This window comes from Acetobacter sp. P5B1 (genome assembly GCF_018811985.1).
GTDB lineage: Bacteria > Pseudomonadota > Alphaproteobacteria > Acetobacterales > Acetobacteraceae > Acetobacter > Acetobacter cerevisiae.
Map to the genome: position 1 here is coordinate 1 of NZ_JACRVS010000014.1, position 57,500 is coordinate 57,500.

A 57,500-nucleotide genomic window follows, 5' to 3' on the forward strand; every position below is an offset into this window, starting at 1 on the left:
TTCATCCGAACTGTCGGTATCACCCGGGCCACCATGAGGATCGGGCTGGCCAATATCGTCTACAACATGCGCCGCTTCCTCTTCCTCGAAAGGTTGAACGCGAGCGCGTAGTCATCCAGCGGGAGGGCAGTCCCCGATCTGCTCAAAACGCAGATCAAAAGCTACCCCAAAAACCGTCAATCAAATCGCCAAAACCCTGAAATCACGAGCCAGGCGCATCAACCAACGGTTCTTCGATCCCTCCAGGTGCATTTTTCCTTCTGCTATCGGTCAATAATCAGGCTCGTCTCTTTATGGAAAGGTGGCAGCAAACGCAGCGTGATATTGAGGTTGGTAATGGTATTCTGAACGACATACAGCGGGTTGCTGGTCTTTATGATGGTGAAAAAGTCGCCGTCATCAGCTCTTGGCGGAATGTGGCGCAATTACATACGATCGCAGTCATGGATTATGCGTCTTCCGCATTTTCAACAGGATGGAGCCCGGTACCTCTTTTGCGGAAGTTAAGCGGAGCCGATCTGCAGTATGCTTCTATGCAGAGTTCTGTGTGTCACCGTGTTCCTGTGCGGTGGGATGTCTTTAAGGTCGGAGACGTCGTCGTGGTATGTATGCAGTAGCCAACTGTATGCATTTTGCACGGCAGGAAAGGCCTGCCGTGTTCACGATCCGGATAAAATCTGAAGGTCTCTTGGAGCAGCAGCTTTTGAGAGCGAAAATTGCTGTGCAGGCAGCCTTGGTGTGCTCTGGCTGTAAATAAAATTTTTAAGGAAAACCGAAAGTGGTGCCCGCTGGAGGATTCGAACCACCGGCCCCATCATTACGAATGACGTGCTCTACCAACTGAGCTAAGCGGGCATACTCACTTTCGAGGGGCTGAGTATCATAGCACTTCAGGAAACGCAACGGGGGAAGGTGCGGAAATCAGAAGATATTTTGCAGCCAGCATGGCCTGTGATGGCCTCGCATGGCTGCAATCTTGTGACATGACTATTACGCTCAGGTTTTTTTCGTTCTAAGGTCACCACTATGAGCGTGTCGCAATTTACCGCCCTGATGCGTGAAGCCGTGATGCCTGTTCAGGATACATCGGTGGATAACACCCGGCACGTTCAGGTTCTTGAAGGTGTTATGGAGTGTCCGTGTTGCGGGCTTGTCCAGAAACTCCCCGAGCTGAAGCCCGGTACGCAGGCGCGTTGTCCGCGCTGTAACCAGTCGCTCGACCGGCGGAACAAGACTGCGCCGATCGCAACACCTCTGGCGTTCTGCATCACCTCGGCGGCCCTGTATGTGGCCATGCTGTTTTCCACCCTCATGATGCTGGATCTGTATGGGCGGCAGCGCACGGTGGATATTCTCACCGGTCCGATTGAACTCCTGCATGAAGGCTGGGGTGAGGTGGGCGTACTGGTGGCCATCGCCACCATTCTGGCCCCCGGTATCGTCATTGCCATGATGGGCATGATCCTGACCGCAGCCCTCCGGCCCAGCCTGCCCGCCTGGGTGCCACATCTGATGAAGTGGTATGAGGCGCTACGCCCCTGGTCCATGGTGGAAGTGTATATTCTGGGCGTGTTTGTGGCCTACACCAAGCTGGTGGATCTGGCGTTTGTGCAGGTGGGAGCCGCCGTTTATCTGGTGGCCGGGCTGATGGTCTCCATGGCTGCCACGGATGCCACACTGGATACGGAGATTATCTGGCGGCACCGCAAGATTGATTCCTTCATGCGCCCTATGAGGGGACCGCGTGTGCCCCTCACCTTTGTGGCCGTTGGTGAGGATGACCCGCTGCTCCCGTCTGCCAATCGTGCTTCCTGCCTCTCCTGCGGGCTGGTGCTGGAGTTTGACCATCCGGTCCACCCCACGGAGCCTTCCGGCTATTGCCCGCGCTGTGGACATGTGGTGCGGCATCGCAAGGCCAACAGCATGAGCCGCACCGTGGCTCTGCTGGTTTCGGCCATTGTGTTTTATCTGCCGGCCAATATTTACCCGGTCATGACCGTGATCCGCATGGGGGCCGGGACTGGCCATACCATTGTGGAAGGCGCAATAGAGCTGTGGGAGGACGGGATGATCCCGCTTTCCCTGCTTGTCATTTTTGCCAGCGTGACGGTGCCGGTGCTTAAAGTGATTGGCCTGTCTTACATGGTAGAAACCACGCGGCGGAAGTCGCACAGGCATCTGCCATTCAGGTCCAAAGTATATCGTATTATTGATATTATTGGCCGCTGGTCGATGATTGACGTATTTATGGTCTCTATTCTTGTCGCAATGGTGCGTTTCAACCATATGGCAAGTATTACAGCTAATGGCGGCATGGTTTGCTTTGCCGCTGTTGTGGTGCTGACAATTTTTGCGGTCCACACATTTGACCCGCGTCTGATGTGGGATGCCGCAGGTAAAAATGGTGATGCGGCTTATGCCCGCACCGCAGGTAAAGGCCGGCGGCGTGGTCACACAGCCGTACAGGCCAGTGCGTATCAGGATAACATGGAGCCGGACAGGGCGTGAACGGACAGAATCATTATCAGTCACCCGACGAAAATGACAGCACAATGCCAGATGCTGTCGTGCGTCGTATCCGGTTTTCCATCATCTGGATTATTCCCGTCCTCTCAGTGCTGATTGCGGGCTTTCTGATCTGGAAGAGCTTTGCCAATAACGGGCCGGAAATCACTGTTGTGTTTGACACTGCCGATGGCCTGACAAGTGGGCAGACGCAGGTGAAGAACAAGGCCGTGGTGCTGGGCACGGTGGAAGGTATCTCTCTGACGGAGGACCTGCGGCATGTGAATGTGCGCATCCGCATGAATGCGGGGTCCGGCCCCATGCTGACGGACAAGGCGCGCTTCTGGGTGGTGCGTCCGCGCATCAACGGCGCCAGCATCACGGGGCTCGAAACCCTGATGTCCGGCGCATATATTGCGTTTGACCCCGGTCTGGAAGGGAATAACGCGGATACAGCCCAGCGTAAGACTGAGTTCCGTGGTCTGGAAGCCCCTCCGGGTGTGCGGTCTGACCAGCCGGGACGGACCTATACGCTTATTACGCCGTCCATCGGCTCCATCGGGCAGGGCGCGCCTGTCTTCTTCCGCGATGTGGATGTGGGGGAAGTGCTGGGCTACACCATGCCGCCGGGTGGCCGCGGGCCGATCCTCATCCAGCTTTTTGTGCGTGAGCCGTATGACCATTACCTGTATCCGGATACCCGCTTCTGGAACGTCTCCGGCGTGCAGGTTGGCTTTGGAGCTGGCGGACTGAAGGTGCAGATGCAGTCTCTTCAGGCCCTGTTCTCCGGTGGCGTGGCCTTTGGCCTGCCGCGTGACAAGAACAGAACGGCGCATGATGAAGCTCCGGCCGATACCGTCTTCAAACTGTATGACAGTCAGGCCGACGCCGAGAGCGCGGGCTATCATGAGCGCGTGCCTCTGGCGACTTACGTGACCTCTTCCGTCAAGGGGCTGGCTCCGGGCAGTCAGGTCACCATGTTCGGTATTCAGATTGGTAGTGTGACCAGCGTGAAGCTGGATCTGGACCAGAAGGCCGGCCATCCGCGCGTGCGCATTGGCATGCAGATCCAGCCGGAACGTGTGCTGGCTGCTAACGAAATTCATCACGGCGCGCTGACAGACATGTTCAAGACGCTGGTGGCCAACGGTCTTCGGGCCTCGACCGACAGCGCCAGCCTGCTGACGGGCGAGACCATGATCTCGCTGAACTTTGTGAAGAACCCGCCTCCGGCTACCACCACCATGGAAGGGCCGACGCTGGTTATCCCCAGTCAGGCGGGTGGCATGAGCGGGATCATGGATTCCCTCTCCACCGTGGCATCTCGTCTGGCCGATATGCCGTTTGAGCAGATTGGGGTGAACGCCAACAATCTGCTGGCCAATGCGGACAAGACGCTGACCAGCCCGGATGTGAAGCAGTCTCTCTCCAGCCTGAAAGAGTCTCTGAAGAACCTTCAGGCCATGAGTACCCAGCTGCGGAGTGGGATGGGCCCGCTGATGCAGCGTCTGCCGGAAATGACCAATCAGCTTGATCAGACCCTGCAGAATGCCAACCATCTGCTGGCGGGCTATGGCGGGAATAGTGATTTCCATCGCAATCTTCAGGCCATGGTCATCCAGCTTGGGCAGGCCGCGCGGTCTCTGCGGTTCCTGTCTGAATTCCTGACCAACCACCCCACTGCGCTGATATCGGGACGGTAAAGCATGACGCACTCTTCTTCCTCACGCCGCCTTCAGGCTTCTCTTCCTCGTCGTAGCCTGCTTCTGGGGGCTGCCGGACTGGGTGTGATGGCAACAACGCTCACGGCCTGCTCCAGCGGGGCTGGGCCGACGCTCTACACGCTCTCTGTCGTGCCGGGGCAGCCTGCGCCGGGCGGCCCGCGTTTTGTGGAGGTGCGTCAGCCCACCATTGCCTCCGGGCTGGACCGCGACCGTATTGTGACGGCAGACACCGGCTACAAGCTGACGGTTGCTGCCAATGATGCGTGGGGAGATTCGCTGGCCGGGCAGATTAGCCGCGCACTCGCGGGGGATCTGGCCCAGCGTCTGCCGGGCACCAGCGTGTTCGCGGAAAATGATGCTGTCTCCACTGAGCCGCAGGCCTACGTCGAACTCTCTGTGACGCGCTTCTCCACCGGCCCGTCCGGTGCGGTGCAGATTGAGGCCGCGCTGTCCGTAAAGGGCGCGCAGGCAGGTGCCCCGGATACCAGCGGGCAGTTCTATATGCAGCGCGTGCTGGTGCAGGCGCCTGCGGTCTCTTCCGGGACGATGGCGATGGTGCAGGCCCTCAGCCAGCTTCTCGGCCAGCTTGCGGATCAGGCCGCAGCGCAACTGCGGATGATGCCGCCGGTGCCGGAAAGCGCGACGACGGACTCCGGGACCGCCGGCTCTGCGCCTCATCATTGGAAGTAAAATCCGGGGTTTCCCCGTCGCGCTCGTCCCATCAGAGGCGGCGCGCGCTGCGTCTGCTCGGTGTAAGGCCTGATGATCAGGCGGAGCACCCAAACCCTGGACAATAAAAAAGGCGGCCCGGAATGGGGCCGCCTTTTTTGGCTTTCGGCTCAGCCTCAGGCTGAATCGGGGCCGAATTCCCGATCGTGGTCGATCAGGGGAATGGGGTAGTCCCCGGTAAAGCAGGCATCGCAATAGCGTTCACGGTAGGCGTCGCGGCTTTCATGGCCCATGGCGCGGTAGAGACCGTCCAGTGAGATAAAGGCCAGACTATCCACACCAATCAGTTCCGCCATGGTGGCAAGGTCATGCTGGGCGGCCAGCAGATGGCTGCGTTCTGGCGTGTCGATGCCATAGAAGCAGGAATGTTTGGTGGGCGGGGAGGAGATGCGCATATGCACTTCCTTCGCCCCGGCGGCACGCACCATGTCCACAATCTTGCGGGAGGTTGTGCCACGTACAATGGAGTCGTCCACCAGAATAACCCGCTTGCCATCCAGCGCCGGGCGGTTGGTGGAGTGCTTCATCTTCACGCCCAGATTACGGATCTGGTCCGTGGGTTCAATGAAGGTGCGGCCCACATAATGGTTGCGGATAATGCCTAGCTCAAACGGAATACCGCTGGCTTCTGCATATCCCATGGCGGACGGCACGCCGGAATCCGGCACTGGCACCACTACATCGGCGTCTACGCCGCTTTCCTGCGCCAGTTCCTTACCGATCTGCTTACGCACGGCATAAACGGGCAGGCCTTCCAGCACGGAGTCCGGACGGGCGAAGTAGATATATTCAAACACGCAGAAATGCGGCTTGGTATCGCCAAACGGACGCAGGGAACGGATGCCATTATCGTCGATAATGACCAGCTCGCCCGCTTCCACATCACGCACGAATTCGGCACCGATGATGTCGAGGCCGCAGGTTTCCGACGCCAGAACCCAGCTGCCTTCCTTACCATCTTCACCCGGCAGGCGGCCCAGCACCAGCGGACGCACACCCATGGGGTCACGCACGCCCATGAGGGCATCCTGAGAGAGCACGACCAGAGAATAGGCACCCGTCACGCGCTTGAGCGCGTCAATCAGGCGGTCTTCCACAGTCGCGTAAAGAGAAATGGCAATCAGGTGGACAAACACTTCCGTGTCCATAGTGGACTGGAAGAGGCAGCCACGGCGGATGAGTTCCTGACGCAGGGAATCAGAATTGGTCAGGTTACCGTTATGGGCCACGGCCAGACCGCCAAAGGCGAATTCGGCAAACAGCGGCTGCACGTTGCGCAGCAGGGTCGCGCCGGTTGTAGCGTAACGGTTATGGCCAATGGCGCGGTCCCCTTTCAGGGTCGCCATCACGCGGGGGTCATTGAACACGTCGCCAACCAGTCCCAGTCCGCGGTGGGAGTGGAAGCGGCCATCGTAGGAGACAATGCCGGCGGCTTCCTGCCCCCGGTGTTGGAGGGCGTGCAGACCAAGGGCTGTCAGGGCGGCAGCGTCTTTGGCATTCCAGACACCAAAGACGGCGCATTCTTCATGCGGATGGTCGTCATCATGGCACGAGGCACCAGCAGGTGCTTCAGGAAGGGTCGGGTGGGAGAGCATCGGTGCGCAGGGCCTCCGCAAATAGCCGGCATAGGGCCGCAAGAGATCACAAGGTGGCGTCATGACCCGTGGAGAGATTCGGTGCAACCCCTTTCGCACTGAAAACCGGCAGGAATGGTTGGATATAGGCTGCGCCGAGACGAATATAAGGGGTTAGTCGCCCATTTGCCTCAAGGCTGGCCATATCTTCCGGCATCATGAACCACTGGGCTGCCATAAACAGCACGATCACAAGTAAGCCGCCGCGTATGACCCCAAAGCCACACCCCAGCGTTCGGTCCAGACTGCTCAGCGCCGTCAGATGCACCAGCCGGACGATAAAGGCTGAGAACAGGGCTGCGGCAATCAGCAGCCCAAGGAGCAGGATGATGAACGCTGCGGCATGAGCGGCCAGAGGGTTGGACAGGTAAGGGGTCGTCCACGGAATAAGCAGTGGATAGAACCGGCAGGCCAGCAGAATGGCCAGAATCCAGCCGCCAAGGCCCAGCGCCTGCCGCGTAAAGCCGCGCCACAGACCATGCAGGGCAGAAATCCCCACAATCACAAGAGAAATAATGTCGATGGCTGCCATGGGGGCAAACGTCTCTCAGGGGAGCTTGCTGGTGGAAATCCGCCAGGGGCGGACGGCTTTGCCGTTCAGTTTCTTGCGGTGCGGCGGCTGGTTGAGGCGCAGGAAGAGGTCGCCCACCTCAATCCGGCGGAGGAGTTCGGTCCAGACGTCTGTCGGGTCCACGCCTTCTTCTGTCCATACGGCTTCCAGACTGCGCATGAACGCAGCGCTTTCCCGGATAATGTCGGCGTGCTTGCGGGCAATAAAGGCCGCCGTGCAGGCCGTGGCATGTTGCCCCATTGTCTGACTGAGCCGCTTGATCATGGCCTGCTGCTCGGGTGAGGGCGTAGGCTGTGCTGTGGCCGTGCGGGTCCCTGCCGGCGCAGGCGTTTGCCCGGAAGTCAGGGAGGGACGAGCTTTAGGATCGGACACATGCGGCATTCTGCAATGATGGGCGGGAGAGGGGAGGCTGGTCAACCTTCCTGCGGGGGATTGGTGGCTGGATGGTGCGGCAGAGCCGTCTGCGGTGCAGGCTGCTCGGGAGGTCCCTGTACAAACAGCTCATCCTCGCCGGGCGTCATGGGGTAGGTGGAAGCCGCGACAATATGGGTGTTCACGCGCCGCAGGTCGCGCAGCAGAGTGAGCTGATACGTCACTTCTTCATCCTGCAGGGAGACATCGCTGCCTTCTGCGGTGGATGAGACGTCAGAAGTCTGTTTGCGCAGGCGCTCGAAATAGGCCGTGGTGGCTTCAATTTCCAGATCGCGGAAAAAGTCTTTCTGGCCGTTCAGCGGGTTGGGCATACCGCGTTCCGTGCCCAGCAGCACGGTGGCGCAGACATTCAGGTTGGTGGCCAGCTGGGTGGCCATGGTCAGTACCGGAGCCAGCAGGTCCTGCGGGAGCTGTAAGCGCTGGCGGGCCATTTTCTGCACCATGGGCACAACGCTGCGCTCCACAATGTCCTCGGCGTGCAGGAGTTGGGTTGTGAAGGCCAGAATATCTTCAGCCCGGTCCATTTCCCGCTGGTTGGCAGTCTCCGGATCCAGCCCGGCCAGATAGGAGCGGATGGCGTTGCCCAGATCTTCCATGGCGTTACCGAGCGGGCGGGCCGCTCCGGCGCGGGCCGGGTCGGAAGAGGTCAGACCATCCCGCATGGCATGGAGCATGGCGGCCAGCAGGTCGCACAGCCGCATGGCCTCTCGCGTAGCGCTGCCTACCGCCAGCTGAGGGGCTTTATCCAGCAACAGCCGATCCAGATAGAGCGGGGTGCCCGGCGTTTGCTGGGCTGTTTGCGGTGGGGTCGGGATCAGTCGCATCATCAGGCGGGCGTAGCTGTTGAGCAGCGGGATCATCAGCAGGGCCAGCAGGATGTTGAACAGCGTGTGGAAGTCCGCCACCTGACGCGCAGCATCCGGCTCCATCCGGGCCACAAGCGCACTCAGCCAGGGCAGAACGGGCAAGATGACGCCCGCCCCCAGCACGCGCACCAGCAGATTGCCCATGGAAATGCGGCGGGCGGTCAGATCCGTCCGACTGCCTTCCACGACCGGGTTGATGGACGTGCCGATATTGGCCCCCAGCACCAGCGCCAGTGCGGTTTCCACCGGAATAGTGCCGCTGGTAGCAAAGGTGGTGATGAGCATCACTGTCGCCACGGAAGAGTGGCTGATCCACGTAATCACTGCGCCCAGCAGCACGGCTGCCAGATCGTGAGAACTCATGGCACCGAGCACGGCGGTCAGTTCCGGCCGGTGCGTGTAAGGGCCAAGCAGCACGAGGAACTGCCGCAGGGAGATAAGGATTAGCCCCAGACCGATAAAGACGCGCCCGGAATCCCGCCATGTGCCTTGCCCGCGCCGGAACAGCATGACGCCGGTCAGCACAAAGACGGGGGCAATAGCGGCGACATCAAAAGAGAGCAGCTGAACAATCAGCGTGGTACCGACATTGGCCCCCAGCATGACGGCCAGCGCCGGCGCCAGTTCCAGCTGCCCGCGGGCGGCCAGACCGGTGATCATCAACCCGGTTGCGGTGGAGGACTGGAGGACGGCGGTAATGCCAAGGCCGGTCAGGAAGGCCTGAAACCGGTTGCCCAGCATACGGGAGAGCAGGCTGTTCAGCCGTGCGCCACAGGCCCGCTGCACGCCGGTCTGCACCATATGGACGCCCCACAGCAGCAGGGCGACGCTGCCGGCAAGATCAACAAGGGTCAGCAGTTCCAAGGTAGCAGTTCCCTTCTGGTTCAAAGGTCAGGACCGGGGCGCCCGGCTTACCCCTGACCAGAGGGGCGTTACAGACCCGGGCAGGTCTCAGATGGTGAAGTATTTCGCATGTTTGTTAAGGATAACAAGTGCGGAGGTCGATTGTTCCGGGTGGAGCTGATCCCCATCCGTAAGCGACACCCCAATCCGTTCTGCATCCAGTAACTTCAGGATGGGGTGCTGGTCTTCCAGCCGCGGGCAGGCCGGATAGCCGAAGGAATAGCGAGACCCCCGATAGCCCTGCTGGAGCAGCGTATCCATGTCGCGCGCATCATCCGCAGCAAAACCCAGTTCCGAGCGAATGCGTTTGTGGGTGTATTCCGCCATGGCTTCTGCCATCTCGACCGAGAGGCCGTGCAGGTAGAGATAATCCTGATAGCGGTTTTCTTCAAACCAGTCGCGCGCAATGTCGGACGCCTTCTGGCCTACTGTAACCACCTGCAACCCGACAACATCGCGCTCGGCATCGTTGATATCGCGCACGAAGTCGGCAATGCACTCACCATCCTCGCGCGGCTGGCGGGGCAGGGTGAAGCGGGCGGCTTCCGTTGTGCCATCTTCTTCAAACAGCACAAGGTCGTTCCCGTCGCCTGCGGCTTTCCAGTAGCCGTAGGAAGCCTGCGGGGAGAGGATGTTTTCCTTGGCGGACAGGTCCAGCATTCGGCGCAGAATGGGGCGCAGATCCTGTTTGGCCCATTTGAGGAACTCATCCAGCGAGCGGCCCTGTTTCCGGAAGCCCCACTGGAACTGATACAGCGCGCGCTCATTCAGGAACGGCAGAATGGCTTCCGGCGTGGCGGTCAGCACACGGGGGCCCCAGAAAGGCGGGGTCAGCTGCGGTTCATCCGCCGTCATCCGCTCACGGCGGGCGCGGGCGGTGGCGGGGTCGATGGGCGTAAAGCCGCGTGTTTCTGCCTGCTCCGGCGCACGGGCGTTGCGGCGGGTCGCCTTGCCCTCGCGCTTTTTGCTGACAGCAGCCAGATAATCGTCAAAGCCTTTCTGCGCGATCTGATCCATCAGGGTCAGGCCGTCAAACGCATCACGTGCATAGGCCACGCGCCCGGTGGGGGCGTAGGCAGCCACGCAGTCTTCTTCCACGTAATTGCGGGTCAGGGCCGCACCGCCCAGCAGCACCGGCACATCCAGCCCGGCGCGGGAAATTTCTTCCAGATTTTCGCGCATGATAACGGTGGATTTCACCAGCAGGCCGGACATGCCAATGGCATCGGCCTTTTCCTTACGGGCAGATTCGATCATGTCCGCTACCGGCACCTTGATGCCCAGATTGACCACACGGTAGCCGTTGTTGGTCAGGATGATATCGACCAGATTTTTGCCGATGTCATGCACGTCACCCTTAACGGTGGCGAGCACGATGGTGCCGCGTTGCTGACCTTCGGCGCGCTCCATGTGGGGCTCCAGATGGGCCACGGCGGCTTTCATGGTCTCGGCAGATTGCAGCACGAAGGGGAGCTGCATTTTGCCCGAACCGAACAGCTCGCCCACCACCTTCATGCCATCCAGCAGGACTGTGTTGATGATTTCGAGCGGCGGCATCTTGGCCATTGCTTCATCAAGGTCCGTTTCCAGCCCCTTGCGGTCACCGTCCACAATGCGGTCGCGCAGGCGTTCTTCCACGGTTTCTGCGCGTTTGCGCTTAACGGCTTCCGACGCCTTCCGGTCAGCAAACAGGGCCAGCAGCTTCTGCAGCGGGTCATAATCTTCTGTCCGGCGGTCAAAGATCAGGTCTTCCGCAACCTTCACTTCTTCCGGGGCAATCATGTGCAGCGGGCGGATTTTGGACACGTGCACAATGGCGGCGGTCATGCCTGCTTTTACAGCGTGGTCCAGATAGACCGAGTTCAGCACGGCGCGGGCCGCCGGGTTCAGCCCGAAGGAGATGTTGGACAGACCCAGCACAATCTGAATGTCCGGGAAGGCCTCGCGGATCATGCGGATGCCTTCCAGCGTCCACTGGCCCAGCTTGCGGTCATCTTCCGCACCCGTGGCGATGGTGAAGGTCAGCGGGTCAATCATCAGGTCCGACTGCGGCAGACCGTATTTCTCGCAGGCAAACTCAACCAGACGGGAGGCAATGCGCAGCTTGTCTTCCGGGCGACGGGCCATGCCGACTTCATCAATGGTCAGCGCCACGACAGCCGCGCCAAATTTGCGGGCCAGACGCATGCGGTCCGTGGCCGGGCCTTCACCATCTTCAAAGTTGATGGAGTTGATGATGGGCTTGCCGCCATGCAGCTTCAGGGCCGCTTCAATCACCGGGGTTTCGGTAGAATCAATCACCAGCGGTGCGTTGACGGAGGAGGTGAAGCGTTTGATGACTTCATCCATTTCCGCACGTTCATTGCGTCCAACAAAGGCGGTGCAGATATCCAGCGCGTTGGAGCCTTCCTTGGCCTGCTCACGGCCAAGGGCCACGCAGCCGTCCCAGTCATGGGCTTCCTGCAGTTCGCGCCATTTTTTGGAACCGTTGGCGTTGCAGCGTTCGCCAATGGAGAAATAGGCGTTTTCCTGCCGCAGCGGCACCTGAGAATACAGGCTGGCAACGGAGGGAATCCACACGGATTTTTTGGGCACAGGAGCCGGGCGATGCTGGCCGGTCCCTTCCGCGCGGCGGCGCAGCATGGCGTCGAGCGCTGCAATATGCGGGGTGGAGGTGCCACAGCAGCCGCCCACCATGTTCAGCCCGTCTTCCACAATAAAGCGCTCGACCCACGTGGCCATATCTTCAGGGGAGAGGGGGTAGCGGGTCTGTCCGTCCACCAGTTCCGGCAGGCCAGCATTCGGCTGGACGGAAATCAGGCGCGGCCAGTTTTCGGACAGCCAGCGGACGTGTTCGGCCATTTCCTGCGGGCCGGTAGCGCAGTTCAGGCCCATCAGGTCCACATCAAGGCTGTGGATGACCGTGGCAGCCGCAGCAATATCCGGGCCGACCAGCAGTGTGCCGGTGGTTTCGACCGTCACCTGCACAAAAATCGGGGTGGTTGTGCCCATTTCCGCGCGGGCAATCTTCATGCCGTTGACGGCTGCCTTGATCTGCAACGTGTCCTGACAGGTTTCAATCAGGATAGCGTCTACGCCGCCTTCAATCAGGCCGCGTCCCTGCTCGGCAAGAGCGGCTTCCAGCGTATCATAATCCACATTGCCCAGAGACGGCAGCTTGGTGCCCGGGCCGACGGAGCCCACCACATAGCGGGTGCGGCCATCGGCAAAGCTTTCCGCGGCTTCCCGCGCCAGAATAGCGGAGTTGCGGTTGATCTCGCGCGTCTTGTCAGCCAGATCAAATTCGCTCAGAGTGATGGGAGAGCCACCAAACGTGTTGGTTTCCACCATGTCCGCCCCGGCCTCATAATAGCCGCGGTGGATTTCCCGGATCAGTTCAGGACGCGAGAGTGTCAGGATTTCCGTGCAGTTTTCCTGCCCCCAGTAATCCCGTTTCAGATCCAGATCGAGCATCTGAATGCGTGAACCCATCCCTCCGTCACACAGCAGGACCTGATTGCGCAGAGCATCGAGAAGCGGAAGACGAGAAGACATGGCACCCATAAATCACAAAAAACGGGAAGAAGAGCCTCGGTCGGACGCCGGTCCGGAGGGTAGAGTGTTATTCCAGAGAGCGGCATCTGTGTCTACCAGTCCTCTGCTCTGGAAAGGGCCGGAGGACCGGCGGATACGGTTGCGCCTGTTGTCTGTAGAGACGGCAGAGGGGCAGGCACAGGCTGGTAGTCTGGCGGTCTTTCTTGGTGTTCAGCCCTCTGCCGCGCAGCAGGTCGGATGGGGGGGCGTGCGGACATGGATCCCTCAGGTGGCCGGTGCAAACCATGGGAGCGGGTGTGCCTGCTGTCAGGAAGGTGGTGAACTGGGGCGGTTTCTGATCAGTCTCATGCAGGCACGGGCGCGCGGGGAATGTGTTTTTTTTCAGACGCTTTCTCTGATTTGTCTCCCGCAGGATAAGGCGGGTTTGATGCAGGCGCTCCAGTCTGACCCATTGGTTTTTTCTCTTTATGGGCTGGAGGCAGTTTCCAGCCGTTTTTCCTGTTATTGTTGAAAAAATAACGCGGCATGGCGGGATGCAGGCTGAGAAACACTTTGAGGTCGTCCCCACACCCTGTCATAAGAGCTTTTGTCCGGGAGCTGGCGATCTAAGGCGTTCGGACCGCGTATTAAGGTTTTGCCAAAAGGGTTGTTCGTGAACCAGACTGACCATGTGCCTGATGTTTCTGGCCCGTCTTCCGATCCAGGCCATGAGAGTGCCTCCCGCCTGAGCCCAGCCATCATTCGCCTGCGTGCGGTTGTTGCCGCTGCGCGTTTCCATGGGCTGGAACTGGATATCCGTGATTTCGCGGCAGATCCGGAAGAAGAAAGTCCCTCACCGGCCACGCTGGTGCGCTGGCTGGAAGAGCAGGGTGCGGTCGCCAAAGGGATGCGCATCAAATGGCGTTATCTGGTCAAAATGACCAATTCGCCCCCAATTGTGCTGATGTTCCGTGATGGTTCCGCTGCAATCATGGTGGGGGCAGACCCAGGCAAGGGTGTTGTGTGGCTGCGAGACCCGCTAAAAGATGAAGCTGCGGCTCCCGTGCCGGTCGATGAACTGCGCCTGAGCCGGATATGGACCGGGGATGTTTTGCTGATCAAGCGGCGGCGGGACCAGTCTGAAGCGGATGCTCCCATCAGTCTAGTATGGTTGGCCAAGATGGTGCTGCGGGAGAAACGGTCTCTGCGCGATATCGCTATTGCATCCATGACGCTCAGTATTCTGCAGATTTTTCCACCTCTGGTGGTGATGCAGGTAATTGACCGCGTGATCAATTACCATTCGATGTCGACGTTGATCTCAATCAGCGGGATTATTGTTGTCTTTTCTCTCTATGAAGTTCTGCTTGCTTACGGTCGCCGGGAGTTGTCTCTGGTTCTGACGACGCGTATTGATTCTCGTATATCGCTGCATTTGTTCAGTCGTCTTGTCGCGTTGCCGCTGGAATACTTCGAGCGGCAACAGGCGGGGAATATCCTTGGTCGTGTAATGGCCATTTACAAGGTTCGTGACTTCCTGACAGGGAAGTTGATGACAACATTCCTTGACCTGTTTACTCTGTTCGTCATTCTTCCGTTTCTGTTTTATCTCAGTTCAACTTTGGCTTGGATGACTGTGGCTGCGGCAGGTCTGATTGGCCTTGTGGTTGTGGTGTTCATGAAACCTGTGGCTCGTGTTATGACGGCGCAGATGCAGGCAGAGCGTGAGCGTGGCGCAGTTTTGTATGAAACTGTGGCGGGTATTCGGACGCTTAAAACATTGGCGCTTGAAAATACACGTAAGCAAATCTGGGATGATGTTACTGCGGCGGTTATTCGCTGGAAACTGGCCGTGGGACGTATGTCTAACTGGCCCCAAACTTTAGTGGCGCCGTTAGAACTGTTCATTAATCGTGGTATCATTCTCGTAGGCGCTTATCTTGCGCTGGTCAGTCCTGGTTCTGTGGGGGCTGGGGGACTGATGGCTTTCATGATGCTCGGCAATCGGGTGGCCTCACCACTCGTCGGCTTTGCAAAGCTGCTTGATGATTTCAATGAAGTCATGACGTCTCTGAGTGAGGCAGCGTCCGTGCTTAATCAACCGACGGAAACCAAGGCGCTTACTACGGGGATGCGGCCGCATATTAAGGGTGCTCTATCGTTTGATGGTGTGGATTTCACTTATCCAGGCTCAACCTCCAAAGCTCTGAATGATGTGAATTTTGAGGTTCCTGCGGGAACCATGCTTGGGCTGGTAGGGCGAAGCGGCTCAGGGAAGTCTACCATTACCCGACTGTTGCAGGGAGTTAGTCGATCCTACACGGGCTACCTGAAGCTCGACGGGATTGATCTGCGAGAAATTAATCTCACGCATTTGCGGCGGTCTTTCGGTGTGGTGCTACAGGACAACTTCCTTTTCCGTGGCACTATCCGCGAGAATATCACAGCGGGTCGTCCGGGCTATACGATTGATGATGTGGTCCGCGCAGCTCGTATGGCGGGGGCTGAAGAATTTATTGAGCGTATGCCCGCAGGTTACGAAACATTTATTGAAGAGGGGTCGACCAATATTTCAGGTGGCCAGCGTCAGCGGTTGGCGATTGCGCGTGCGGTCATTACCGATCCCAAGCTGATGATTTTGGACGAAGCCACGTCTGCCCTTGATCCGGAGAGTGAGGCCTTGGTGAATGCCAACCTTGAGCGGATTGGCAAGGGGCGCACAATGGTGATTGTCTCGCACCGCCTTTCTTCTTTGGTAAACTGTGACCAGATCTGTGTGATGGATCATGGGTCTGTGGCGGATATTGCTCCCCATGATGTTCTGCTGGAGCGGTGTGACATCTATCGTACCCTGTGGATGCAACAGAACCGTCATATGGACGGGAAAGCGAAGCCCGGCTCGTCGTCTCTGGTCGCGGAAGGAGAATAAGCCATGAGTGAACAGGATATTGTGCCCTCAGCGCAGACGGTCGGTTCCGAAGTAAGGGAGGGGGGCGAGCCCAATTTTCTGCGTCAGGCGGATGACCCGTATGCGCAGGGTGACATGCCTCCGGCTCTGCTAGAGTTTCATTCCCCGACGGCAGCATTGGTTAATATGCCGCCAACTCCTTCCGCGCAGTATATTGCTTGGCTTGTTGGGGCACTGGTTCTTTCATCCGTGACTGTGATGACCGTTTTTCCACTGGACCGTGTGGTTTCAACGGAAGGGCGTCTTGTCTCGGCAGAACAAACTCTGCTGGTCCAGCCTCTGGATACATCTATTGTTCGCTCTATTGATGTGCGGGAAGGAGATTTTGTTCATAAAGGGGATATTCTCGCGCATCTGGACCCGACGTCTTCTGGTGCGGATATCGAAAATATGCACGCCCAGAATGACCAGTATCAGGCCGAGGTTGATCGTCTGATTGCAGAGACGCAAGGTCAGACTTATTCTGTGGACCCCAAAAATCCAGCGTCTGTCCAGCAGGCTGAAGCTTTTATGCGACGTAAAGCTGAATTTGATGCCAAAGTCAGCAATTATGACAAGCAGATTGCCAGCCTGCAGAATGACCTGCAGAGTGCTCAGGCAAGTGCTGCCATGTATGCTGCGCGCGCCAAAGTGGCGGCGGATGTCCATAAAATGCGGATGCAGCTGCAGAAGGACCAAGTGGGAAGTAAGCTGTCCACTCTCAGTGCGCAGAATGAGTTAATGGAAGTGGAACGATCCCAGATTGCAGCTCAGCAGCAGGCCGGGAGTGTGCGGAACAAGCTGGCGGCTCAGGTTTCTGAGAAAGAAGGCTATATTCAGAATTGGAAGGCGGAAGCCTATAGTGACTTGGTGACTGCGCAACACCATTTGTCTGAATCAAAAAGCGCGTATCAAAAGGCCGTTCTGCACAACAGTCTTGTTACGCTAAAAGCGGACGAAGATGCTGTTGTGTTAAATATCTCCAAAGTATCTGTCGGGGCGGTGCTGACGGCAGGCCAAAAGGTGATGACCCTAGTTCCCGTTGGCAAGGGGTTAGAAATTGAAACAGTCATGTCTGGTAAGGATGCCGGGTTTGTAAGGCTGGGCGACAAAGCGTTGGTCAAATTTGCGACATTCCCGTATCAGCAATACGGTGGCGCGGATGCAACTGTGCGGACTATTAGCGCGGATTCCTTTGTCGGGGGAGCTTCAGCTGGCGGACAGCAGGATAATGACGTTACGCCTGATAGCAGTAGCAAAGAATTTTATCGTATCCGTCTGCGTGTTGATCGGTACACCTTGCATGGTGTACCGAGTTTCTTCCATCCGCAGCCCGGTATGCCGGTGACCGCTGATATTCGCGTTGGTAAGAGAACCATCATGCAATATCTGCTGAACAGCTTTATGCCGCTGATGACGGATGGCATGCGTGAGCCTTAAAGGGCTTATGGGCGGCTAATCTGCTTCAGGGAAGGAGCGTGTTTTGCTAAAGAAACTGATTAGCAGGCTATTCAAGCACGGTGTTGAAGTGCCGGTTGATAGCCGGCTGACCCAAGCTAAGACTTTGCTGGAGCAGAGGGAAGCTACTAAAGCTTTTACCATCCTCACAGTTCTTGCGCGAGAAGGGCAGCCAGAAGCGCAGTTCCTGGTAGGGCAAGCTTACCTGAATGCGCAGGGTGCGCCGCCTAACCTGATTGAAGGGGCGCGCTGGACCCGGCGGGCGGCCCTCAAAGGCTGGAGCAGAGCTGCCTTTATTCTGGCCACACTGTATCTCCATGGTCTTCCCAAAGAGGTTGAAGAAGGAGAGAGCCTTTCTTCCGTTTTTGAGGATTATAAAAAGCGCGAAAAGCCTCAGCCGGATTATCACAAAGCTGCCCGTTGGGCGAAGCAGGCCGCTGAAGCCGGTGATATGGATGCGCAGGCTCTGTATGGCTATATCCTGAGTGCAGGTCCTGAGGATATTCGCGATCCGGAACAGGCTCTGCTGTGGTATCAAAAGGCATCCGATGCCGGATGTTTGCAAGGGCATCTGGGACTGGGGCTTGCGGCCCTCAAAGATGCGCAGACATACGATCAATATGCTCAGGCGGCAGTCGAGTTGCAGAAGGCCGCAGATGGCGGTCTGGGCACAGCGCTGTATCTGATGGGCGTGATGACCGAGCGCGGCACAGGTGTTCCGCAGGATTATGTACTCGCCACGTCCTATTTCGGAAAAGCTGCTGAGAAAAATGTCCGTGGTGGGCAGGCAAAATACGGCATTGCCCTCATGGCGGGTAAAGGTATTGAGCGGAACAGAGATCGCGGTGAAAGCTGGCTGCGTAAAGCCGCTCTGGCGGGCGACGCAGAAGCGGCGGCCATTCTGGGTGACTGGTATGGGCGCGGGATAGATCTGCCCCCCAACTATGCAGAAGCCATTTCCTGGTATCGTTTTGCCTCTGAGCTCGGACATGCGGCTTCAAGCCACACGCTTGGCGCGATTTATACGGCAGGTGTCGGCGTCCCGAAAGATCCGGAAGCGGCGGCCTACTGGTTCAAACTTGCGGCCGAGCAGGGTGACAAACACGCTACGGCTGATCTGGCTAATCTGGTGCTGGAAGGAGAAGCCCCCAAAGAAGACGGACGGGCTCTTATGGAGTTCTATAAGCATGCCGCCGAAGAAGGCGACTTGCTGGCCGCCTTTAACTTTGGTGTCTGTCTGGCGCAGGGCGTCGGCGTCGAGCGTGACGAGGAAGAGGCCCTGCAGTGGCTGCATAAAGCAGCGGAAAAAGTCGTCAATGCCCAGTACTGGTATGGGAAGATGCTGCTGGAGGGGCGTGGCGTTACACGAAACCCTGAAGAAGGTCGGGCGTGGATCCAGAAAGCGGCAGAAGCGGGTATGGCAGAAGCCGAAACTGCCTATGCTGATTTGCTGGTGACCGGAGTAGGCGGTCCTAAAGATCATCCGGAGGCGCTACGTCTGTACAAACAGGCTGCGGAAAATGGGACGGTCTCGGCGATGTTCTCCGTCGCTGCCTTGTATGGCGGTGGCCATGATGTGCCGGAAGACCGGGCGCTGGCGCGGGAATGGTTCCTCAAAGCAGCAGAACAGGATCACCCTGCAGCCCAGCTCATGATTGCGCGGTACTATGCCAATGGTCTCGGTGGCGAAAAGGATCTGGAACAGGCGCGCGTGTGGTACCGGAAAGCCGAAGCAAAAAATCTGGCGCAGGCCAGTGCGGAACTGGCAAGTATTGGTACCGGAGGCACAGCCCCTCTGCCAGCAGACAGCTGATACTCTGTCATAAGGAGTATTGAGCGGTGAGCAGAGGGCAGGTCTGCTGATGGCGCAGCCAGGTGAGACACAGGGCGGGCGCTCTGGTTTTGTTACTCAGGAAGATCGGGACGCATGGGAAGAGTGGGCCAGTGCACGGGCTCAGGCGACCTTTCAGAAAGGTAACGACGCCTGGCTGGCAGGTCGTGAGGCCGAAGCCTGGAACTGGCTTGAGCGTGCCAACAGACAGGCGCGGGATAACCCCCATGTCATGCTCGCACTCGCGCTGGCGCGTCAGGCTGTTGGGGATGTTGCCCGTGCCATTGATCTTCTGAATTCTCTGCTGGAACGCTTTGATTTTCGTGAAGGCTGGGTTCTTCTGGCGACGTTTCAGCAGGCGATCGGCAACGGTGGTGCAGCAGTTTCTGCGTTGGGGCGGGTTTTGTCTCAATTTGCCTGCACACCCGATAGTGCAAAATTGGCTGATAAAATCACGCATCTGAATGGTCTCGCAGGATGGTGCGGCTTGCAGGGCGATGGCACGCTTGTTCTGGGCGGGGCTGTTGCCAAACAAACACCGGTGGTGTGGCTGGATGGTCAGCCCGTAAAAGCAGTGCGTAAAAAAGCGGGCTGGCTGTGTCCGTCCGGGTGGAGGCAGGTGAGGTCTCTGGACGTTCGCCTAGCGGATCTACCGTTTCTGGTGGGTAATCCTATTCTGCCTCAAGCTCTTGCGCGGAGTGAGGGGCTCGTTGAAGCCGGGCCGGATGGGCTAAGCGGCTGGGTCTGGCTGCCGCATGATGCGGATCGTGTTCCTGTGGTGCAGATACAGGATGTGTGCACAGGGAAAATCCTGCATACGATAAAAGCAGAGAATTTCAGTAATTCTGTCAATTCCGATGTGCCCTTGGCCCGTTATCGTGCTTTGGCTTTTCCAGCTGAGGGTTTGCCGGATGGCCCCGTGCGGGTGGTGGGGCCAGATGGGCGGGACCTTGCCGGGAGTCCGCTGGATGTCGGGCTGGAACGGCGTTCCGCCAGACAGGCCGTGCAGGCTCTGGCCCAAACGTTCTCTATTGAGAAAAAGAAAAAAGTTAAAACTGGTCAGGATTTTCCGGGCTTTGTCCCTGTTCCCGTTCAGGATGAGGTCACGGCAACGCCGCAGGTTTCTGGTCGGCAGGCAGATGTGGCGATTGTCATCCCGATCTATCGGGATAAAATTCGTACGCTGGCGTGTCTTGAATCCGTCAGGCAGACGATCTCCTCTCGTAAAATCCCTGTTGTGATCGTCAATGATGCGGCGCCAGATCCCGACCTTGTTCTGGCTGTTGAGGCTCTGGCCGCGCAGGCTGGTTTCCGGGTTCTGACGCATGCACGGAACTGCGGCTTTCCGTCAGCAGTGAATACCGGTTTGAGGGCCGTGGCCGGGTACGATGTCATTCTGCTGAATAGCGATACGCTGGTTGCTGAAGGCTGGGTAGAAGAACTGCGGCGCATTGCCTATGCGTTGGAAGAGACAGGTACAGTCACCCCCTTTTCCAATGATGCCAGTATTTTGTCCTATCCCTCACCGGACAAGAAAAACTCTGTGCCGGACCTTGCGCAGACGCAGGATTTTATGGCGCAGGCGCAGGCGGCCAATGCCGGACAGGCGGCAGAAATCCCGACAGCAAATGGCTTCTGCATGTATATCCGGCATGATTGTCTGGCGCAGACCGGTGTGTTGCGAGACGATGTTTTTGCGCAAGGTTACGGTGAGGAAAACGATTTTTGCATGCGCGCTCGCGCCTTGGGCTGGCGGCATCAGGCCGCTCTGGGTGCGTATGTGGCCCATGTTGGCTCAGCCTCGTTCGGCGGAACGCGTAAGGGGCTGATGCGGCGCAACGAGGCGATCCTGAACCGCCTGCATCCCGGCTATCATGAGATGATTGCGGCATGGATTGAAAAAGATCCCTTGTTTAAGGCGCGCCGTCGGTTTGACCTTGTGCGCTTTCGGGCCAGTGCGCCGCAGAGGACTACGTCCGGGCGGAAAAGCCGGAAGCGACGGGCTACCGTTCTGGTCACGCATGATTATGGAGGCGGGGTTGAGCGTGTGGTGGGTGAGCGGGTGAAAGCCCTGTCTCGTCAGGGTTTGCGTCCCCTTATCCTGCGTCCCACAGGTGGCGGCTGCCTGCTGGAAGACGGGCTGGCCGATGCCGACACGTACGCCTCACTCCGCTTTAGGTTGCCGGAAGAGTGGACGTTGCTGACCCGCCTTTTAAAGGCGGAAGGCGCTGAGGGTGTGGAGGTGCATCATATGGCCGGGCATAACCCGATGCTGTATGGTCTGCCTGATGCTTTGGGCTGTCCCTATACTGTCCATATTCACGATTATATGTGGTTTTGTCAGAGAATTTCTCTGATGGGTCTGAAAGATCGGTATTGCGGCGAGCCCGACGTTGCCGGGTGTGAAGCCTGTATCGCATTGCTGGGCAGGAAGGTTGAGGAAGACGTTCCTGTTGCGTTTTATCGCACGCGCGCGGCTAAATTTGGGTGAGCGCGTCCGGGTATGTGTCATTGGCGGGATCGGGAAGGAGAAGGGGTATGACGTATTGCTGGCTGCAGCGCGGGATGCTGCCTTGCGTGCCCTGCCGCTCGAATTTGTGATCGTTGGTCATACGCCTGATGATGAGACTCTGCTGCGCACCGGTCACGTTTTTATCACCGGGGAATATCAGGAAGACGAGGCTGTTCCGCTGATTGCCTCCTTGCAGGCGGACTATGCGTTTTTGCCGTCTGTCTGGCCGGAAACCTGGTGTTTTACGCTGGGGCTGGCCTGGAAAGCGGGCCTGAAGGTGGCTGCTTTTGATCTTGGGGCCCCGGCTGAGCGTATTCGGGCAACAAAACAGGGTATTCTCTTAGAGGCAGATCTTTTAGAAGAAGGTCTGAATGACGTATTGCTCCAGCTTGGACGCAGTGGTGCATTGAGGGCCTGAATGTGTCTGTCTAATAACCATTTCTTTACTGGCCCATGATTTTTTGATTTACAGTTTACCTGTATCGTCACGATGGAAGAAATTGAATGTCACAGACTACCCAGGCGCCTGCTCCCCAGCGGATTTCTGATCTCAAGGTATCGGGCCATCTGATGACGCTCCAGACGGGCCTGTTCTGCGTGTTTCTGGCACCAGGGCAGCAGCCGCCAACGGCAGCCGGTCTGCCCGGTGTGCGTCTTTCCCAGCCGCCAGTGCGGGATGAGGGTAACATCAGCATCGTGACGTTTGATGAGGATGGCTGGCTGGGCGGCCAGAATGGCGCAGCGTTGATCCGTGTGCAGCAGGGGCCGGCTCAGGTTCTGGTTACCGTCTATCAGGAACTTGGTTCCCCGCATGATGCTCCGCGTCTGCAGGTTGTGCAGTTGAGCCACAATGCCAATGCCGGCCCGGTTGCGCAGCATGCGCCCGTAGCCCCGCCTGCTCCGGCTGCGGCAGCCGCCCCGGCTCAGCCTGCTCCGGCACCCGCCGCCTCTAATCCGTATGCCGCCGAAATCGGCGCCCATATCCAGCGGCGTGGGGATGTAATGTCCCGCGTTGGGGAATGGATGGGTGAACCCGGTAGCCATGCATGGATTGAAGGCTTCGGTGTTGCGCCGTCTGAGATGATTGGCGCTGACGACATTGAGTATCAGGCTGTTCTGGGTAAAGGCTGGCTGTCTCCGTGGGTTGAAGGCGGCAAATATTGCGGCAGCCGCGGCATGGCGCTCCCTATTCTTGGCCTGTGCATTCGCCTGAAAGGCAAAGCCGCCAAAAAGTATACCTGCCGTGTGACGGCGACCTTTACCGATGGCACCCGCGTAGGGCCGGTCGATACGGGTGAGCCGATTGAAACGGCAAGTCTTGCCCCGCTGGAAGCTTTCCTGCTGGAAATTCTGCCGCGTGAAGAAGGCGGCCGGGGTAAAGGGCGTCGCGGTGGCAAGGGGCGGAATGCCGCTGCTGAAGCAGAAGCCGCGGCAGATCTGGCCGCACTTCTGGAAGAAGAGATTGAAGAAGCTGAAGTTCTCGAAGAGCTTGAAGAACTGGAAGCAGAAGCAGACGATTCTGAAGAATTTGAACTGTTTATAGAAGAAGAGCTGCCCCCGGCTAAGCCTGCGCGTGCGCCGCGTGGTGGTCGTCCTGCAGGCAAAGGGCGTTCCGCTAAAGCTGCGGTCTCTGAGCGTGCACCGGCAAAGCCAGTCGGCCGGCCCCGTAAAGCCGCCGCTGCGTCTAAAGCAGCTCCTGCCAAGGCGGCACCGTCAGGCCGTGGCCGTGGGCGTAAACCAACGTCCCGGCGTTAAAAATCCCCCTGGGCCCGGCTTGAAAAAACCGGGCCTGTCCGGGAAAGTGGTGGCATAACAATACAGGTAATCCCTTGAAGTATCTTTTTATTCACCAGAACTTCCCCGGACAGTACCTCCATATCGTGCGTCATCTGGTTCAGGTCGGTGGCCACGAGATTGTTTTTATCAGCGAAGATAACGCCAATCTCATTCCCGGAGTCCGCCGGGTTATTTACCGCATGCCCCGTCATGCCACGGAGCAGACGCATCCGGGTGCACGGGAATTCGATCTCGGGCTGGTGCGGGCGGATGCTGTGGCAAAAGCGGCCACCACACTCAAAACGCTTGGGTTTGAGCCGGATATCATCATCGGTCACCATGGATGGGGTGAACTCCTGAATATTCAGGACGTGTTCCCCGAGGCGCCGGTGCTGGGCTATTTTGAATTCTATTATCATACAGGGCCGGGCTTCGATATCGGGTTTGACCCGGAATTCCCCGTGAATCCCGCCATGATGCCGCTGGTGCGGGCTAAAAACGCCATCAACCTGCAGGCGCTGACGTCACCCGGTTACGGGCAAACGCCAACCGAATTCCAGAAAGGTGCTTATCCGGACTGGGCGCAGGACAAAATTACTGTGCTGCGGGAAGGGGTAGATCTGGACCTGTGCTGCCCGGACCCCACGGCGTATCGCCGGAAATTCAGCATCAAGGACGTGCATGTTTCTCCCAAAGAGAAGCTGATTACCTATGTCTCGCGGGATCTGGAGCCGTATCGCGGTTTCCATGTTTTCATGCGGGCCTTGCCGCGCATTCTCAAGGAACAGCCTGATGCTCGCGTGGTCATGGTCGGGGGCGATGGCGTCAGCTACGGCGCACGTCTGCCGTCTGGCACATGGCGGGAGAAGATGCTGGCAGAACTGGCCGGGCAGATTGACCTCTCTCGTGTCCATTTTGTGGGCAAGGTTGCCTATGAGGACTTTCTGCGTCTGCTCCAGCGGTCCGATACGCATGTCTATCTGACCTATCCGTTTGTCGCCTCCTGGTCTTTGCGTGAGGCCATGGCATCTGGATGCGCCATTGTGGGCAGCGCCACGGCACCGGTTGAAGAATTTCTGGAAGATGGCGTAACCGGGCGTCTGGTGCCGTTTACCGACCCAGACCGGATTGCCGATGGTGTTCTGGAGCTGCTGAACGACACGCGCACCGCGAAAAAGATGCGGCAGGCGGTGCGGGCGAAAGCCGAGCAGACGCTGTGCATGAAGACCTATCTGGCCGAGTATGAAGAGCTGATTGCCAGGCTGATTGCGGCGCATAAACCTGCTTCTGTGCAGCATGATGCGGCTGTTCAGAGCAAACCACCTCGCAAAGCCAAAGCAACGCCTCGTAAGGCAAGCGGCAACGCCAGAGTAGCCGCCGCTAAGGTTGTCGAGTCTGCGCCGGTTAAAAAGGCGGGGCGGCCTGCGGCAAAAGCACGGCAGCCGGAGGCCCGCAAAACGGCTGCGACAAAAGGCACTGATGCAAAAAAGTCAGTCCCTGTGCAGGCTAAGACAACCCGTGCCAGTAAGCGGACCGCTGAGCGTGCCAGTCAAACAGAAGCGCGTGTGTCAAAGTCTGCCAAGGTAAGCACTACCCGTGCAGCGCGCACCGGTGGCCGCAAGAAAAAGGCGGATCTGGTTTCGTCCTGATCCGCCACCGCGTTCCCTCCTCAGCCTGTTCAGGCGTGAGGCGGAACCGACTGATTTACATGGTTGGCCAGCTCGATAATCATCTTGCGCATCAGAGCGGCAATGGCGGCGTCATTGCTGACATCCCCGGTTTCCGACAGATGCACCCGGTCACGGATCAGCGGTTTGTTCGGGTCCTGCGGCAGGACCGCCCAGTTCGCGTCCATTACGGCTGAGCCGTTGGCATCGACATCCAGACGCGAAATATTGACCTGCACACGCAGCGTTGCGGCATCCGCCAGCGGCTGGTCGGTAATCAGCTCATTGGGGTGAGAGACGGCAATCTGGTTGGTGATCAGATCCGTAATGCCCAGAGAAAGCCGTGTGGCCCATCGAGATTTGGGGCTGCGCACAATTTCTTCACCATTCCGCAGCACGATATCCTGCGAATCCAGATAATCCGGAATAACCGTGCGGCTGATTTCAATTGTGGTGGCGCGGGGGGACAGATGCGGCTGCCGTGCATCCTGATCAGACGGCATCCCCAGCGTGTAAAGCCGTAGCGGGGGAGAGGCGCAGGAGGTCAGCAGCGCACAGCCGGAAAGCAGGGCCGCGCAGGAGAGGCGGCGCAGGATGAGCATCATGGACGGCGTCCCATCAGCAGGAGTTGCGGGTTGCGTTCAACATCGCTGGAGAACCCGCGCAGAGAGGCCGCAGCCGCGGCAATGTCGCGCAGGGCGGCGTCCAGATTGGCGCGGTCAATGGAACGCGGGGAAAGAATGGTCTGGAGTGTATCCAGCGTCTTGGTGGCGGAGACCAGAGTGGTATGCACATCCGCACCCCGGTTGGTCAGCTGGTCCGTGCTGGTTTGCAGCAGCTTGTCCATTTTCAGCAGCGTGACATCCAGTTTGGCCTGAAGATCCCGAATGGCGTCAGTGGCAGCCTGAACGGTGTCATGCGAGCGGTCCGTGGTGACTTTCACGCTGGCAATCAGCGGCGGCAGGTCCGTGTTCATCTTGTCGCTGAGCGTCTTGATAGACAGGAGCGTGGCATCGGCGTGGCTGGCAATGTCCTTCACCGGCAGGTCGCTCAGCGTATCTTTCAGTTTTTCCATGGTGGACAGGCGGGCGGGAATTTCCAGCTCACCCGTAATGCGCGGGTGCAGAATGGCAGGCGTGGATTTGTCAAAATCCAGCTCGATATTGGACTGCCCGGTTACAAAGCTCTGCAGATTCAGTTCCGCCCGCAGGCCGTTGGCAATCATCTCCTGCATGCTGACCTTGGTGCCACCCGGCACGTCGCGCACGATATGGATCTGGTCCGGCTCCAGCGTGAGCTCAACCGGGATGTAGGCTTTGCGGTCCAGCGGGTCAAAACGCAGGGTAATGCTTTTGACAGATCCCACCTTAACACCCCGGAAATTGACAGGCGCCCCCACAGCCAGACCGGTAATGGAATTCTGGAACACCACCACAGCCTCGCGCGAGGGCGCGAAGAAGCGCATATGCCCAAACAGCATGATCACGGCCAGCGCCAGCGCGCCACCACCCAGAACAAATGCTCCGATCAGGGTTTTACGGTTTGTGCTTTCAGCCATGAACGTTCAGCCCTTCGTCTCATCCGTCGGGGAAATCTCCGCCTGACGGTTCATAAAAGCCATTACTTCCGGAATGGTGCAGTGGTCCCGCAGATCTCGGGGGGCCCCGCGTGCAATGGGTGTGTGGGTTTTGGCATCCAGAAAAATGCCGTCATCTGCAATGGCGAACAGGCTTGGCAGTTCGTGGCTGACAATCACAATGGTCGCCCCCAGCCCGTCCCGCAGGGTCAGGATCAGATCATCCAGCCGGGCGGAGGTAATGGGGTCGAGCCCGGCGGAGGGTTCGTCAAAAAACAGAATATCCGGGTCCAGAGCAATGGCGCGGGCAAGACCTGCGCGTTTGCGCATGCCGCCGGAAATTTCGGAGGGCATCAGGTCAATTGCCTGTTCCATGCCCACAAAGCCCAGCTTGAGTTCCACCAGACGGCGAATGACATCCGGCGGCAGGGGCGTGAACATTTCCATGGGCAGGGCAACATTCTCGCCCACCGTCATGGAGCTCCACAGGGCCGCACTCTGGAACAGCACGCCAAAGCGATGGTTGATTTCCGTGCGGCGCTTGTCGTTCTGTGCCCAGTAATCTTCCTGCCCGACCAGAATCTGCCCGGCAGTGGGGCGCAAAAGGCCGATCATGCTTTTCAGCAGGGTGCTTTTCCCGCAGCCGGAGCCGCCCATGACGGCAAAGATCGAACCGCGCTTGAGGTCAAAGGAGACATTCTGCTGGATGACCTTGGGGCCAAAGGACAGGCCCAGATCCCGCACGGAGATAATGGTGTCTGCTGCGTTCATGTTCAGATCCCCAGCACGGTGGCCATGACGGCGAAGATGGCATCCATGGCGATGACGCCCACAATGCCAATCACCACGGCCCGTGTTGCGGCAATCCCCACATCCGCTGCACTCCGCCCCGCCCGCAGGCCCACCCGGCAGGCGGCCAGCGCGATAAAGCTGGCGAAGAAGAAGGATTTGACGAAGCCGAACACAAACTCAGTCAGGGAAACACCCTCAAAGGTGGTGTTCAGATAGCCGAGCGGGGAGATGTCCATCATGCTGACGGACACGACAAACCCGCCGAAAATCGCAATGAGCGTGCCGTAGATATACAGCAGCGGCATCATCAGCCCGAGGGAGAGAATGGAGGGCAGCAGGATGTAGCTGGACACCGGAATGCCAAACACCTGCAGGGCGTCAATTTCCTCATTCCCCAGCATGGTGGAAATGCGCGCGGCATAAGCGCCGCCAGTGCGCCCGGCCATGACAATAGCGGTCATGATGGCGGAAATTTCACGCGCGCAGGCAATACCCACCAGATTGGCGACGTAGATTTCCGCCGCAAACCGCCGCAGTTCCACCAGCCCGACAAACGCCAGAATGGCGCCCACCAGAAAATTCACCACGCCCACAATCAGCAGGGCAGAGGGGCCGGCGTTCCAGATATCGGTGGCCAGATCCTTCAGGCGCATCCCGCTTTTGCCCGTCAGGGTTTTGCACGCACCCTGTGCCGTCTCCAGCGCCAGTTCCGTCACGGTGCCGGTTTCATTCAGCACATTGAGGCTTTTATCGCCCACGCGCTCCAGCAGGGGAGGTTTCTTGCGGTCTGCGGCCTTATTGGGGGCAGGGGCGTCCGGCAGCAGGGCCAGCAGGCGCTGGGCGGAAGCGGGCAGGCCGTGCGCGTCAAACTGCAACCCGGCATGGCTTGCGGCCTGCTTCACATCCCACAGGAAGGCAATGAAGGCGGAATCCCACCCGCTCACGCCCTGGCTGTCAAACGTGAGGGTGCCGTGGCTCTGCGCCTGTGCCAGCCCGTCGGGCGGAAAAGGGGCCATGCCGCCATCCTGCACGCTCCACGTGCCCCGCAGCACAAGGCGGGGGGCAGAGGAGTCCCCTTCCAGCGTCCAGACAGGTTTTTCAGGAGTTTGCGCCGGATGCGGAGGGGCAGCGTGGGGGGTAGGATCGGTCATGATGTGTGGCGACATTAGGGCACGGTTTCCGGGCTGACCAGCCCCGCCGGTGGGTGTGGCGGCCATGTTCTGGGTGAAGAGCTTGCATGGATACGGCAGGGAAGGCGCGCGGTGGGCTGTCCGCCAGCCATTGCGGCAGGGCAGCGGGTCCGCTAGATGCAGCCATGCTTTACCGGTGTTCTGGCCGGGTTTCTGAATTTTACGACGGGAGTTCTTCATGCGACGCAGACGCGGCCGCCCGCTGGATGGCTGGCTGGTGATCGACAAGCCTTCCGGTGTGACATCCACCCAGATGGTGGGTCGGGCCAAACGGATTTTTGATGCGCAGAAAGTCGGGCACGGCGGCACGCTGGACCCGCTGGCAACCGGCCTTCTGCCGCTGGCCTTTGGTGCGGCCACCAAAACTGTGCCGTACATTATGGACGGCACGAAAATCTACCGTTTCACCCTCAAGCTGGGGGAAGCGCGGGACAGTGACGATGCTGATGGCAACGTGACAGAAGTGTCCGACGTGCGCCCGACCGATGATGAGCTGCGCGCCGCTCTCCCGGCCCTGACGGGAGACATCATGCAGGTGCCGCCCGTGTTCTCCGCGCTGAAGGTTGCGGGGGAGCGGTCCTATGACATGGCGCGTGAAGGTCGTGCGCCGGAACTGCCGCCCCGCCCGGCGCGGGTGGATCGGTTTGAGCTGATTGAGCGGCCCGATGCGGATACCGCGATCTTTGAGGTCGAATCCGGCAAGGGCGTGTACATGCGCGCGCTGGCGCGTGATGTGGCGCTGGCCTGCGGCACTGTGGGCCATATAACCGCGCTGCGCCGCCTGCGCGTGGGGCCTTTTACGGAGGCTGATGCGATTGTTCTGGACAAAATTGTCCTAAACGACGACAACCCCCATGCCTCACCGGAGCTGCTGCGTCCGGTCTCGACCGCGCTGGCCGACATCCCGGCGGTGGCCCTGACCAAAGACGAAGCAGTGTCCTTGTTGCACGGACAGGCGCTCAGCCTTGTCGATCTGATGGATCGTCTCCCCCAGATTGATAATGAGGATGCACCGATCCGGGCCATGGAAGGGGGGCGCGTACTGGGCCTTTGCCGTCGTGAAGACGGCTTCCTGCGTCCTGTGCGGATTCTCTAGAACCTTCTTTGTATGGAGACAGTGATGTCGATTACCGCAGAACGCCGCACGGCAGTTATCAGTGAATACCAGACGACCCCCACCGACACGGGGTCTCCGGAAGTGCAGATTGCAATTCTGACCGAGCGCATTGTTAACCTGACCGAGCACCTGAAGACCCACGCGAAGGATTTCCATTCCCGCCGTGGTCTGCTGATCCTCGTTGGTCGTCGTCGCAGCCTGCTCGACTACCTGCGTCGTAAGAGCCAGAGCCGCTACGAAACGCTGATCGGTCGTCTCGGCCTGCGTCGCTAAGACCAGAGTTGAAGGCGTGAAGGGTGCGGTTGCCGGGTGATGCCGCAAGCCGCACCCTTTCCCTTTTTCGGGCTATTGTGTGATGATAGCCCCACGCGCGGAGGCCATGCTGGTCCTCGCGTCTGAATAATAATGGCCACAGGTCTGAGTGCGGGATCATGATCCCGGCGGGCCACGGCGTTTCCGACCACATGGCGCCTGGGTGGTTTTGCCACCAGTCACCATGCCGTCCGAGGCGCTGTCCGCTCCTTCGGTTCTCCCCCCGCCTGTTCGTGTGGCCTTGAGTAAAATGTAAGGCAGAACTGTATGTTCAATTACTACCGTAAAGAAATCGAATGGGGCGGTCGTCCGCTGGTGCTGGAAACGGGCAAGATTGCTCGCCAGGCCGATGGCGCCGTGGTTGTCACCTATGGTGAGACCGTTGTGCTGTGTACCGCTGTCGGTGCAAAATCAGTCAAGCCGGGTCAGGATTTCTTCCCGCTGACCGTTAACTATCAGGAAAAAGCCTACGCTGCGGGTAAAATCCCCGGTGGCTTCTTCAAACGTGAAGGCCGTCCGTCCGAGAACGAAACCCTCGTGTCTCGTCTGATCGACCGCCCGCTGCGTCCGCTGTTCCCGGAAGGGTTCCGCAACGAGGTGCAGGTCATTGCCACCGTGCTGACGCACGATATGGAAAATGACCCGTCCATCCCGGCTCTGATCGGCTGTTCCGCAGCGCTGACGCTGTCCGGCATTCCCTTCTTCGGCCCGGTTGGCGCTGCGCGCGTTGGCTTCAAGGACGGTGCGTTCATCCTGAACCCCACCCTTGAGCAGATGGCTGAAGCTGATCTGGATCTGGTCGTCGCCGGCACGGAAGAAGGCGTGCTGATGGTCGAATCCGAAGCGTCTGAACTGTCTGAAGGCGTGATGCTGGATGCTGTGACCTTTGGCCATGCTGCGTTCCAGCCGGTGATCGAAGCCATCATCTCTCTGGCTGAACACGCTGCAAAAGCACCGTGGGACCTGCCGGAAGTCTCCAAGGAAGCGCAGAAGCTCCGCACCCGCATCGACAAAGTGGGCCGCAAGCTGATTGCTGACGCTTACAAGGAAAAGAAGAAGCAGGCGCGTTACGAAAAGATCGGTGCTGCCAAGGAAGCAATTCTGGCCAAGCTGGCTGACGAAGAGCTGGACGTGGACGCCGCCAAGCCGATGCTGAAGGATCTGGAAGCCGACGTGGTTCGTACGTCTGTGCTGAAGACCGGCATGCGTATCGACGGGCGTGATCTGGTAACGGTGCGTCCGATTGTGTCTGAAGTCGGCATTCTGCCGCGTGCTCATGGGTCTTCTCTGTTCACCCGTGGTGAAACGCAGGCGCTGGTTGTGACCACGCTGGGCACCGGGCAGGACGAGCAGGTGATTGATGCGCTGCAGGGCGAATATCGCACCAACTTCATGCTGCACTACAACTTCCCTCCCTTCTCTGTGGGTGAGTGCGGTCGTATTGGCTCTCCGGGTCGTCGTGAAATCGGGCATGGCAAGCTGGCATGGCGCGCTATCCACCCGCTGCTGCCGAGCCGTCAGGAATTCCCGTATACGCTGCGCGTGGTGTCTGAAATCACGGAAAGCAACGGCTCTTCTTCCATGGCGACCGTCTGCGGGTCCTCTCTGGCTCTGATGGATGCCGGCGTTCCGCTGAAGCGCCCGGTGGCTGGTATTGCCATGGGTCTGATCAAGGAAGGTGAAGACTTCGCCGTTCTGTCCGACATTCTGGGTGATGAAGATCACCTCGGGGACATGGACTTCAAGGTAGCTGGCACCGAACAGGGCGTGACCGCTCTGCAGATGGACATCAAGATCACGTCCATCACGCCGGAAATCATGAAGATCGCTCTGGGTCAGGCACGTAATGGCCGCCTGCACATTCTGGGTGAAATGAGCAAGGCGCTGACGGAAGGCCGCACAGACGTGTCCTCCACGGCTCCGAAAATCACCACCCTGACCGTGCCGCGCGAAAAAATCCGCGATGTGATCGGCTCTGGCGGTAAAGTTATTCGTGAGATTGTTGAATACTCCGGTGCGAAGGTCGATATCGGAGATGATGGCACCATCACCATCGCTGCAATGTCTGACGATCAGGCCCAGAAAGCCATTGATCGCATCACCGGCATTGTGGCTGAGCCGGAACTGGGCCGCGTTTACAACGGTAAGGTTGTGAAAACGGCTGACTTCGGCGCGTTCGTGAACTTCATGGGCGCACGTGACGGTCTGGTTCACATTTCCGAACTCACGCAGGGTCGCGTTGGCAAGACGACTGACGTTGTCAAGCAGGGTGACGAAGTGAAGGTGAAAGTGATCGGGTTTGACGACCGGGGCAAAGTAAAGCTGTCCATGCGCGTTGTTGACCAGGAAACGGGTGCTGACATCACGGAAACCGTGGGTGCCAAGCCTGCGCGGGCTCCGCGTCGGGATGCTGAATAAGATCGGCGCTTGCCAGACAACACGATAGGACAGATATGAAGGCGATCAACGCAGTTCGCATGGGGGGCGTGGACGTCCTGCCGCTGGTAGAAGGCGGCAAGGGGGTTTCCGTTTCAACAGGCGTTTCAGCCGGAGCATGGGCTGCAGCGGGCGGGGCCGGTACGGTCTCCATTGTTAATGCGGACAGTTACGATGCAGCCGGAAACCCGGTCCCGCAGATCTATCATGGCCGGACCCGTCGGGACCGGCATGAAGAGCTGGTGGACTACGCCATTCGAGGCGGCATTGCGCAGGCTCAGATTGCGCATGACGTCGCTGGTGGCCGTGGGCGTATCCATGCCAATATTCTGTGGGAAATGGGTTCGGCGGAACGCGTGATCAGAGGCGTTCTGGATGGGGCCAAAGGCCTTATTCAGGGTGTGACCTGTGGCGCGGGCATGCCGTACCGGCTTTCTGATATTGCTGCGGAATATGGGGTTTACTACTACCCCATCGTCTCTTCTGCACGGGCATTCAATGCCCTGTGGAAGCGCGCCTACAGCAAGACGTCCGACCTGCTGGGCGGCGTGGTGTATGAAGATCCCTGGCGGGCTGGCGGTCATAACGGCCTGTCCAACACGGAAAACCCGCTGCAGCCGGAAGACCCGTTCCCCCGCGTGGCGGCTCTGCGCAAACTCATGCGCAGCTTCGGGCTGGATGAAACCCCCATTATCATGGCGGGTGGCGTCTGGTGTCTGGAAGAATGGGAAGACTGGATTGGGAATCCGGAACTGGGGCCGATTGTGTTCCAGTTCGGCACGCGTCCGTTGCTGACGCAGGAAAGCCCGATCCCGCAGGCGTGGAAAGACCGTCTGCTCACCCTGAAAAAGGGTGACGTCTATCTCAACCGCTTCTCCCCCACGGGCTTTTACTCCTCTGCCGTGAACAACAGCTTCCTGCAGGAACTGCGCGGGCGTTCAGAGCGGCAGGTGGCGTTCTCCCCGGAGGCGCTGGGTGCCCATAGTGCATCCTATGGTGTGGGTGCCCGTAAGCGCGAAGTGTTTGTGACGGAGGAAGATCTCCAGCGCATCCACGGATGGGAAGCTCAGGGCTTTACGGAAGCCATGCGCACCCCGGATTCCACGCTGATTTTTGTAACGCCTGACCGGGCGCGGGAAATCATTGCGGATCAGGTTGCGTGCATGGGCTGTCTGTCCGAGTGCAAGTTCTCCAACTGGAGCCAGCGTGCGCCGGATTACAGCAACGGACATAAGGCGGACCCGCGGTCCTTCTGTATCCAGAAAACGCTTCAGGCTGCGGCCCATGCCAGCGGGCCGGATGCGGCGGATATTCTGGACCACAATCTGATGTTTGGCGGCACCAATGCGTGGCGCTTTGCAACAGACCCGTTCTACGCCAACGGCTTTGTGCCGACGGTGGCACAGCTGATCGAACGGATTATGAGCGGGCGTTAAATCCCGTTTTCCCGGAATGAGGGGGGGGGGAGTTCTTCCTCCCTTCCGGACGTTTCATGATCTCGAGTGCTTATAAAAAGGCCCGTCAGAAATACTCTGGCGGGCTTTTTTTGTATCCGTTCTGTCCGAGGGTAGCGTGTATTACCGGCGGGAGCGGGCAATCTTCTGGTCGGTCTTGTACTGGCTGAGCGCATAGACGGACCAGATGGCCGCCGGAATCCAGCCGATAATGGTAACCTGCAGGATCAGGCAGATAATGCCGGCAAAAGGCCGACCGATGGTGAAGAACTGAAGCCAGGGCAGCAGCAGAGCAAGAAGAAGGCGCATGAAAATCTCCTGTAGGCAGTATAAAAGCCAGTCACAGGCAGGATGACGGGGCGACGGTCGGAAAACAAGCCCGGAGCGCGGCCCTAGGTGCCTCGGCCTTTGTGTGCTAGAAGAAAAACACAGGGGAAACAGCCTGTTTGCCCTCAAGTAATTCTAAGGCGTACCCCGCGTTTGGGCAGGGTGCGCGGCCATGACAAGACGGATGGACCTTGACCGAGATTTCTGACCAGCCGGGATCGCCGGTACCTTCTGACCTTCTCCCCGTCACCATTGAGGAGGAAATGCGTTCCTCCTACCTCGCTTATGCGATGTCGGTGATTGTCAGCCGCGCCTTGCCGGATGTGCGCGATGGTCTGAAACCCGTGCATCGGCGCATTTTGTACGCCATGCACGAAAGTGGCTTTACGCACGATAAAGCCTATCGCAAATCGGCCCGTGCGGTCGGTGAAGTGATGGGTAAATACCATCCGCATGGTGACGCCTCCATTTATGACGCCATGGTGCGTATGGCGCAGTCCTGGTCCATGCGCGTCAAGCTGATTGACGGGCAGGGGAACTTCGGCTCCGTCGATGGGGATAGCCCGGCGGCCATGCGTTATACGGAAGCACGCCTGGCCAAGGCTGCAACCTTCCTGCTGACCGATATTGACCGCGATACGGTCGACTTCCAGCCGAACTATGATGAAAGCGAGCATGAACCGACGGTTCTGCCTGCCGCTTTCCCGAACCTGCTCATCAATGGCGCCACCGGTATTGCCGTGGGTATGGCCACCAACATTCCGCCGCATAACCCGTCGGAAGTGATTGATGCCACGCTCGCGCTGATCGAAAAGCCCGAGATGGAGCTTGAAGAGCTGATGGAGCACGTGCCGGGACCGGACTTCCCGACCGGCGGCATCATTCTGGGGCGTGCGGGGATTCGCAGCGCGTTCGCCACGGGCCGTGGTGCAGTGATTATCCGCGCCCGCGCCGAGGTTGAGGAAATCCGTAAGGACCGCAAAGCCATTGTGGTGACGGAAATCCCGTATCAGGTGAACAAGGCCACCCTGCAGGAGCGCATTGCCGATCTGGTGCGCAACAAGCAGATTGAAGGCATTTCCGACATTCGCGATGAATCTGACCGCTCCGGGATGCGTGTGGTCATTGAAATCAAGCGCGATGCCACGCCGGAAGTGGTGCTGAACCAGCTTTATCGCTTCACCCAGCTTCAGACCTCCTTTGGTGTGAACATGCTGGCGCTGGATGGCGGCAAGCCGCGCCTGATGGGGCTGAAAGACGTTCTTCAGGCGTTTATCGCCTTCCGTGAAGAAGTCATTCTGCGTCGCTCCCGCTTTGAACTGAATAAAGCGCGTGATCGCGGGCATATCCTCGTTGGTCTGGTGATTGCCGTCGCCAATATTGATGCGGTGATTGCGTTGATCCGTGCCGCCCCGGACGCTGCCACGGCGCGTGAATCCCTGATGGCAGCAAACTGGGAAGCCGGGGATGTCGCGCCGCTGCTGGCGCTGATCCATGATGACGGCAACCAGATTATTGATGGTAAGGTCCGTCTGACGGAAGCGCAGGCCCGCGGTATTCTGGAACTGCGTCTGCAGCGTCTGACCGGGCTTGAGCGCGACAAGATTCAGGGCGAACTGTCTGACGTTGCTGTCCGCATCAATGAACTGCTGGAAATTATCGGCAGCCACATCCGCCGTATGGAAGTGCTGCGCGAGGAAATGATGGCGGCTCGTGCCGAGCTGGCCACGCCGCGCGCGACCGAGATTTCCGATTATGCTGGTGATCAGGATGATGAAAGCCTGATCGAACCCGGCCAGATGGTTGTCACCATCACGCGGGAAGGCTTCATCAAGCGCACCCCGCTGGATGTGTATCGCGCTCAGAACCGGGGTGGCCGTGGCCGCACCGGCGCCGGGACGCGTGGTGATGATATTCTGGTCCGCTCCTTTAATGCGCATACGCACCAGTGGGTGATGTTCTTCTCCTCTGGTGGCAAGGCGTATCGGGAAAAAGTGTGGCGTCTGCCGGAAGCCAGCCCGACTGCCAAGGGTCGTGCGCTGGTCAATCTGCTGCCGGATCTGGGGTCGGACAGCATTACGGCCGTGCTCCCGCTGCCGCATGATGAGGAGCTGTGGGAATCCCTGCACCTCGTCTTTGCGACGGCAAGTGGTGGCGTGCGTCGTAACCGCCTGAGCGATTTCCGCAACATCCGCTCTTCCGGCCTCATCGCCATGAAGCTGGATGAAGGCGATAGCCTGATTGGTGTTGCGACCTGTCGGGAAGGGCAGGATGTGTTCCTGGCCACCCGCAAGGCGCGCTGCATCCGCTTCCAGATTACGGACGAGACGCTGCGTGTGTTCGCGGGCCGTGGGTCTTCCGGCGTGCGCGGTATCCGTCTGGCGGAAGGGGATGAAGTTATCAGCCTCGCAGTCCTCAACCATGTTGAGGCGACAGTGGAAGAACGCTCGGCTTACCTGCGGATGGCCAACGCCAAACGCCGCGCTGAAAGTGCTGCCGAGGGTGAGGATGAGTCCGAAAACGCAGTCGTTGCGACGGATGAGGATGAAGCCGCATCCGGCACGGAACTGCTGACGCCCGAACGCTTTGCTCAGCTCGAATCTGCGGAAGAAATTCTGCTGGTGGTAAGCGATGGCGGTTTTGGTCGCCGGTCTTCCGCGTATGATTACCGCGTGAGCGGGCGTGGCGGGCAGGGCATTACCAACATGACTTTCTCCGCCAACAAGCGCGGGACGGAAGTTGCGGCAACCCTGCAGGTGCTGGATGGCACGGACGTCATGCTGGTGACCGATGCTGGCCGCCTGATCCGTGTGCCGGTTGATCAGGTGCGTGTCATGTCCCGTCAGGCGAGCGGTGTCATGCTGTTCCGCCTGAATGAGGATGAGCGCGTTACCAGCGTCTTCCCGGTGATGGATGATGAAGAAGAGGGCGATGCGGATATCGTCGAAGGGACGGCTTCCGCCCCGGCGGCTGGTGAAGCGCCGCAGGCTGGCCCCGCAGAGGAAGGCAGCGCACCATCCGGTGACGACGCATGAGTGAGGGCGTATGTGCCACCCCTCGGCGCATAGGCTTTTACGCGGGGACGTTTGACCCCGTGACCACCGGGCATCTGGACGTGATCGAGCGTGCAGCCCGGCTGGTTGATCGTCTGGTGATCGGCGTTGCGAAAAATCCGGGCAAGAATCCGCTCATGCCGCTGGAAGAGCGGGTGGCCTGCGTGGAAGAAGCCCTGCCAGCTATTGCTGAACGGGTGGGGGGAGATCTGAAAGTGGTCTCCTTCGATTCCCTGCTGGTGGAAGCAGTCAAGGCGCATGGCGCGTCCCTCATTTTCCGGGGCCTGCGGGTGCTGACGGATTTTGACTATGAAATTCAGATGTCCGGCGTAAACCGCCGTCTGGCTCCGGGCATTGAAACCGTTTTTCTCATGGCGTCTGAACGAACACAGTTTATTTCGTCACGTCTTGTGAAAGAAATTGCCGGGTATCACGGGGATATTTCCGAATTTGTGACCCCCGGCACCCAAAAACGCCTGCTCGCCCGGCTTAAGGCGCGGGCGGCGGGGTAACAGAGCCTCAGGCACTGTTACCAAAGTGTTCAAGGAGAAGTTTTATGACTGCCGACACAGATAAAAACGATCTGATTTATATGGATGTCCCCGAAGGCCGCGTGGTCATCCGCCTGCGTCCGGACATTGCTCCTCTGGCGGCTGAGCGTATCCGTACGCTGTCTGCTCAGGGCTTTTACGATAACGTGCCGTTCCACCGCGTTATTTCCGGTTTCATGGCACAGGCTGGTGACCCGACGGGTACGGGCATGGGCGGCAGTGAACTGCCGGACCTGAAGGCCGAATTCACGCGGGATGCCAAATTCCTGCGTGGCACGCTGGGGATGGCCCGTACGTCTGACCCGAACAGCGCCAACAGCCAGTTCTTCATCATGTTCGAACCGTCCCCGCATCTGGATGGCCAGTACACCATTGTGGGCGATGTGATTGAAGGCATGGAACATATCGACAAAATCAAGCGTGGTTCCGGCGGTTCCGGCATGGTGAAAGATCCCGATCGGATCAAAAGCATGCGTCCGGCTTCTGCTGAAAACGCCTGATTTCAGAAACCTGTTTCTGATGTCTGAAAAGCGCGGCCTCTCCGGAGGTCGCGTTTTTTTATGCGTTCTTGCGTGGCCGGAGGCCTGCACTCAGAGGACTCTTTTAGCGGGCTGTTTCAGGGTGGGCAGCCGCCAAAATGGCCCACGCAGGCATGGCCGCATAGGGCAGTCAGCAGGGTCAAAGCATGGCCTCCGCGGCTGAAATGAGAGGAAAAATCCTATTTTCTTGCCAGAATGGGGTCTCATCGCTTGACACAATAGGAATGATCCGTTTAGACAGCCTCCAGCAAACACGTCCCGCAGTTCAGGCTGCCGCGATGGTTTGTGAACCAATGGTGTGAGCCGGTAGCTCAGTTGGTAGAGCATTCGACTTTTAATCGAATGGTCGAGGGTTCGAGTCCCTCCCGGCTCACCATTGCTTTTTCTTTCCAGAAAATCCCAATCTTTCAAATACTATAAAGCAGCGTTGCAAAAAACGCCTGACCCGTAGTGCGTCTATAGGTTCAGGGAATTTCCTTGTCCCACGGCGGCACCGGGCCGTACTGGGCGGCGAGGAAATCAATCATGGCGCGCACTTTCAGCGGTGTGGTCAGGCCGGGCGCGTAAACTGCGTGCAGTGGCGGCCCCGGAGTTGGCGGCACGTCCAGTGTCAGGGTTTTCAGGCTGCCAGTCTTCAGAGCATCGGCCACAATAAAGGTGGGCTGATAAACTATCCCCTGCCCGGCAATGGCGGCCTCACGCAACACATCGCCATTATTGGCGCAGAGCGGGCCGGAAATGGCCACGGCGTCTTCGCCATCTTTCCCAAAATTCCAGCGTGAGGCGCTGGCTGTGGTCTCGCCCAGCGTGTAGCCCAGACAGGCATGCTGGCTCAGCTCTGCCAGTGTGGTCGGGGTTCCGGCCCGTTCCAGATAGGCCGGGGCTGCACAGACGACCATGCGGATATCGGCCAGCTTGCGGACGCGCAGACTGCTGGGGGTGAGCGAGCGGATCCGCAAGGTCAGGTCCCAGCCTTCTTCAATCAGATCAACCGTGCGATCATTCACGCCCAGCTCAACCGTGACCAGCGGATACAGGCGGCTAAATTCCGGCAGGAGCGGGGCCACATAGCGGATGGCGAAGGAAACCGGCGCATTCAGCCTCAGGCGGCCGCGCGGTTCGCGCCGCTGCTCGGTGACGGTTTGCTCAATTTCTTCCAGTTCAGGCAGAATTTTCTGGCAGCCATCCAGAAACAGGCGTCCGGCTTCCGTCAGGGAGAGCTTGCGCGTGCTTCTGTGAAAAAGCGTGCTGCCCAGCCGCGTTTCCAGCGCATTGATGTGCTTGGTCACCATGGTCTGGGAAAGGGAGAGGGCGCGGCCTGCTCCGGTAAAGCTGCCGGTTGCAACAACTTTTACAAAAACCTGCATGCTTGTAATGCGGTCCAGCATAAAAACTCACAGGCTAAAGGTCAGCACATCCGCACCCGTTGTGGCGTGCAGTCAGGGCAGTTTTCCCCGGCTGATGCTTTGGCGCAAGCCCCGGGCGGCGGCGCAGACCATCGCCCGGGTGCTCGTATGCCTTAAGCGCTGTTAGCGCAGCATGGGGCGTGGCGGCGGATGGTTATGGCTGTTGTTGTTCCAGTCCGGGCGCGGCCCGTGGTCGTGGCGGTGGTGATAATGGCCGCCCGCGCAGCTGGTAAGCATCAGCGGAGCAATAAGGCACAGCGTAAAAAGAATATGTTTCATGAGACCCTCCATCAAAAAATATTCAAAGCGAATAAAGGCAACTGTGCGGCATTCTTTTTGTTTTTCAGGGCGATCACCTTTGCTCTTTGTCAGGCCCACGGAATGATGCAAAAAAAGAGGCATGTCCTGCCATGCTGGCGGACCATGCAGGGAGTGTTGGAAAGCGCGTGTCGGGAAACAGAAGGATGCGCAGGATTGCCACCTGCCTTGTACTGACGCAGGCCCTTGCTCCTCAGGTTGGTCTGCTGGCGCCGCGCGCCGTGTTTGCTGCGTCAGGCGGGGTGGATGGTCTGCATGCTGCCCCTGTTCAGCCGGTGCTGCATGACGGGCTGACCCCGCAGGAGGGTGATGCCTCTCACGCCAGTCTGTTTTTGCCGTTTGATGCGCAAACCGGCGTGGCCGCGTTCTGGTCCGGGCCGGATTTTGTGGTGGTGGCAGACCGGCCCGTCCCGGCTCTGGCGCACGCTTCTGGCGGCGGTGGTCTGTTTTCCAGTCTGGATGTCACGGTGCTGGATACGGCCACCCTTATCCGCCTGCATTTACCCTCCCATCCGCAGCTTTCGCTGTCCCACCAGTCTGATGGCTGGGTTTTGCAGGGTGATCTGTCGGCCCGTTCCGGCTCCTCATCCGGTATGACCTCCCACGTCGCACAGGTGCTCAAACCGGGGGCTGTGCTTTTTCCGCAAAAACAGCCTGGCCGGATTATTGCTCTGCCTGATCCGGCATCTGGTGGCCGTTTGCTGATTGCGACGTCTCGTGTGGGGAGTGGGGGCATAGCGCAGGGGCGGCAAGGTGTGGGGTATGGCGTGCGGCCTTCGCTGGAAGGCGTGGTGATTGCCGCCGATTCCAGACAGATCACGTTGCGCAGCACGGCGGAGGGAGCGGTGCTGGATGCTGTTGCGCTGCATCCTCTGCCGGTGGGGCAAGCGGCTGATACCGCACAAACAGATCCTCACGGGCAGGATTGGGACTGGCTGGGCCTCTCTCATATCGGAAATGGCCGTAAGCCCTCCACGCGTCTTGCGGTGGCACAGACTGCGTTTGCCGCAGGCCAGCCCTGGCAGGCTCTGAAAAGTCTGGAGGCAGTTCCTTCGCCAGATGAGGCTGCGGGGGATGAGAAGACAAAAACAGCGCAAACATTTCTGCAAGCGGCCGCCTCTCTGCTGGCAGGGCGCATCTGGCAGGCGCAGGCTCTGAATGACGCGCAGTTTGGCGATGCTCCGGCCACGCGCGTCTGGCGCGGCCTGTATCTGATGCAAACGGGCCAGAACAGCCAGAACGCCTCGGTTCTGCTGGCGGCCGGGTTTGCGCAGTTGCAAGCCTACCCGGCCGTAGTGCGTGCGCTGATTCTGCCGCAGGTCGCGACCTATGTCGTTCGGTTTGGCGATGCAGCTGCGGTGGATCTGCTGGGAACTCTGCCTGATGATACGGCCTATGATCTCCCACGCGCTCTGTTAGAGGCGCGGGCGGGGCAGACGGAAACCGCCCGTGTGGCGTTGGAAAATCTGACGGCCTCCTCGTCCAGCCAGACCACGGCATATGCCCGTGCGGCGCTGGTGGCGCTGATGCTGGATAAGGACATGATTGCCCCCACTATGGCGGCGGAAGCCTATGGCAAATTGCTGGAGAATGATGGCCAGCCCGCAGCCCTCCCCACCGGGCCGAAAGCCACCATCAGGCTCGGGCAGGCCCATGCGTTGACACTTGCTGGCCAGCCACAGGCGGCGTTGGCGGTGCTGGATAGCGTGCAGGCTGGGCCGGATGCCCCGCAGGATGTGCTGGCTGCGGCGTATCAGGTGGCCCTGAAGGCGCTGATTTTCCCGGAGGGAGCCCCCAGAAGCCTTACCGCACAAGCCGCAAACTCTACGCCTTTAAGTGCTTCTGCCCGTTTTGCGCTGGTGGCGTCTCATCTGCGGTTTGTGGAGGATGGGGCCGGAAAGGCGAAATTACTGCTTGGATATGGTCGCCTGTTGCTGGAGGCCGGCCAGCCGGACACCGCTGCCACGGCGTTTGCTCAGGCCGCTGCCATGCTGGCGGACCCGGTTGCGCGGGCCGAGGCGGAAGATCTGCTGGCGCAAGCCGGGTTGCAGGCCCACCGCCCGGCGTTGGCGCAAAGAGCGCTTGAGCGGGCCACAGCTCCCGCCATGCCGGATGATCTGGCCACACAACGCGCGTATGATGCCGCCCGTCTGGCGGCTGAGAGCGGAGACGCCGCCAAAGCCCTGACCCTGCTGGCGCAGGATGAAACCGATGCCGGGCTGGATCTGCGTGGAAAACTGTATGAATCGGAAAAGCGCTGGCCGGAGGCGGTGCTGGTTATCGGTCGTCTGGCCACGCGCGGCCTGCCGGAAGAGGGCGTTCTGACGGAGCCGCAACGCGCTCTGGCCCTGCGTCTGGCGACCGATGCCGCTGCGGCGGGGGATTCGGAAACGCTGCTGCGCCTGAAGGACTGGCTGGCTGGCCGCACGCTGGGCCGGGAGCGGGATGCTTTGCTTGCTATGCAGATACGGAGCATCAAGGCCCATAGCCCTGCGCATTGAGAAGGGCTTGAGCCGTTTTGTGACGGTTTTTAGAAAAAAATCGGATGTGAACGAGATAAAGCTTGTCATGGGGGACACGAGTCCTTAGTTACTCGCGCTCTTGGCCCAAGGGGGCGATCCCGCCCAACAGGCTATCTACTGGTTTGGGGGTACGTCGATGAACGCACTTGCTCAACTGGGGATGGTCTCGGAACACCCGAGCAATAACCAGGCAATTTCTGTTCCGGTCTCGTCTGACGATGATCGCAAGGATTACTTCGTCGTAAAAGATGGCGAGAAGTTTGCAGGTACACACCTGCTGGTTGATTTGTGGGATGCCACAAATCTGGACGATCCTGAAAAGATCGACCGCACCCTGTGTGAAGCAGCTCTTGCTGCAGGTGCGACCATTCTGCACAGCCATTTTCACCACTTCACGCCTAATGGTGGCGTGTCTGGCGTGGTTGTGCTGGCCGAAAGCCATATTTCCATCCACACATGGCCGGAGCGTGACTTCGCCGCCGTGGATATCTTCATGTGCGGGGCCTGTGACCCCAATCTGGCGATTCCCGTGATGCAGCGCCTGTTTCAGGCCAAGCGTCTGGAAGTGGATGAACAGCGTCGCGGACGCGTCGCCCTGTAAACACGGCACAGCCCTGTCTGTGTGATGTGTTTTTCCGGCAGGGGCCAGAGCAGATGTTCTGGCCCCTGACCGCTGAATCAGGACTAAAAAATCATGGCCGATCAATGGATTGAAGAAACCCTGTACGACAACTGGGGCCAGCGCTTCCGTGTCAAACAGGAACTTGCCCGCACCACCAGCCCGTTTCAGGACATTGTGGTGTTTGAAAGCGAGTCGCACGGGCGCGTGCTGCTGCTGGATGGGGTGGTGCAGATTACTGAAGGCGATGAATTCGTTTATCAGGAAATGCTGACACACGTGCCGCTGTTCACACATGCAGCGCCCCGTAACGTGCTGATTATTGGCGCGGGCGATGGTGGCGTGCTGCGCCGGGTGCTGGAGCATCCGGGTGTGGAAAAAGCCGTGATGGTGGAAATTGATGGCGCCGTCATCGAACTTTCCAAAAAATACCTGCCCAACATTGCCGGTGATGCGTGGAATGATCCGCGTGCCGAGGTGATCGTGGGCGATGGAATCGACTACGTGACCCGTGCGGCTGATGCATCCTTCGATGCCATTATTGTCGATAGCACTGACCCGATTGGCGTGGGCGAAGTCCTGTTTACAGATTCGTTCTATGAACATTGCGCCCGTGTGCTGACGGCCGAAGGGCTGATCGTCAATCAGTGTGGCGTGCCCTTCATGCAGGCGGATGAACTGCATGAAACCAGCCTGCGTCGCGCCAAATTCTTCCCGCATGTGTCGGCTTATGTGGCGGCTGTGCCGACCTACGTTGGCGGATTCATGACGCTGGGCATCGCCTCCAAGGGCAAAAGCCCCGCAGGGCAGGATGTGGCCGCTGTGCGCGCCCGTGCTGAAGCTGCCGGTATTTTGGGAAAAACCCAGTACTGGACGCCGGAAATCCACGTCGGTGCGTTCAATCTGCCGCCCTATATCGCAAAGCACCTGCCTGCAGATAAGGCGTAAAACATTACCAGAGACTCACGGGAACCTTGATTGACTTGCTAACGCAATGATGTCACGGTTCTAACCGCGCAGAGGGAGAGACCGGTCCAGCACCGGCGCCGAAGGAGCAACCGCCCCGGAAACTCTCAGGCAAAAGGACCCTGCGCGGTTAACTTCTGGAGAGAGGCGCCTGTGCGTCCGCCGACGGGATAGCGATCTCAGGCAAAAAAACAGAAGGGGCAGACGGATTATCCTGGTCCGGGGCCCTTATGTTGTCTTGCGTCGTTGGTCTTTTTGCAGCGTATGAAAACCGGCCCGGTCCTCTTACAGAAGGCTGCGGCCATGAGCGCTGATACTCTCCTTCACACTCCCCTCTTTACTCTGCATGAAGAAGCTGGCGGCAAAATGGTGCCGTTTGCTGGCTATGCCATGCCGCTGAATTATGCCGATGGCATTATGGCGGAGCATCGGCATGTGCGTGAGCATGCCGGCCTGTTTGATGTCTCCCACATGGGGCAGGTCCGCCTGCGTGGACGCTCTGGTGATGGAGAGGCCGCAGCCCACGCGCTGGAACGCCTCGTGCCGGCCGATATCGTCGCCCTTAAAACCGGGCGGCAGCGTTATACGCAGTTCACCAATGAAAAAGGCGGTATTCTGGATGACCTGATGGTCGCCCGCATGGGGGATTCCCTGCTGCTGGTTATCAACGCCGCCTGTAAGGATGCCGATATCGCGCATCTGCAGGATGAACTGGCCGATTGTCTGGTGGAAGTGCTGGAAGACCGCGCGCTCCTCGCCCTGCAGGGGCCGGAAGCCGAAGACGCACTGGCCGCACTGGCCCCCGCCGTGCGGGACATGAAGTTCATGGATGTGCGCGACGTGGATGTGGATGGCGCGCTCTGCACCATCTCCCGCTCCGGCTATACGGGTGAAGACGGGTTTGAAATCTCGCTCCCCGCCATGGATGCCTCCCGCGTGGCCCGCAAGTTGCTGGAGCAGCCTGCCGTGAAACTGATCGGCCTTGGCGCGCGTGACAGCCTGCGTCTGGAAGCCGGGATGTGCCTGTATGGCTCCGATATTGATGAAACGACGACCCCGGTTGAAGCCGCGCTCGAATGGTCCATTCAGAAAAGCCGTCGCCGTGGTGGCGCGCGGGAAGGGGGCTTCCCCGGTGCTGATGTGATTCTGGCGCAGCTGGAAGAGGGCGTCTCTCGCCGCCGTGTTGGCCTGCTGCCGGAAGGCCGTGCCCCTGTGCGTGGCGGTGCCCCGCTGTATGCCGACGTTGAATTTGCAACGCCGCTTGGCAAGGTCACGTCCGGCGCCTTTGGCCCCACGGTGGAAGCCCCTGTTGCCATGGCCTATGTCGCCACGGATTACGCAGCCCCGCAGACGCCGATTGTCGCGGAACTGCGTGGCCGCGCTGTGCCGGCTACCGTCCACGTGTTGCCGTTTGTTCCCACCCGTTTCAAACGGTAAGGGCAACGTTTTTCCTCAGGTTTTTTAAATTATCCGTTTTTATGGAGTGCTGACCCAATGACCCTGTATTTCACCAAAGAACATGAATGGCTCCGCGTAGAGGGTGAGACCGCCATTGTCGGCATCACCAAACACGCCGCTGAAGAGCTGGGTGAACTGGTGTTTGTTGAAACCCGTGATGCCGGCACCGTGGTGCAGGCGGGTGAGTCCATCGCTGTGGTGGAATCCGTTAAGGCCGCGTCTGACATTTACGCGCCGGTGGACGGTGAAGTGCTGGACAACAACCCGCAGCTCTCTGATGACCCGGCCCGCGTCAGCTCCGACCCGGAAGGTGAAGGCTGGATTGTCAAATTCCGTCTGTCCAACCCGGACCAGCTGGAGTCCCTGATGGATGCAGACGCCTACGCCGCCTTTATCGCCTGATAAAACGGCCTCGGGAAACGTCATTACTACTGCTTAGCTTTTTCAGGATACCCCCGCATGTTTTCCATTGCTTCCGGTCCGGGTCGCGCGACTGGCCCTTCTGTTGACACTCTGCCAGCGTTCGCGGGCCTTCAGCCGGAGGCAGGGTCCTTCGTTGGTCGCCATATCGGCCCCACTGAGGCTGATCTGGCTGTCATGCTCAAAACCGTGGGGGCAGACTCTCTGGAGGCTCTGACGGAGGAAACAATTCCCTCCGCTATTCGCGCCACCAAGCCCATGGGCATTGGCGCTGGCTGGAGCGAAAGCGCTGTTCTGGCCCGCCTGCGGGAACTGGCCGGGCAGAATCAGGTCATGACGTCTCTTATCGGGCAGGGCTATTACGGCACCATCCTGCCCGCCGTTATCCAGCGGAACATTCTGGAAAACCCGGCATGGTACACGGCGTACACGCCGTATCAGCCGGAGATCAGTCAGGGTCGTCTGGAAGCACTGCTGAACTTCCAGACCATGATTACGGAACTGACGGGTCTGGACATTGCCAACGCTTCACTGCTGGATGAAGCCACAGCAGCGGCGGAAGCTATGGCGCTGGCGCGGCGTGTCGCCAAGTCCAAAGCCACAGCCTTTTTTGTGGATGCTGACTGCCACCCGCAGATCATTGCTGTTCTGAAAACCCGTGCTCTGCCAATGGGTATTACGCTGGTTTACGGCAACCCGCTGACGGATCTGGTGCCGACAGACGTGTTTGGCGCGCTGTTCCAGTATCCCGGCACGTCTGGCACTGTGGCAAACCCGCGCAGCGTGATTGAAGCCCTGCATGCGGCGTCTGGCATTGCCGTCATGGCGGCTGATCCGCTGGCGCTGACTCTGCTGACCTCTCCGGGGGAACTGGGGGCGGATATCGCCATCGGTTCCACGCAGCGTTTTGGCATTCCCATGGGCTTTGGTGGCCCGCACGCGGCTTATATGGCGGTGCGCGACGCGTGGAAGCGCAGCATGCCGGGCCGTCTGGTCGGTGTGTCCGTCGATAGCGCGGGCCGTCCGGCTTATCGTCTGGCACTCCAGACGCGTGAGCAGCATATCCGGCGTGAAAAAGCGACCTCCAACATCTGCACTGCACAGGTTCTGCTGGCCGTTATTGCCGGGATGTATGCGGTTTATCACGGGCCGGAAGGTCTGCGTGCCATTGCTCGCCGCATTAACGGCCTGACCGCCACGCTGGCCGCTGGCCTGCGGGCGCTGGGTGTGACGGTCGAAACCGAAGCCTTCTTTGACACTATTACCGTGCAGGCCGGTGCAGGCGTGCAGGACATTCTGGCCCGCGCCCGCTCCGCTGGTATCAACCTGCGCGATGCAGGTCATGGCCGTATTGGTATCAGTCTGGATGAAACCAGCTCCGCGCAGACTGTTGCCGCTGTCTGGTCCGCCTTCTGTGCGGAACAGGGGCGGGTTGATCAGATGATGGCGGCACTGGCTCCGGCTGGCAGCGTAATCCCGGAAGAAGTGGTTCGTAAAAGTGCATTCCTGACGCAGCCGATTTTCAGTGCATGCAGTTCCGAGACGGATATGCTGCGCTACCTGCGCCGCCTGTCCGATAAGGATCTGGCGCTGGACCGCACCATGATCCCGCTCGGCTCCTGCACCATGAAGCTGAACGCCACGGTGGAGATGCTTCCCATCACATGGCCGGGCTTCTGTGACATTCATCCGTTTGCACCCAGGGATCAGACGGAGGGGTATCAAACCCTGTTTGCTGATCTGGAAAAATGGCTGTGCGCCATTAGCGGCTATGATGCCGTGTCTTTCCAGCCGAACTCCGGCGCGCAGGGTGAATATGCCGGTCTGCTGGCCATCAGCGCCTATCACCGCGCTCAGGGTAATGCGCACCGCACGGTCTGCCTGATCCCGGCATCTGCTCACGGCACCAACCCGGCCTCTGCCCAGATGGCGGGCATGAAGGTGGTTGTGGTGAAGTGTGATGCAGGCGGCAATATCGACCTTGAAGATATGCAGGCCAAGGTGAAAGCGCACGCAGCGGATCTGGCTGCGGTGATGATCACCTATCCTTCCACACACGGCGTGTTTGAAGAAAGCATGCGCGAAATCTGTGATCTGGTGCATGAAGCCGGTGGTCAGGTTTACGTGGATGGCGCGAACATGAACGCGCAGGTCGGTCTGGCCCGTCCGGCCGATTACGGCGGGGATGTCAGCCACTTCAACCTGCACAAAACCTTCTGCATTCCGCATGGCGGCGGTGGTCCCGGCATGGGGCCGATTGGCGTGCGCGCGCACTTGACACCGTTCCTGCCCGGCAACCCGGCAGATGCGAATACCGAACTGGCTGTGAGTGCGGCTCCGTTTGGCTCTGCGTCTATCCTGCCGATCTCATGGGCCTATATCCGCCTGATGGGGGATGAAGGTCTCCAGCGTGCCACGCAGTTTGCTATCCTGAACGCGAACTACATCGTCAGCCGTCTGGTTGAGGCCTATCCGGTGCTGTATCGCGGGGCCAAGGGTCGGGTTGCGCATGAGTGCATTCTGGACCTGCGGCCTCTGAAAGACGCTGCGGGTGTCACGGTGGATGATATGGCCAAGCGTCTGGTGGATTATGGCTTCCATGCCCCGACGGTCAGCTTCCCGGTGGCAGGCACGTTTATGATCGAGCCGACGGAATCCGAAAGCAAAGCCGAACTGGACCGCTTCTGTGACGCCATGCTGGCGATCCGTGAAGAAGTCCGGGCGATTGAAGGCGGCAAGATCACGGCGGAAGAGTCCGCTCTGCGTCACGCCCCGCACACGGCCAGCGTTGTGACGGCAGAACCCTGGGCACATGCCTATGCCCGTCAGGATGCCTGCTTCCCGCCGGGTGTTAAGGCTGCCACCAAATACTGGCCGCCGGTTGGCCGTATTGATAACGTCCACGGGGACAAGAACCTGATCTGCTCCTGCCCTGATATTGCAGAGTGGATGGAATAAATCCTGCTCCATAAAGCAGTTCTGAAAAAGGCGGCACCGTAGGGGTGCCGCCTTTTTTATGCTCGCGTTTCCGGCTTAGCGTGTCAGGTTTTTGCCAGAAGCCGGCGCACGCCTTCTGTCACGTCCCGCTTCGCTCTGTCGGTCAGCGGGGAAGCCAGCATGTCGAAACCATGCACAGCGCGGGCATAGACGATGAGGTCCGTCGGCACCGCCGCTTGCCACAGGCGATGTGCAAACGTGACGTCCTCATCCCGGAAAAGATCAAGCGAGCCTGTCGTGATGATTGTAGGCGGCAGGCCGGAAAGATCCTGCATGAAGGCGGGGGATAAATAGCCAAACATGGGGTCATTATCAGCAAGGTTTCCGCGCACGGCAGCCCATGCGTGCTGGTTTTGCGCACGTGTCCAGACAAACTCTCCGGTTGTCGGGTCATCAGAGGGGGCGTCTGGTCCGCCAGTGCGCAGGTCCAGCATGGGATAAATCAAAAACTGGCCACAGAGCGGGATCTCCCCACGGTCCCGCGCGAGCAGAGCCGTTGCAGCAGCAAGGCAGCCCCCGCCACTATCCCCCATGACCATAATGCGGGTGGCGTCCACGCCCAATGTGCTGGCCTGATGATGCAACCAGACAAGCGCTGCATAGACGTCTTCTAACCCGCCGGGAAAAGGGGTTTCCGGAGCGAGCCGATAGTCCACAGACACAATTAACGCTCCTGTTTCCTGCGCCAGCCGACTGAGTGTTCCGGCCTGCATCTCAGGCGTGCCTGCAATCATCCCGCCACCATGGATATAGAGAATGGCAGGCATCGTCTGACTCTTTTGAGGAGGGTGGAACAGAAGCACACGCACATCGGGCGCGTCTTTTGGGCCGGCTATCAGGCGTTCCTCATAAGACACAGCATCAGAGTTCAGGAGAGCGGTTGTGCCCTCAGCCAGCGTGCGGCGAAAATCCATCAGGTCGTCATGGTCCGGATCGAACGCCGGGAAGGCCCCCACTCTGTCGCGTTGCGCGGCGTCAACCAGATGAAAGGTTGTCATACGGACCTCTCTTTGTATTATTTAAAGGGTATTTCTATAAGTTTCTGAATGAATGCGTTCAATAAACAGAGCAGCTATTCCCATTGTAAGCCGTAAAACGGAGGATTAAGTGTCACAAATCTGTGTCTCGGGGCGGGTGCGTGATCTGCTATTCTGACGAAATCATAAAAATGATTGGCTTCATAAGGTAACGTGCAATGGCAGATCCTCCGCGTAAGCAGGCTCCCTGTTCTGGAAAATGGTTTGCCGCCAAACGGTATGGTTACGGGGCAGGGCTTCCCATCGTCTGGCAAGGATGGGTTGCGCTCACCGTGTTCCTGAGCGTCACTCTTGGGACGACGTTCGGGATGCTCTTTCTGCGCCCAGACAAGCCGCTTCTGGTCTTGTCTGTTGTGACTCTTATCAATGTGATTGCAGTCGCTTTTTTCCTCTGGATCTGTAAATCCCGAACAGAAGGCGTATGGCGCTGGAGATGGGGTGATAAAGACTGAAACAGGTTTTCAGATCATAAAATTTAACGGAATTACGACGATGCAGGCCCGTAAAGCACGACAGCCCGCGATGAAGCCTATTCCATAGAGATCATAACGACTTCAGAGTCTTCGCAGGCAGCGCAAACTTTCGGCTTCCAGCAGGTGGATGTGTTTTCTCCTGTTCCGATGCGTGCAGGTAGGGTTTACGTGACACGCTCTGACAAAGATGTCTGGATCGGCGGCGATGTTGTGACCTGCGTGAAAGGGCAGATTTCTCTTCACCAAAAGCGATTTTCAGGAGTGCGCTGGCCCTGCCCGCAGGCAGAAACGGGTCATTTCCGGTGGGCAGAAAAGGCGCAGGGCAAAGCCAGGCCATAAGCCTGTACCGTTGCTGACGTAAAGCGTCATGCCGCCTACGCTATAGCGGCCAGAAACAAAGCCGTTATTGCCACGCGCCACCATGCGGGCGAGGCCCGGAAGCATGCCACCATGGGTATGGCCTGACAGTTGGAGAGCCACCCCTTGGTCGGCAGCATTCTGTGCGGTGCGGGGCTGGTGATCCATCAGAACGACGGGCGCGTTGGCCGGGCGGCCAGCAAGGGCTGCTTCCAGATCCGGGCCGGTCTGGCCATGGGCCGGGGCGGAGAGATCCGTCACGCCGGCAAGCACCAGATGCGTGCCATTGCGGGTCAGGACCGTATGGGCATTGAGCAGCATGGTCATGCCAAGGCCGGAGAGATGCTGCATCCACTCGCTATAATCGAAAAAATATTCGTGGTTGCCGGGAATCGCAAACACACCATCCGGCGCATGCAGATTTTTTAGCGGCGCAATATCAGCCCGACGCATGGCCACGGAGCCATCAATAAAATCCCCTGTCACAACGATCAGGTCGGCTCCGGCTGCATTGGCACGGTCCACAACAGCCTGCGTCCAGCGCGCCGGGAAGAGACGGCTAATATGCAGGTCACTGAGCTGGAGCAGGCGATAGCCCTCAAAAGTAGGCGGCAGGCCGGGAATTGTAACCGTAACGTCCCGCACCGGCGGCACCCGAATCGCTCCCGCAACCGCAATGGCAGCCAGCACAGCAGCGACACCCGCCGCAGCAAGACGCACGGAATCGGGAATGGAGACAAACTGCCAGCGCACCAGTGCGTCGATCAGCGCCCCCACATCCAGCACAATTTGCAAAAGCGCTAAAAACAGGATGGCCCCAAAAGCCCAGTTGAACAGGATAATCAGCGGGCGCGGGAATTCCGGCACAAACACGGAGCCGGAGGAAAGTTTGCTCCAGTAGAGATACTGGGATGCTCCCAGCATGAGGAGTGCCAGAGGGATTTTGAGCGCCAGAGGCAGAGAGAGCGGCCAGAGCCAGTTCAGGATCACAATCAGGCACGGCAAAGAGGCAGTCAGCAGCAAGACGATTGGTGTCCTTAACAGGCGGGGCAACAGAGCAGGGGATTATCCCTCGCTTTTGCCCGGCTGTCTGCCTTTCATCTCGTCCAGAACCCGATCAAACACATCAGGTCTCCCCAGCGCGCGGGCCAGCACAATCGCCCCCTGAATCCCCGCGACAATCTGCTCGGCCTGTTCCCGCGCAACCTGTTCCGTCTGGTGGGTGCGCTGCAAAGCGGTGGTCAGGGCCTGAACCCAGCGGGCAAAGTAGTCCCGGATTGCCTCGGCAAACCGGTCCCGACTGTCACTCAGCCCCAGCAACCCGACCAGACAAACCCTCTGGCCAGAAGCAAAATAAGCGCGCACGGCCACAAACATGGCGTCAATCGCTGCGGCCGGGTAAGCGGAAGTGAGCAGGGGCTGAAAAATCTCCGTTTCAAACCAGTGGTCAATACTGGCCAGAACAGCGGTCATCATCTCTTCTTTCCCACCGGGGAAGAAGTGATACAGGCTCCCTTTACCCAGCCCGGTAGCCTGAGAAATCAGGCTCAGGCTGGCCCCCTCATAGCCATGTTCCCGAAAGACTTCCGCCAGAAGCGGAAGACTATCGGCTTTTTCGGCAACCGTGCGCGCCATGGGTCTTAAAGGCCCAGTTCAGTCAGGGAGGGGAAATCATCCGGGCGGCGCGGGCCGGTCCACAGCAGTTTGCGGTCTGTCTTAAGGATCGGCATGTCATTGATGGAAGCAACGCGCCTGCGCATCAGGCCGTTCTCCTCAAATTCCCACAGCTCATTCCCATAGGAGCGGAACCACTGTCCGGTGCTGTCGTGCCATTCATAGGAAAAGCGCACAGCCATCCGGTTCAGCCTGAAGCCCCAGAGTTCTTTGACCAGCCGGTAATCCTGTTCCTTCTGCCATTTGCGGGTGAGGAAGGCGATAATCTCCTCACGACCGTGAATGAAGTCGGTCCGGTTGCGCCAGAAACAGTCCGGCGTATAGGCCTGCGCTACATGCGCTGGGTCCTGACTGTTCCAGGCATCTTCTGCGGCGCGGACTTTCTGGGGGGCCGTCTGTTCGGTGAAGGGGGGAAGGGGAGGTTTGATCATATGTGCGACTCTGTACCGTTTGGTTAAGAGTTTACCTATCAGTACAAAATGTAGTTATGCAAGCGTCATGCAGGCATAAAAAAACCGCCGCCGGAGAACCGGGGCGGTTTCAGAGGATGCGCTGTAAGGAGAAGTCTTACTGCTGTCCATCAAACGTAATGGAGTTGTCCTGCGCACCGCTGGTGATGGGGTGCGCATTTTCCGGAGCCTGCGCCAGCTGGGTTTCGCCGCCCTGCATCTGGGTCTTCTTGGCCCATGCCGTCATGACATCGTTGCGGGGGTTGCTGTTGCCACGCTCACCGGGAGCGCGCGCATAAATAAAGCCGTAGGTCGGGTAGATGGACCCGTAGGTGCCGGAGCGGTTGTTCAGGGCAACACGCACAGCGGACCAGTCATTGTTCGGGGAGACGTCAATCACCGGCACGTTGCGGCTGATGCCAGCCTGAGCCCAGTGAGACTGATCAATGATGATCGTGCGGCTGTTCACAACATTCCGCACCACGGCCACATGGCCCAGCGGCATGCGGCGAATGCCACGGAAGTTCAGCACGCTGCCTTCTTCCGGTGCGTTGCCGCGTTCATAAACGCCAGCGGCATTGTGCCACCAGTCCCGCGCATTGCCATGCAGCACGACGGCGGAAGCAGACTTGGCATAAGCAACACACTGAATGACGTGACCGCTACCATAGCCGAACCGGCGGCCAGAAGCCGGGTGCCAGCGGCCACCGGCGTAGCGGCCTGCCGCGTGGTAGGATGCGGTGGAAAAGGTGATTTTATGAACGGAACCATTCCGGTGCCCGTTGCTTACAGTATGACGAGCCTTTGCAGAGGCTGGCTGTATGAAGGCAGATAACGACAGAAGAGAAACAACGGCCATCGCGAGGTTGAATTTTCCGGGCCGTCTCTGTCGCATTTCAGCGTGCCTTCCCTGCATCACGGTTCAGTCAATGTGGAATTCAGGTATAAACATCTGCGCAAGTCAGGCAAGCGCTCATTGCGGGGCAAATTCGCATGAGGTTGGGTTTGCTGAATCGATGGGTCTAAAAACGGAAAAATAGGAATAAAATCCTATACCCTGCCACGACAATGCCTGAATTTCTTTATTTTGGGGCAGAGGGGAGAAAAGTTGCCGATCTGTTCCAGCCCCATGGATTCGACCCTGCTGTGGCATAGATGCCACGCCGAGCCACCTCCACGGAGCCGGAAAAGGCAGGCTTATTTGGTCGTCACAACCATGATTTCGACCAGAATGCGCGGGTCAGCCATCACAGCCTGCACGCAGGCGCGGGCCGGGGCACCGTTTTCCGGCAGCCACGCGCTCCACACCTTGTTCAGGGCGTCACGGTCCTTGATGTCTTTCAGCCAGATCTGGGCCTGAAGCAGGCGGGTGTTATCCGTGCCATGCTGTTCCAGCAGGGTGTCCAGCTGTTCCAGAATGTCACGGGTCTGGCCTTCCGCATCGGCGTCCAGATTACGGGCCACAACGCCCTGCGTGAAAATAAAGCCGTGATACTCAACCGCAGCAGACAGAATCGGGTTGGGGTTCGTGCGCAGAATTTTGCTCATAAGGATCTCTTCAGGTTTTCAGCGTATGCGCTGGCCGGCTCCGTGCCGACAGACCCTCAGTTTTCAGGGCGCAAGCCGTATGGTCAACCGGGGGCCTGTGCAGAACGGGCATAGGCGGCCAGTCGTTCCGGGGTGTCAAAATCTACCAGCTCCTCCGCACGGGCCATAACCCGATGCACGGCAGGGCCAAGCGCGCGCAGAATCTCCCGGCCTCCCCGGTCGCCCTGCACGGCGGCAAGAGCTGCAAACTGCGCCGCACCCCACACAACCGGATTGCCGGGTTTGCCGTCTCCCCGGTCTGGCGCTGTGGCTGGCGCTTTAAATTGCTCATGGTCTCGCAGCAGCGCGTTCAGCAACGCGACAGAAACCAGCGGCATATCGCCCAGACACACCAGCAGGGCAGACGCATGCTCTGCCTGCGCGACCTGCACCCCGACTCGCAGGGAGGCAGAAAGCCCGTCCTGTGCGTCCTGCGCAATTCGCGTTTCAAGCCCGGGTGTATTGGGAAAGGCGTCACTTATAAGAGAAGAGAGATCAGGCCGGTCAGGCGGAAGAATGACCACCACCTTACTCACCGTACTGGCCAGAACAGTAGCTATTGTCCGCACCAGCATCGGCACGCCCTGTGCATCCCGGGCCAGCAGTTTATGAGCCGGTGCTGTGCGGGAGGAACGTCCGGCCGCCAGAACAATGGCGAGCGGGGCGGCTTGCGAAGGCGTTACCACCCCGGATTGTTCGCAAGGGCCGCCTTGCGCCGCACCGCCACAATCTGGGCCAGAATGGACAAAGCAATTTCCTCAGCGCCAATCGCGCCAATCGCCAGCCCGACCGGACCGTGGATTCGGCTGATCTCCTGCTCGGAGAATCCAATCTCTCGCAAACGCTCAACCCGGCTCGCCTGTGTTTTGCGGGAGCCGAGCGCCCCGACATAAAAAGCCGGGCTCCGCAGAGCGACTTCCAGCGTCGGGTCATCCAGTTTGGCGTCATGCGTCAGGGTGACAATGGCTGTCATATTATCCACGCCAAGCTCTTCCAACGCGTCATCCGGCCATTCCGTCAGCAGCGTTTCCCCAGGAATAAAGCCGGGGAAGCGTTCCGGGGTGGCCAGCGCGGTGCGCGGGTCAATCACCACGGGGGAAAAGCCTGTCATCCGGGCCAGAAGAGCAAGATGCTGGGCAATATGCACAGCGCCCACAATCAGCAGGCGCGGCGGCGGGGTCAGCGGCTGCAAAAACCAGTCCAGTCCGTCTGCATCAGGTTCATTCCTGCAACGGCCAGAATTGAGACACGCCAGAGCCGCGGGAATCAGCTCCGCCGGAAAGCCCGGGGGCGTGGTTTCTGTTGTCAGGTCAGAGATTAAAAGATGTTTTACACCATCCAGCGTACGGGCCAGCAGCGCGCCGGTCCGGGCAGTCTGTTTGGCGCAGGCTGCGGCCAGCAACGCTTCAGGCAGCGTGCCGGAGGGGCAGGCGGGGGGGGAGTGTACAGCTTCCACCAGCACATCCAGCTTGCCGCCACAGGCCAGACCCACTTCCCACGCGCGGGCGCTGCTCACGCCGTAAGACAGCACTTCCGGTGGAGCGCCCTCCATAATGGCTTGCGCGGCCGTAATCACGTCGGTTTCCACGCAGCCGCCGCTCACGGAGCCTTCTACCCGGCCTGTGTCACTAATGGCCATCAGGCTGCCTGCCGGGCGCGGGGAACTGCCCCATGTGCCCACCACGGTGGCAAGGGCCACAGCATGGCCTTCCCGTGCCCATAAAAGAGCATGGTCCAGTGGGGTGAGCGGCTGAGGGGCGGAAAGAGGGACAATCATAAAATCCAGTCTATACCAGCCCTTGCAGGCTGTGCCCACGGAAGGAACGTGGGGTCAGGCCTGCCTTTGTGGCAGGTTTCCGTGGGGACGGGGTCTTGATAGGCAGGTGAACAACGCCCATGTCATAACATGAGTGCTATTAAGAGACTGAGGAGTGATTTCATGATTGAATCAAGAGACGGACGCGTCATTTACGTTGTGGCTGATGGCGGGAAAGTCCGTTTCCTGCATGATGGCGAAGGCAAAATGCACGATGTGCAGGACTTCGACAGCGAAAAACATGAAGCCACTCCGGGCAAAATGCCCACGGGTGCCACGCCGAAAGATGCAGCTAAAGACGGCTTTGCCCGCGTTGTGGCTGACCGTTTGAACGCGCTGGTGAACAGTGGCGAGAAGATTGATGGCTTCGTGTTGGCTGCTCCGGCTCCGGTGCTGCATGAAATCCGCCAGCATCTGAGCAAGCCTGCTGCTGCCAAGCTGATCAAGACCTTTGACAAGGACTTCACCAACATTCCGGCTCACGACATGCGCAAGCATTTCGATATCCCGGCAACAGGCTGGGTCCTGCCGTCCTGATTTCTTAAATCAGGAACGAGGTCTGAAAAAACTGCCCATGCTCAGCATGCGGCAGTTTTTTTATGGAAAAACCCTTTTAAGGTAAGGGGAGAGGCTGCGTGCAAACCGGCCATGGTCCCCATAGAGACGCATAGTTACAAGAAGGAGCCTGACGTCTTGCATTTAGTGTATCCCGACATGCAATTGCAGGTTCTGCCTGTTACCCCGTTCCGCCAGAACTGTTCCCTGTTGTGGGATGAAAACACCCGGCACGCACTGGTCGTGGACCCCGGAGGGGATGCGGACGTCCTGATGGACGTCATCCGCAAGCGGGGCCTGACGGTGGATGCGATTCTCCTCACCCACGGTCATCTGGATCATGCCGGTGGTGTTGCTCCCCTGTCCCGCGCTCTGGCTAAAGAGCAGGGCAAAGCGCCAACGATCATTGG

Annotated in this window: 47 protein-coding genes, 2 tRNA genes, 1 pseudogene and 1 riboswitch (1 of these 51 running past the window's edge); of the genes and pseudogenes, 29 read left to right on the forward strand and 21 right to left on the reverse strand. The window is 59.1% G+C overall.

Annotation, left to right across the window (positions count from 1 at the left end; genetic code table 11):
* Positions 1-111, forward strand: a pseudogene (locus KP703_RS09835) (IS5/IS1182 family transposase); the annotation flags it as partial.
* 668 nt (positions 112-779) lie between these two features.
* Here the strand turns inward: KP703_RS09835 and KP703_RS09840 are convergent.
* Positions 780-855 (reverse strand) — tRNA-Thr (locus KP703_RS09840).
* A 171-nt stretch (positions 856-1,026) separates the two neighbouring features.
* Here KP703_RS09840 and KP703_RS09845 point away from each other — a divergent pair.
* The 3 genes from KP703_RS09845 to KP703_RS09855 are packed head-to-tail and all read left to right on the forward strand — an operon-like array spanning position 1,027 to position 4,919.
* Positions 1,027-2,508, forward strand: coding sequence for a paraquat-inducible protein A (locus KP703_RS09845; protein ID WP_215754686.1), 1,482 nt, complete (start codon positions 1,027-1,029; stop codon positions 2,506-2,508).
* A gap of 44 nt (positions 2,509-2,552) precedes the next feature.
* Positions 2,553-4,208 carry an intermembrane transport protein PqiB gene (locus KP703_RS09850; RefSeq protein WP_252353990.1) on the forward strand — a complete coding sequence of 552 codons (1,656 nt, stop codon included), beginning with the start codon at positions 2,553-2,555 and terminating at the stop codon, positions 4,206-4,208.
* Positions 4,209-4,211: 3 nt separating this feature from the next.
* The gene (locus KP703_RS09855) at positions 4,212-4,919 is read left to right on the forward strand and encodes a membrane integrity-associated transporter subunit PqiC (RefSeq protein ID WP_215754688.1); all 708 of its coding nucleotides are present in this window, start codon (positions 4,212-4,214) and stop codon (positions 4,917-4,919) included.
* Between the two features lie 155 nt (positions 4,920-5,074).
* Here the strand turns inward: KP703_RS09855 and purF are convergent, their stop codons facing one another.
* The 5 genes from purF to metH form a co-directional block, all read right to left on the reverse strand.
* A complete protein-coding gene (gene purF, locus KP703_RS09860) occupies positions 5,075-6,553 on the reverse strand; it encodes an amidophosphoribosyltransferase (protein ID WP_215754689.1) in 1,479 nt (492 codons plus the stop codon).
* Positions 6,554-6,599: 46 nt separating this feature from the next.
* Positions 6,600-7,124: a CvpA family protein gene (locus KP703_RS09865; protein WP_215754690.1), complete on the reverse strand. Its 525-nt coding sequence runs from the start codon at positions 7,122-7,124 to the stop codon at positions 6,600-6,602.
* Between the two features lie 15 nt (positions 7,125-7,139).
* Positions 7,140-7,544, reverse strand: coding sequence for a phosphoribosyl-ATP pyrophosphatase (locus KP703_RS09870; RefSeq protein WP_373687472.1), 405 nt, complete (start codon positions 7,542-7,544; stop codon positions 7,140-7,142).
* Between the two features lie 32 nt (positions 7,545-7,576).
* Positions 7,577-9,325, reverse strand: coding sequence for a Na/Pi cotransporter family protein (locus KP703_RS09875; protein ID WP_215754693.1), 1,749 nt, complete (start codon positions 9,323-9,325; stop codon positions 7,577-7,579).
* Between the two features lie 87 nt (positions 9,326-9,412).
* The gene (gene metH, locus KP703_RS09880) at positions 9,413-12,919 is read right to left on the reverse strand and encodes a methionine synthase (RefSeq protein ID WP_215754695.1); all 3,507 of its coding nucleotides are present in this window, start codon (positions 12,917-12,919) and stop codon (positions 9,413-9,415) included.
* An 88-nt stretch (positions 12,920-13,007) separates the two neighbouring features.
* Between metH and KP703_RS09885 the strand changes: the two genes are divergently transcribed.
* From KP703_RS09885 to KP703_RS09915, 8 genes are all read left to right on the forward strand, one after another.
* Positions 13,008-13,430: a hypothetical protein gene (locus KP703_RS09885; RefSeq protein WP_215754697.1), complete on the forward strand. Its 423-nt coding sequence runs from the start codon at positions 13,008-13,010 to the stop codon at positions 13,428-13,430.
* Positions 13,431-13,571: 141 nt separating this feature from the next.
* Positions 13,572-15,827 carry a peptidase domain-containing ABC transporter gene (locus KP703_RS09890; RefSeq protein ID WP_215754699.1) on the forward strand — a complete coding sequence of 752 codons (2,256 nt, stop codon included), beginning with the start codon at positions 13,572-13,574 and terminating at the stop codon, positions 15,825-15,827.
* Between the two features lie 3 nt (positions 15,828-15,830).
* Positions 15,831-17,285, forward strand: coding sequence for an HlyD family type I secretion periplasmic adaptor subunit (locus KP703_RS09895; RefSeq protein WP_215754700.1), 1,455 nt, complete (start codon positions 15,831-15,833; stop codon positions 17,283-17,285).
* Positions 17,286-17,328: 43 nt separating this feature from the next.
* The gene (locus KP703_RS09900) at positions 17,329-19,116 is read left to right on the forward strand and encodes a tetratricopeptide repeat protein (RefSeq protein ID WP_215754701.1); all 1,788 of its coding nucleotides are present in this window, start codon (positions 17,329-17,331) and stop codon (positions 19,114-19,116) included.
* A 49-nt stretch (positions 19,117-19,165) separates the two neighbouring features.
* Positions 19,166-21,625, forward strand: coding sequence for a glycosyltransferase (locus tag KP703_RS09905; protein ID WP_252353991.1), 2,460 nt, complete (start codon positions 19,166-19,168; stop codon positions 21,623-21,625).
* Positions 21,588-22,064 (forward strand): glycosyltransferase, encoded by a 477-nt coding sequence (locus tag KP703_RS15645; protein ID WP_252353992.1) that lies wholly within the window; start codon positions 21,588-21,590, stop codon positions 22,062-22,064. Before KP703_RS09905 ends, KP703_RS15645 begins: the two co-directional genes overlap by 38 nt.
* Positions 22,065-22,150: 86 nt before the next feature.
* Positions 22,151-23,401 carry a hypothetical protein gene (locus KP703_RS09910; RefSeq protein WP_215754702.1) on the forward strand — a complete coding sequence of 417 codons (1,251 nt, stop codon included), beginning with the start codon at positions 22,151-22,153 and terminating at the stop codon, positions 23,399-23,401.
* A gap of 74 nt (positions 23,402-23,475) precedes the next feature.
* Positions 23,476-25,071 carry a glycosyltransferase gene (locus tag KP703_RS09915; RefSeq protein WP_215754704.1) on the forward strand — a complete coding sequence of 532 codons (1,596 nt, stop codon included), beginning with the start codon at positions 23,476-23,478 and terminating at the stop codon, positions 25,069-25,071.
* 29 nt (positions 25,072-25,100) lie between these two features.
* Here the strand turns inward: KP703_RS09915 and KP703_RS09920 are convergent, their stop codons facing one another.
* From KP703_RS09920 to KP703_RS09935, 4 genes are read right to left on the reverse strand one after another with little or no spacing between them, the layout of a single operon-like run.
* Positions 25,101-25,694: a membrane integrity-associated transporter subunit PqiC gene (locus KP703_RS09920; protein WP_252353993.1), complete on the reverse strand. Its 594-nt coding sequence runs from the start codon at positions 25,692-25,694 to the stop codon at positions 25,101-25,103.
* Positions 25,691-26,647 (reverse strand): MlaD family protein, encoded by a 957-nt coding sequence (locus tag KP703_RS09925; RefSeq protein ID WP_062142219.1) that lies wholly within the window; start codon positions 26,645-26,647, stop codon positions 25,691-25,693. Before KP703_RS09925 ends, KP703_RS09920 begins: the two co-directional genes overlap by 4 nt.
* Positions 26,648-26,653: 6 nt before the next feature.
* Positions 26,654-27,436, reverse strand: coding sequence for an ABC transporter ATP-binding protein (locus tag KP703_RS09930; RefSeq protein ID WP_061490434.1), 783 nt, complete (start codon positions 27,434-27,436; stop codon positions 26,654-26,656).
* A 2-nt stretch (positions 27,437-27,438) separates the two neighbouring features.
* On the reverse strand, positions 27,439-28,608 hold the full coding sequence (locus KP703_RS09935) for an ABC transporter permease (RefSeq protein WP_215754724.1): 1,170 nt from the start codon (positions 28,606-28,608) through the stop codon (positions 27,439-27,441).
* A 217-nt stretch (positions 28,609-28,825) separates the two neighbouring features.
* On the opposite strand from KP703_RS09935, the gene truB reads away from it, so the two are divergent.
* The 4 genes from truB (at position 28,826) to KP703_RS09955 (ending at position 33,948) form a co-directional block, all read left to right on the forward strand.
* On the forward strand, positions 28,826-29,743 hold the full coding sequence (gene truB, locus KP703_RS09940) for a tRNA pseudouridine(55) synthase TruB (protein WP_043549312.1): 918 nt from the start codon (positions 28,826-28,828) through the stop codon (positions 29,741-29,743).
* A gap of 24 nt (positions 29,744-29,767) precedes the next feature.
* Positions 29,768-30,037 carry a 30S ribosomal protein S15 gene (gene rpsO, locus KP703_RS09945; protein ID WP_025825010.1) on the forward strand — a complete coding sequence of 90 codons (270 nt, stop codon included), beginning with the start codon at positions 29,768-29,770 and terminating at the stop codon, positions 30,035-30,037.
* A 306-nt stretch (positions 30,038-30,343) separates the two neighbouring features.
* Positions 30,344-32,494 carry a polyribonucleotide nucleotidyltransferase gene (gene pnp / locus KP703_RS09950; RefSeq protein ID WP_215754705.1) on the forward strand — a complete coding sequence of 717 codons (2,151 nt, stop codon included), beginning with the start codon at positions 30,344-30,346 and terminating at the stop codon, positions 32,492-32,494.
* A 35-nt stretch (positions 32,495-32,529) separates the two neighbouring features.
* A complete protein-coding gene (locus tag KP703_RS09955; RefSeq protein WP_215754706.1) occupies positions 32,530-33,948 on the forward strand; it encodes a nitronate monooxygenase family protein in 1,419 nt (472 codons plus the stop codon).
* A gap of 141 nt (positions 33,949-34,089) precedes the next feature.
* On the opposite strand, the gene KP703_RS09960 is transcribed toward KP703_RS09955, so the two are convergent.
* Positions 34,090-34,275, reverse strand: coding sequence for a YqaE/Pmp3 family membrane protein (locus KP703_RS09960; RefSeq protein ID WP_062142215.1), 186 nt, complete (start codon positions 34,273-34,275; stop codon positions 34,090-34,092).
* A gap of 209 nt (positions 34,276-34,484) precedes the next feature.
* Between KP703_RS09960 and gyrA the strand changes: the two genes are divergently transcribed.
* The 4 genes from gyrA to KP703_RS09980 all read left to right on the forward strand — a co-directional run bounded on the left by gyrA (position 34,485) and on the right by KP703_RS09980 (position 38,812).
* On the forward strand, positions 34,485-37,328 hold the full coding sequence (gene gyrA, locus KP703_RS09965) for a DNA gyrase subunit A (protein WP_215754708.1): 2,844 nt from the start codon (positions 34,485-34,487) through the stop codon (positions 37,326-37,328).
* On the forward strand, positions 37,325-37,858 hold the full coding sequence (gene coaD / locus KP703_RS09970) for a pantetheine-phosphate adenylyltransferase (protein ID WP_062249422.1): 534 nt from the start codon (positions 37,325-37,327) through the stop codon (positions 37,856-37,858). Before gyrA ends, coaD begins: the two co-directional genes overlap by 4 nt.
* 44 nt (positions 37,859-37,902) lie before the next feature.
* On the forward strand, positions 37,903-38,397 hold the full coding sequence (locus KP703_RS09975) for a peptidylprolyl isomerase (RefSeq protein ID WP_025825020.1): 495 nt from the start codon (positions 37,903-37,905) through the stop codon (positions 38,395-38,397).
* Positions 38,398-38,736: 339 nt separating this feature from the next.
* Positions 38,737-38,812 (forward strand) — tRNA-Lys (locus tag KP703_RS09980).
* 88 nt (positions 38,813-38,900) lie between these two features.
* Here KP703_RS09980 and KP703_RS09985 read toward each other — a convergent pair.
* Both KP703_RS09985 and KP703_RS09990 read right to left on the reverse strand, forming a co-directional pair.
* Positions 38,901-39,824, reverse strand: a complete 924-nt coding sequence (locus KP703_RS09985) for a LysR family transcriptional regulator (protein ID WP_215754709.1) — start codon at positions 39,822-39,824, stop codon at positions 38,901-38,903.
* A gap of 141 nt (positions 39,825-39,965) precedes the next feature.
* Positions 39,966-40,121: a hypothetical protein gene (locus KP703_RS09990; RefSeq protein ID WP_156482826.1), complete on the reverse strand. Its 156-nt coding sequence runs from the start codon at positions 40,119-40,121 to the stop codon at positions 39,966-39,968.
* 185 nt (positions 40,122-40,306) lie between these two features.
* Between KP703_RS09990 and KP703_RS09995 the strand changes: the two genes are divergently transcribed.
* From KP703_RS09995 to gcvP, 6 genes are all read left to right on the forward strand, one after another.
* Positions 40,307-42,661, forward strand: a complete 2,355-nt coding sequence (locus KP703_RS09995) for a hypothetical protein (protein WP_215754711.1) — start codon at positions 40,307-40,309, stop codon at positions 42,659-42,661.
* Between the two features lie 157 nt (positions 42,662-42,818).
* Positions 42,819-43,283 carry an adenosylmethionine decarboxylase gene (gene speD, locus KP703_RS10000; RefSeq protein ID WP_025825026.1) on the forward strand — a complete coding sequence of 155 codons (465 nt, stop codon included), beginning with the start codon at positions 42,819-42,821 and terminating at the stop codon, positions 43,281-43,283.
* A 93-nt stretch (positions 43,284-43,376) separates the two neighbouring features.
* A complete protein-coding gene (speE, locus tag KP703_RS10005) occupies positions 43,377-44,249 on the forward strand; it encodes a polyamine aminopropyltransferase (RefSeq protein WP_061491712.1) in 873 nt (290 codons plus the stop codon).
* 61 nt (positions 44,250-44,310) lie between these two features.
* A riboswitch (glycine riboswitch) is annotated at positions 44,311-44,400 on the forward strand.
* A 170-nt stretch (positions 44,401-44,570) separates the two neighbouring features.
* On the forward strand, positions 44,571-45,704 hold the full coding sequence (gcvT, locus tag KP703_RS10010; RefSeq protein ID WP_215754712.1) for a glycine cleavage system aminomethyltransferase GcvT: 1,134 nt from the start codon (positions 44,571-44,573) through the stop codon (positions 45,702-45,704).
* 57 nt (positions 45,705-45,761) lie between these two features.
* Entirely contained in the window at positions 45,762-46,127 is a 366-nt protein-coding gene (gcvH, locus tag KP703_RS10015; RefSeq protein WP_043549298.1) for a glycine cleavage system protein GcvH, read from the forward strand.
* Between the two features lie 57 nt (positions 46,128-46,184).
* A complete protein-coding gene (gcvP, locus tag KP703_RS10020) occupies positions 46,185-49,103 on the forward strand; it encodes an aminomethyl-transferring glycine dehydrogenase (protein ID WP_215754714.1) in 2,919 nt (972 codons plus the stop codon).
* Positions 49,104-49,186: 83 nt separating this feature from the next.
* On the opposite strand, the gene KP703_RS10025 is transcribed toward gcvP, so the two are convergent.
* Positions 49,187-50,140, reverse strand: coding sequence for an alpha/beta hydrolase (locus KP703_RS10025; RefSeq protein WP_215754715.1), 954 nt, complete (start codon positions 50,138-50,140; stop codon positions 49,187-49,189).
* Between the two features lie 197 nt (positions 50,141-50,337).
* Between KP703_RS10025 and KP703_RS10030 the strand changes: the two genes are divergently transcribed.
* Entirely contained in the window at positions 50,338-50,631 is a 294-nt protein-coding gene (locus KP703_RS10030) for a hypothetical protein (RefSeq protein ID WP_215754716.1), read from the forward strand.
* A 276-nt stretch (positions 50,632-50,907) separates the two neighbouring features.
* Here KP703_RS10030 and KP703_RS10035 read toward each other — a convergent pair whose 3' ends face one another.
* From KP703_RS10035 to KP703_RS10065, 7 genes are all read right to left on the reverse strand, one after another.
* Positions 50,908-52,032, reverse strand: a complete 1,125-nt coding sequence (locus KP703_RS10035) for a metallophosphoesterase (RefSeq protein WP_252353994.1) — start codon at positions 52,030-52,032, stop codon at positions 50,908-50,910.
* A 42-nt stretch (positions 52,033-52,074) separates the two neighbouring features.
* On the reverse strand, positions 52,075-52,644 hold the full coding sequence (locus KP703_RS10040; protein ID WP_215754718.1) for a TetR/AcrR family transcriptional regulator: 570 nt from the start codon (positions 52,642-52,644) through the stop codon (positions 52,075-52,077).
* A 5-nt stretch (positions 52,645-52,649) separates the two neighbouring features.
* A complete protein-coding gene (locus tag KP703_RS10045) occupies positions 52,650-53,114 on the reverse strand; it encodes a nuclear transport factor 2 family protein (RefSeq protein ID WP_062142204.1) in 465 nt (154 codons plus the stop codon).
* 136 nt (positions 53,115-53,250) lie between these two features.
* A complete protein-coding gene (locus KP703_RS10050) occupies positions 53,251-54,027 on the reverse strand; it encodes a CHAP domain-containing protein (protein WP_062142203.1) in 777 nt (258 codons plus the stop codon).
* A 302-nt stretch (positions 54,028-54,329) separates the two neighbouring features.
* Complete coding sequence (locus KP703_RS10055; protein WP_062142202.1) at positions 54,330-54,680, reverse strand: RidA family protein; 351 nt, start codon at positions 54,678-54,680, stop codon at positions 54,330-54,332.
* Positions 54,681-54,763: 83 nt separating this feature from the next.
* Entirely contained in the window at positions 54,764-55,405 is a 642-nt protein-coding gene (locus tag KP703_RS10060) for a nucleotidyltransferase family protein (RefSeq protein ID WP_215754719.1), read from the reverse strand.
* On the reverse strand, positions 55,399-56,496 hold the full coding sequence (locus KP703_RS10065; RefSeq protein WP_215754721.1) for an XdhC family protein: 1,098 nt from the start codon (positions 56,494-56,496) through the stop codon (positions 55,399-55,401). Before KP703_RS10065 ends, KP703_RS10060 begins: the two co-directional genes overlap by 7 nt.
* Positions 56,497-56,658: 162 nt before the next feature.
* Between KP703_RS10065 and KP703_RS10070 the strand changes: the two genes are divergently transcribed.
* Both KP703_RS10070 and KP703_RS10075 read left to right on the forward strand, forming a co-directional pair.
* Positions 56,659-57,072, forward strand: coding sequence for a host attachment protein (locus KP703_RS10070; RefSeq protein ID WP_062142200.1), 414 nt, complete (start codon positions 56,659-56,661; stop codon positions 57,070-57,072).
* A 156-nt stretch (positions 57,073-57,228) separates the two neighbouring features.
* Positions 57,229-57,500, forward strand: partial view of an MBL fold metallo-hydrolase gene (locus tag KP703_RS10075; RefSeq protein ID WP_082779499.1) — the beginning only. It continues 403 nt past the right edge of the window; the window shows 272 of its 675 coding nt (coding positions 1-272); it begins with the start codon at positions 57,229-57,231; the stop codon falls past the right edge of the window.

Coding starts and splice junctions, on each gene's coding strand:
- KP703_RS09845 (WP_215754686.1), top strand. CDS start 1,027: ATGAGCGTGTCGCAATTTACCGCCCTGATGCGTGAAGCCGTGATGCCT.
- KP703_RS09850 (WP_252353990.1), top strand. CDS start 2,553: ATGCCAGATGCTGTCGTGCGTCGTATCCGGTTTTCCATCATCTGGATT.
- KP703_RS09855 (WP_215754688.1), top strand. CDS start 4,212: ATGACGCACTCTTCTTCCTCACGCCGCCTTCAGGCTTCTCTTCCTCGT.
- purF (WP_215754689.1), bottom strand. CDS start 6,553: ATGCTCTCCCACCCGACCCTTCCTGAAGCACCTGCTGGTGCCTCGTGC.
- KP703_RS09865 (WP_215754690.1), bottom strand. CDS start 7,124: ATGGCAGCCATCGACATTATTTCTCTTGTGATTGTGGGGATTTCTGCC.
- KP703_RS09870 (WP_373687472.1), bottom strand. CDS start 7,544: ATGCCGCATGTGTCCGATCCTAAAGCTCGTCCCTCCCTGACTTCCGGG.
- metH (WP_215754695.1), bottom strand. CDS start 12,919: ATGTCTTCTCGTCTTCCGCTTCTCGATGCTCTGCGCAATCAGGTCCTG.
- KP703_RS09895 (WP_215754700.1), top strand. CDS start 15,831: ATGAGTGAACAGGATATTGTGCCCTCAGCGCAGACGGTCGGTTCCGAA.
- KP703_RS09905 (WP_252353991.1), top strand. CDS start 19,166: ATGGCGCAGCCAGGTGAGACACAGGGCGGGCGCTCTGGTTTTGTTACT.
- KP703_RS09910 (WP_215754702.1), top strand. CDS start 22,151: ATGTCACAGACTACCCAGGCGCCTGCTCCCCAGCGGATTTCTGATCTC.
- KP703_RS09920 (WP_252353993.1), bottom strand. CDS start 25,694: ATGATGCTCATCCTGCGCCGCCTCTCCTGCGCGGCCCTGCTTTCCGGC.
- KP703_RS09925 (WP_062142219.1), bottom strand. CDS start 26,647: ATGGCTGAAAGCACAAACCGTAAAACCCTGATCGGAGCATTTGTTCTG.
- KP703_RS09930 (WP_061490434.1), bottom strand. CDS start 27,436: ATGAACGCAGCAGACACCATTATCTCCGTGCGGGATCTGGGCCTGTCC.
- KP703_RS09935 (WP_215754724.1), bottom strand. CDS start 28,608: ATGACCGATCCTACCCCCCACGCTGCCCCTCCGCATCCGGCGCAAACT.
- truB (WP_043549312.1), top strand. CDS start 28,826: ATGCGACGCAGACGCGGCCGCCCGCTGGATGGCTGGCTGGTGATCGAC.
- rpsO (WP_025825010.1), top strand. CDS start 29,768: ATGTCGATTACCGCAGAACGCCGCACGGCAGTTATCAGTGAATACCAG.
- pnp (WP_215754705.1), top strand. CDS start 30,344: ATGTTCAATTACTACCGTAAAGAAATCGAATGGGGCGGTCGTCCGCTG.
- KP703_RS09955 (WP_215754706.1), top strand. CDS start 32,530: ATGAAGGCGATCAACGCAGTTCGCATGGGGGGCGTGGACGTCCTGCCG.
- KP703_RS09960 (WP_062142215.1), bottom strand. CDS start 34,275: ATGCGCCTTCTTCTTGCTCTGCTGCTGCCCTGGCTTCAGTTCTTCACC.
- coaD (WP_062249422.1), top strand. CDS start 37,325: ATGAGTGAGGGCGTATGTGCCACCCCTCGGCGCATAGGCTTTTACGCG.
- KP703_RS09975 (WP_025825020.1), top strand. CDS start 37,903: ATGACTGCCGACACAGATAAAAACGATCTGATTTATATGGATGTCCCC.
- KP703_RS09985 (WP_215754709.1), bottom strand. CDS start 39,824: ATGCTGGACCGCATTACAAGCATGCAGGTTTTTGTAAAAGTTGTTGCA.
- KP703_RS09990 (WP_156482826.1), bottom strand. CDS start 40,121: ATGAAACATATTCTTTTTACGCTGTGCCTTATTGCTCCGCTGATGCTT.
- KP703_RS09995 (WP_215754711.1), top strand. CDS start 40,307: ATGCGCAGGATTGCCACCTGCCTTGTACTGACGCAGGCCCTTGCTCCT.
- speD (WP_025825026.1), top strand. CDS start 42,819: ATGAACGCACTTGCTCAACTGGGGATGGTCTCGGAACACCCGAGCAAT.
- speE (WP_061491712.1), top strand. CDS start 43,377: ATGGCCGATCAATGGATTGAAGAAACCCTGTACGACAACTGGGGCCAG.
- gcvT (WP_215754712.1), top strand. CDS start 44,571: ATGAGCGCTGATACTCTCCTTCACACTCCCCTCTTTACTCTGCATGAA.
- gcvH (WP_043549298.1), top strand. CDS start 45,762: ATGACCCTGTATTTCACCAAAGAACATGAATGGCTCCGCGTAGAGGGT.
- gcvP (WP_215754714.1), top strand. CDS start 46,185: ATGTTTTCCATTGCTTCCGGTCCGGGTCGCGCGACTGGCCCTTCTGTT.
- KP703_RS10025 (WP_215754715.1), bottom strand. CDS start 50,140: ATGACAACCTTTCATCTGGTTGACGCCGCGCAACGCGACAGAGTGGGG.
- KP703_RS10030 (WP_215754716.1), top strand. CDS start 50,338: ATGGCAGATCCTCCGCGTAAGCAGGCTCCCTGTTCTGGAAAATGGTTT.
- KP703_RS10040 (WP_215754718.1), bottom strand. CDS start 52,644: ATGGCGCGCACGGTTGCCGAAAAAGCCGATAGTCTTCCGCTTCTGGCG.
- KP703_RS10045 (WP_062142204.1), bottom strand. CDS start 53,114: ATGATCAAACCTCCCCTTCCCCCCTTCACCGAACAGACGGCCCCCCAG.
- KP703_RS10050 (WP_062142203.1), bottom strand. CDS start 54,027: ATGCGACAGAGACGGCCCGGAAAATTCAACCTCGCGATGGCCGTTGTT.
- KP703_RS10055 (WP_062142202.1), bottom strand. CDS start 54,680: ATGAGCAAAATTCTGCGCACGAACCCCAACCCGATTCTGTCTGCTGCG.
- KP703_RS10065 (WP_215754721.1), bottom strand. CDS start 56,496: ATGATTGTCCCTCTTTCCGCCCCTCAGCCGCTCACCCCACTGGACCAT.
- KP703_RS10070 (WP_062142200.1), top strand. CDS start 56,659: ATGATTGAATCAAGAGACGGACGCGTCATTTACGTTGTGGCTGATGGC.